At 68.6% G+C, this 57,671-nt stretch carries 54 protein-coding genes (2 of these 54 cut by a window edge); 41 read left to right on the top strand and 13 right to left on the bottom strand.

The features are described 5' to 3' along the window. Positions 1-100: the final stretch of a tRNA (adenosine(37)-N6)-threonylcarbamoyltransferase complex dimerization subunit type 1 TsaB gene (gene tsaB, locus AB0K08_RS11445; protein WP_363354500.1), read on the top strand. The gene continues 605 nt to the left of window position 1, outside the view; only the last 100 of its 705 coding nucleotides appear in the window; the start codon falls outside the window, past its left edge; the stop codon is at positions 98-100. Between the two features lie 114 nt (positions 101-214). On the opposite strand, the gene AB0K08_RS11440 is transcribed toward tsaB, so the two are convergent. Further along, positions 215-1,540 carry an AI-2E family transporter gene (locus AB0K08_RS11440; RefSeq protein ID WP_363354498.1) on the bottom strand — a complete coding sequence of 442 codons (1,326 nt, stop codon included), beginning with the start codon at positions 1,538-1,540 and terminating at the stop codon, positions 215-217. Between the two features lie 165 nt (positions 1,541-1,705). On the opposite strand from AB0K08_RS11440, the gene AB0K08_RS11435 reads away from it, so the two are divergent. Beyond that, entirely contained in the window at positions 1,706-2,542 is an 837-nt protein-coding gene (locus AB0K08_RS11435; RefSeq protein ID WP_363354496.1) for a uracil-DNA glycosylase, read from the top strand. Between the two features lie 146 nt (positions 2,543-2,688). On the opposite strand, the gene AB0K08_RS11430 is transcribed toward AB0K08_RS11435, so the two are convergent. The 3 genes from AB0K08_RS11430 to AB0K08_RS11420 all read right to left on the bottom strand — a co-directional run bounded on the left by AB0K08_RS11430 (position 2,689) and on the right by AB0K08_RS11420 (position 5,305). Next, a complete protein-coding gene (locus tag AB0K08_RS11430; protein ID WP_363354494.1) occupies positions 2,689-3,375 on the bottom strand; it encodes a superoxide dismutase family protein in 687 nt (228 codons plus the stop codon). Positions 3,376-3,474: 99 nt separating this feature from the next. Beyond that, positions 3,475-4,023 (bottom strand): RNA 2',3'-cyclic phosphodiesterase, encoded by a 549-nt coding sequence (gene thpR / locus AB0K08_RS11425; protein ID WP_363354492.1) that lies wholly within the window; start codon positions 4,021-4,023, stop codon positions 3,475-3,477. Positions 4,024-4,159: 136 nt separating this feature from the next. Next, positions 4,160-5,305, bottom strand: coding sequence for an aromatic acid exporter family protein (locus AB0K08_RS11420; RefSeq protein WP_363354490.1), 1,146 nt, complete (start codon positions 5,303-5,305; stop codon positions 4,160-4,162). A 121-nt stretch (positions 5,306-5,426) separates the two neighbouring features. Here AB0K08_RS11420 and AB0K08_RS11415 point away from each other — a divergent pair, with 121 nt between their 5' ends. Then, positions 5,427-6,083 (top strand): GNAT family N-acetyltransferase, encoded by a 657-nt coding sequence (locus AB0K08_RS11415; protein WP_363354488.1) that lies wholly within the window; start codon positions 5,427-5,429, stop codon positions 6,081-6,083. Positions 6,084-6,105: 22 nt separating this feature from the next. Here the strand turns inward: AB0K08_RS11415 and AB0K08_RS11410 are convergent, their stop codons facing one another. From AB0K08_RS11410 to AB0K08_RS11395, 4 genes are all read right to left on the bottom strand, one after another. Next, the gene (locus AB0K08_RS11410; RefSeq protein ID WP_363354486.1) at positions 6,106-6,636 is read right to left on the bottom strand and encodes a hypothetical protein; all 531 of its coding nucleotides are present in this window, start codon (positions 6,634-6,636) and stop codon (positions 6,106-6,108) included. Beyond that, entirely contained in the window at positions 6,633-7,262 is a 630-nt protein-coding gene (locus AB0K08_RS11405) for a signal peptidase I (RefSeq protein ID WP_363354484.1), read from the bottom strand. The genes AB0K08_RS11410 and AB0K08_RS11405 overlap by 4 nt, the downstream gene beginning before the upstream one ends. Before the next feature lie 12 nt (positions 7,263-7,274). Next, complete coding sequence (locus tag AB0K08_RS11400; RefSeq protein WP_363354482.1) at positions 7,275-7,838, bottom strand: hypothetical protein; 564 nt, start codon at positions 7,836-7,838, stop codon at positions 7,275-7,277. Positions 7,839-7,933: 95 nt separating this feature from the next. Continuing rightward, positions 7,934-8,458 (bottom strand): alternate-type signal peptide domain-containing protein, encoded by a 525-nt coding sequence (locus AB0K08_RS11395; protein ID WP_363354632.1) that lies wholly within the window; start codon positions 8,456-8,458, stop codon positions 7,934-7,936. 331 nt (positions 8,459-8,789) lie between these two features. Here AB0K08_RS11395 and AB0K08_RS11390 point away from each other — a divergent pair, with 331 nt between their 5' ends. Further along, positions 8,790-9,182, top strand: a complete 393-nt coding sequence (locus AB0K08_RS11390; RefSeq protein WP_363354480.1) for an Hpt domain-containing protein — start codon at positions 8,790-8,792, stop codon at positions 9,180-9,182. 20 nt (positions 9,183-9,202) lie between these two features. On the opposite strand, the gene AB0K08_RS11385 is transcribed toward AB0K08_RS11390, so the two are convergent. After that, complete coding sequence (locus AB0K08_RS11385; RefSeq protein ID WP_363354478.1) at positions 9,203-10,039, bottom strand: response regulator; 837 nt, start codon at positions 10,037-10,039, stop codon at positions 9,203-9,205. 85 nt (positions 10,040-10,124) lie between these two features. Here AB0K08_RS11385 and AB0K08_RS11380 point away from each other — a divergent pair, with 85 nt between their 5' ends. The 13 genes from AB0K08_RS11380 (at position 10,125) to AB0K08_RS11320 (ending at position 26,006) form a co-directional block, all read left to right on the top strand. Beyond that, complete coding sequence (locus AB0K08_RS11380) at positions 10,125-11,825, top strand: PAS domain-containing sensor histidine kinase (protein ID WP_363354476.1); 1,701 nt, start codon at positions 10,125-10,127, stop codon at positions 11,823-11,825. Positions 11,826-11,977: 152 nt separating this feature from the next. After that, the gene (locus AB0K08_RS11375; RefSeq protein WP_363354474.1) at positions 11,978-13,087 is read left to right on the top strand and encodes an IS30 family transposase; all 1,110 of its coding nucleotides are present in this window, start codon (positions 11,978-11,980) and stop codon (positions 13,085-13,087) included. A 146-nt stretch (positions 13,088-13,233) separates the two neighbouring features. Then, positions 13,234-13,713, top strand: coding sequence for a hypothetical protein (locus tag AB0K08_RS11370; protein ID WP_363354472.1), 480 nt, complete (start codon positions 13,234-13,236; stop codon positions 13,711-13,713). A gap of 91 nt (positions 13,714-13,804) precedes the next feature. Next, complete coding sequence (locus AB0K08_RS11365; RefSeq protein WP_363354470.1) at positions 13,805-14,230, top strand: hypothetical protein; 426 nt, start codon at positions 13,805-13,807, stop codon at positions 14,228-14,230. Positions 14,231-14,318: 88 nt separating this feature from the next. Next, complete coding sequence (locus tag AB0K08_RS11360) at positions 14,319-14,825, top strand: hypothetical protein (RefSeq protein ID WP_363354468.1); 507 nt, start codon at positions 14,319-14,321, stop codon at positions 14,823-14,825. Continuing rightward, on the top strand, positions 14,818-16,281 hold the full coding sequence (locus tag AB0K08_RS11355; protein WP_363354466.1) for a hypothetical protein: 1,464 nt from the start codon (positions 14,818-14,820) through the stop codon (positions 16,279-16,281). Before AB0K08_RS11360 ends, AB0K08_RS11355 begins: the two co-directional genes overlap by 8 nt. Then, positions 16,278-17,579: a hypothetical protein gene (locus tag AB0K08_RS11350; RefSeq protein WP_363354464.1), complete on the top strand. Its 1,302-nt coding sequence runs from the start codon at positions 16,278-16,280 to the stop codon at positions 17,577-17,579. The genes AB0K08_RS11355 and AB0K08_RS11350 overlap by 4 nt, the downstream gene beginning before the upstream one ends. Positions 17,580-17,589: 10 nt before the next feature. After that, positions 17,590-18,759, top strand: a complete 1,170-nt coding sequence (gene tsaD, locus AB0K08_RS11345) for a tRNA (adenosine(37)-N6)-threonylcarbamoyltransferase complex transferase subunit TsaD (protein ID WP_363354462.1) — start codon at positions 17,590-17,592, stop codon at positions 18,757-18,759. A gap of 297 nt (positions 18,760-19,056) precedes the next feature. Then, on the top strand, positions 19,057-19,521 hold the full coding sequence (locus AB0K08_RS11340; RefSeq protein WP_363354460.1) for a hypothetical protein: 465 nt from the start codon (positions 19,057-19,059) through the stop codon (positions 19,519-19,521). Positions 19,522-19,523: 2 nt separating this feature from the next. Then, complete coding sequence (locus AB0K08_RS11335) at positions 19,524-21,086, top strand: hypothetical protein (protein WP_363354458.1); 1,563 nt, start codon at positions 19,524-19,526, stop codon at positions 21,084-21,086. Positions 21,087-22,765: 1,679 nt separating this feature from the next. Beyond that, a complete protein-coding gene (locus tag AB0K08_RS11330) occupies positions 22,766-23,296 on the top strand; it encodes a DUF6507 family protein (protein WP_363354456.1) in 531 nt (176 codons plus the stop codon). Between the two features lie 9 nt (positions 23,297-23,305). Beyond that, on the top strand, positions 23,306-24,676 hold the full coding sequence (locus AB0K08_RS11325; protein ID WP_363354454.1) for a hypothetical protein: 1,371 nt from the start codon (positions 23,306-23,308) through the stop codon (positions 24,674-24,676). Next, on the top strand, positions 24,657-26,006 hold the full coding sequence (locus AB0K08_RS11320; RefSeq protein ID WP_363354452.1) for a hypothetical protein: 1,350 nt from the start codon (positions 24,657-24,659) through the stop codon (positions 26,004-26,006). Before AB0K08_RS11325 ends, AB0K08_RS11320 begins: the two co-directional genes overlap by 20 nt. 123 nt (positions 26,007-26,129) lie before the next feature. Here the strand turns inward: AB0K08_RS11320 and AB0K08_RS11315 are convergent, their stop codons facing one another. Next, entirely contained in the window at positions 26,130-27,320 is a 1,191-nt protein-coding gene (locus AB0K08_RS11315) for a glutamate--cysteine ligase (protein ID WP_363354450.1), read from the bottom strand. 85 nt (positions 27,321-27,405) lie between these two features. Between AB0K08_RS11315 and AB0K08_RS11310 the strand changes: the two genes are divergently transcribed. From AB0K08_RS11310 to AB0K08_RS11275, 8 genes are all read left to right on the top strand, one after another. Further along, positions 27,406-27,633 (top strand): hypothetical protein, encoded by a 228-nt coding sequence (locus AB0K08_RS11310; protein ID WP_363354448.1) that lies wholly within the window; start codon positions 27,406-27,408, stop codon positions 27,631-27,633. Then, positions 27,623-27,970, top strand: a complete 348-nt coding sequence (locus AB0K08_RS11305; RefSeq protein WP_363354446.1) for a type II toxin-antitoxin system PemK/MazF family toxin — start codon at positions 27,623-27,625, stop codon at positions 27,968-27,970. The genes AB0K08_RS11310 and AB0K08_RS11305 overlap by 11 nt, the downstream gene beginning before the upstream one ends. Before the next feature lie 33 nt (positions 27,971-28,003). Further along, entirely contained in the window at positions 28,004-29,818 is a 1,815-nt protein-coding gene (locus tag AB0K08_RS11300; RefSeq protein WP_363354444.1) for a glycoside hydrolase family 3 N-terminal domain-containing protein, read from the top strand. Between the two features lie 159 nt (positions 29,819-29,977). Beyond that, positions 29,978-31,012 carry an ABC transporter substrate-binding protein gene (locus AB0K08_RS11295; RefSeq protein WP_363354442.1) on the top strand — a complete coding sequence of 345 codons (1,035 nt, stop codon included), beginning with the start codon at positions 29,978-29,980 and terminating at the stop codon, positions 31,010-31,012. 161 nt (positions 31,013-31,173) lie between these two features. Continuing rightward, on the top strand, positions 31,174-32,160 hold the full coding sequence (locus AB0K08_RS11290) for an iron chelate uptake ABC transporter family permease subunit (RefSeq protein ID WP_363354630.1): 987 nt from the start codon (positions 31,174-31,176) through the stop codon (positions 32,158-32,160). Then, the gene (locus AB0K08_RS11285; protein ID WP_363354440.1) at positions 32,153-33,271 is read left to right on the top strand and encodes an iron chelate uptake ABC transporter family permease subunit; all 1,119 of its coding nucleotides are present in this window, start codon (positions 32,153-32,155) and stop codon (positions 33,269-33,271) included. The genes AB0K08_RS11290 and AB0K08_RS11285 overlap by 8 nt, the downstream gene beginning before the upstream one ends. Continuing rightward, positions 33,268-34,023, top strand: a complete 756-nt coding sequence (locus tag AB0K08_RS11280) for an ATP-binding cassette domain-containing protein (protein ID WP_363354438.1) — start codon at positions 33,268-33,270, stop codon at positions 34,021-34,023. Before AB0K08_RS11285 ends, AB0K08_RS11280 begins: the two co-directional genes overlap by 4 nt. Before the next feature lie 417 nt (positions 34,024-34,440). Then, positions 34,441-35,388, top strand: coding sequence for a hypothetical protein (locus AB0K08_RS11275; RefSeq protein ID WP_363354436.1), 948 nt, complete (start codon positions 34,441-34,443; stop codon positions 35,386-35,388). Positions 35,389-35,532: 144 nt separating this feature from the next. Here the strand turns inward: AB0K08_RS11275 and AB0K08_RS11270 are convergent, their stop codons facing one another. Further along, positions 35,533-36,909, bottom strand: coding sequence for an SAM-dependent methyltransferase (locus tag AB0K08_RS11270; RefSeq protein WP_363354434.1), 1,377 nt, complete (start codon positions 36,907-36,909; stop codon positions 35,533-35,535). Positions 36,910-36,931: 22 nt separating this feature from the next. Between AB0K08_RS11270 and AB0K08_RS11265 the strand changes: the two genes are divergently transcribed. The 4 genes from AB0K08_RS11265 (at position 36,932) to groL (ending at position 40,374) form a co-directional block, all read left to right on the top strand. Beyond that, a complete protein-coding gene (locus AB0K08_RS11265) occupies positions 36,932-37,462 on the top strand; it encodes a hypothetical protein (RefSeq protein ID WP_363354432.1) in 531 nt (176 codons plus the stop codon). An 8-nt stretch (positions 37,463-37,470) separates the two neighbouring features. Beyond that, entirely contained in the window at positions 37,471-38,130 is a 660-nt protein-coding gene (locus tag AB0K08_RS11260) for a hypothetical protein (RefSeq protein ID WP_363354430.1), read from the top strand. A 207-nt stretch (positions 38,131-38,337) separates the two neighbouring features. Further along, the gene (gene groES / locus AB0K08_RS11255) at positions 38,338-38,634 is read left to right on the top strand and encodes a co-chaperone GroES (RefSeq protein WP_309811306.1); all 297 of its coding nucleotides are present in this window, start codon (positions 38,338-38,340) and stop codon (positions 38,632-38,634) included. Positions 38,635-38,778: 144 nt separating this feature from the next. After that, positions 38,779-40,374: a chaperonin GroEL gene (gene groL / locus AB0K08_RS11250; protein WP_363354428.1), complete on the top strand. Its 1,596-nt coding sequence runs from the start codon at positions 38,779-38,781 to the stop codon at positions 40,372-40,374. Positions 40,375-40,452: 78 nt separating this feature from the next. Here groL and AB0K08_RS11245 read toward each other — a convergent pair whose 3' ends face one another. Further along, complete coding sequence (locus tag AB0K08_RS11245; RefSeq protein ID WP_363354426.1) at positions 40,453-41,376, bottom strand: M23 family metallopeptidase; 924 nt, start codon at positions 41,374-41,376, stop codon at positions 40,453-40,455. Positions 41,377-41,677: 301 nt separating this feature from the next. Here AB0K08_RS11245 and AB0K08_RS11240 point away from each other — a divergent pair, with 301 nt between their 5' ends. From AB0K08_RS11240 to AB0K08_RS11210, 7 genes are all read left to right on the top strand, one after another. Beyond that, positions 41,678-41,887 carry a hypothetical protein gene (locus tag AB0K08_RS11240; protein WP_363354424.1) on the top strand — a complete coding sequence of 70 codons (210 nt, stop codon included), beginning with the start codon at positions 41,678-41,680 and terminating at the stop codon, positions 41,885-41,887. 41 nt (positions 41,888-41,928) lie between these two features. Then, positions 41,929-42,138, top strand: a complete 210-nt coding sequence (locus AB0K08_RS11235; RefSeq protein WP_363354422.1) for a hypothetical protein — start codon at positions 41,929-41,931, stop codon at positions 42,136-42,138. A gap of 127 nt (positions 42,139-42,265) precedes the next feature. Further along, entirely contained in the window at positions 42,266-44,137 is a 1,872-nt protein-coding gene (locus tag AB0K08_RS11230) for an alpha/beta fold hydrolase (protein WP_363354420.1), read from the top strand. Then, positions 44,134-44,727 (top strand): hypothetical protein, encoded by a 594-nt coding sequence (locus tag AB0K08_RS11225; RefSeq protein WP_363354418.1) that lies wholly within the window; start codon positions 44,134-44,136, stop codon positions 44,725-44,727. Before AB0K08_RS11230 ends, AB0K08_RS11225 begins: the two co-directional genes overlap by 4 nt. A gap of 70 nt (positions 44,728-44,797) precedes the next feature. Beyond that, on the top strand, positions 44,798-45,646 hold the full coding sequence (locus AB0K08_RS11220) for a class I SAM-dependent methyltransferase (RefSeq protein ID WP_363354416.1): 849 nt from the start codon (positions 44,798-44,800) through the stop codon (positions 45,644-45,646). Continuing rightward, positions 45,643-45,804 carry a hypothetical protein gene (locus AB0K08_RS11215; RefSeq protein WP_363354414.1) on the top strand — a complete coding sequence of 54 codons (162 nt, stop codon included), beginning with the start codon at positions 45,643-45,645 and terminating at the stop codon, positions 45,802-45,804. Before AB0K08_RS11220 ends, AB0K08_RS11215 begins: the two co-directional genes overlap by 4 nt. Beyond that, complete coding sequence (locus tag AB0K08_RS11210; RefSeq protein WP_363354412.1) at positions 45,801-47,528, top strand: ABC transporter ATP-binding protein; 1,728 nt, start codon at positions 45,801-45,803, stop codon at positions 47,526-47,528. Before AB0K08_RS11215 ends, AB0K08_RS11210 begins: the two co-directional genes overlap by 4 nt. Positions 47,529-47,555: 27 nt before the next feature. Here the strand turns inward: AB0K08_RS11210 and AB0K08_RS11205 are convergent, their stop codons facing one another. After that, entirely contained in the window at positions 47,556-48,941 is a 1,386-nt protein-coding gene (locus tag AB0K08_RS11205) for a dicarboxylate/amino acid:cation symporter (RefSeq protein WP_363354628.1), read from the bottom strand. Between the two features lie 391 nt (positions 48,942-49,332). On the opposite strand from AB0K08_RS11205, the gene AB0K08_RS11200 reads away from it, so the two are divergent. From AB0K08_RS11200 to AB0K08_RS11180, 5 genes are all read left to right on the top strand, one after another. Next, positions 49,333-52,116 carry a CshA/CshB family fibrillar adhesin-related protein gene (locus tag AB0K08_RS11200; RefSeq protein WP_363354410.1) on the top strand — a complete coding sequence of 928 codons (2,784 nt, stop codon included), beginning with the start codon at positions 49,333-49,335 and terminating at the stop codon, positions 52,114-52,116. An 86-nt stretch (positions 52,117-52,202) separates the two neighbouring features. Then, positions 52,203-53,762 carry a SpaH/EbpB family LPXTG-anchored major pilin gene (locus AB0K08_RS11195; RefSeq protein WP_363354408.1) on the top strand — a complete coding sequence of 520 codons (1,560 nt, stop codon included), beginning with the start codon at positions 52,203-52,205 and terminating at the stop codon, positions 53,760-53,762. A 92-nt stretch (positions 53,763-53,854) separates the two neighbouring features. Then, positions 53,855-54,703, top strand: a complete 849-nt coding sequence (locus tag AB0K08_RS11190; protein WP_363354406.1) for a class C sortase — start codon at positions 53,855-53,857, stop codon at positions 54,701-54,703. Further along, positions 54,700-55,527 carry a class E sortase gene (locus AB0K08_RS11185; protein WP_363354404.1) on the top strand — a complete coding sequence of 276 codons (828 nt, stop codon included), beginning with the start codon at positions 54,700-54,702 and terminating at the stop codon, positions 55,525-55,527. Before AB0K08_RS11190 ends, AB0K08_RS11185 begins: the two co-directional genes overlap by 4 nt. Positions 55,528-55,759: 232 nt before the next feature. After that, a protein-coding gene (locus AB0K08_RS11180) for a LuxR C-terminal-related transcriptional regulator (protein WP_363354402.1) crosses the window boundary here: on the top strand, positions 55,760-57,671 show its 5' portion. It continues 260 nt past the right edge of the window; only the first 1,912 of its 2,172 coding nucleotides appear in the window; its start codon is at positions 55,760-55,762; its stop codon lies off the right edge, out of view.

Raw genomic sequence — 57,671 nt, 5'->3', positions numbered from 1 at the left:
TCGTGGCCGGGGGCTGATGCCCGTGCAGCCGCTGTACCTGCGCGAATCCGACGCCAAGGTGCCGGGTCCGCGCAAGCGCGCCGGGACCGGACAGCGGTAGCCACCGGGCCGGCGTCGTTCTTCCCGCACAACCCACATCACGGCCGCGGGAACTGTCGATTCCTTCGGCGATTCTCGACGTGTAGCGCGGCCGTGATTGTCAGTGGCGTGATCGTCAGGGGGTGGAGGAGTCCGGCAGCCCGGACTCGATCGCCTGCTGCTCGGCCGGATCGGACGGGGCGGCCTCGTCCTCCACGGCGCCCAGGTCCTGGCCCTTGCCGGTGCCCCGGCGGATCCGGCGGTACTTCTCCCGCTGGGCGGCGTTGGCCTTCCTCGAGGCGCGGTCCTTGGGGTTCAGCGGGTCCGGGCCGAGCACGGGGTCGTCGCCGGCCTGGTAGCGGTGGGTCCAGACCTGGATCAGCGTCCAGGCCACGGCCGTGTAGGGCACGGCGAGGATGGCGCCGAAGATGCCACCGACGATGGTGCCGATGGTCAGGGCCAGCAGCACGATCAGCGCGTGCAAGCTCAGGGTCCGGCCCATCACCACGGGCTGGAGCAGGTTGCCCTCGATCTGGTTGACGCCGACCACGATGGCCACCACGATCAGCGCCTCCACGGGCCCGGTGGTCACCAGGGCGACCAGGGCGGCGAGGATGCCGGCCGCGGTGGCGCCGACGATCGGGATGAACGCGCCAATAAAGGTGACCACGGCCAGCGGCAGGGCCAGGGGGACGCCCACGATGAGCAGGCCGATGCCGATCAGCACCGCGTCCACGGCGGCCACGGTGGCGGTGCCGCGGACGTAGCCGCCGAGGACCTCGGAGGAGCGGTCCACGGACTCGGCCAGCTTGGCCCGGGTCTCGCCGCGGAACCAGCGCAGCATGAAGCTGTTGATCTTCGGCCCGTCCTTGAGCAGGAAGAACAGCACCACGATCATCAGCACCAGACCGGTCAGGAAGTTCGTGGCCGCGGAGATGCCCGTCAGGGTGCCGCTGGCCAGGCCGCTGGCGTAGTCGCCGCTGGCCAGGAAGTCGGTGACCTGCTGGGTGGCGTCGTCGATCACGGAGGCGTCGATGGGCAGCGGCCCGTTGGTCACCCAGTCCTGCAGCTGCTGCCAGCCCTGCAGGGCCGAGTCCACCAGGCCCTGCCACTCGTTGCGGATCGCCAGCACCACGCCCGTGATCACGCCGCCGGCCACCACCAGGATGACCAGGAAGGACATCAGGGTAGCCCACAGGTGGGACCAGCCCTTGCCCACGAGCCAGCGCACCAGCGGGGCCACCGCCGAGGCCAGGATGAGCGCCACCAGGACCGCCAGCACCACCACGCTCACGCGCAGCATGATCACGATCACCCCGACGGCCACGGCGGCGATCAGCAGCGTCTGGCCCGCCCGGGCGCCGGCCCGGCCGAGGGCGTCCGACCACGGTCCGGCCTGACGGTTCTGGCCGGTCTGCCGCCGGTCATGCCGGGCTTCCGGTGGGTGTTCCACGGTGCTCATGCGGGTGCTCCTGGTGTGGTGGTGCTTTCATGGCGTCTCTGCTCAGCCCACTGTATGGCCGTGACGGTGCTGGACCCGGCAACTGGGTCGCACGTATTGGCCCTTGGACTGCCGATCCAGGGGCAATTCGTGAGACTCAGTTGGATGGGCTGGGAGGATGGAGGGGTGGACATCACCGACCTCGGACCCCTGCTGCCGCACCCCTTGACCGGACAGCTCTTCGTCTCGCCCGTGCCTCCCGGCACCGGGTGGCCGGAGGACCCGGCGGAGCCCACGACGACGGCCGCGGCCTCCCCGGCGCAGGTCCGGAAGGCGGCGCGCACCGCCCAGTCCCTGGCCGACGTCGACGCCCGGGTCTCCGTGTGCCGTGCCTGCCCGCGGCTGGTGGACTGGCGCGAGAGCGTGGCACGGGACAAGCGCCGGGCCTGGGCGTCGGAGCCGTACTGGGGACGGGCCGTGCCCTCACTGGGGGACGCCGACCCGCGGGTCCTCGTGGTGGGGCTCGCCCCGGCCGCCCACGGGGCCAACCGCACCGGCCGGATGTTCACGGGGGATAAGTCCGGGGACTGGATCCACGCGGCGCTGTACCGGGCCGGATATGCCGAGCGGCCGACGTCGTACGCCGCCGGTGACGGCCAGCGGCTGGTGGGCGTGCGCATGGTGGCGCCGGTGCACTGCGCCCCGCCGGACAACAAGCCGACGCCGGCCGAGCGCGCCGCGTGCGGGCCCTGGCTGGACCGCGAACTTCAACTGGCCACGTCCGTGGAGTCGATCCTGGTGCTCGGCGGCATCGGCTGGCAGTCGGTGCACGCCGCCGCGTCGCGGGTGGGCTGGACGGTGCCGCGCCCGCGCGCGAAGTTCGGGCACGGGGCGCAGACGGTGTTCGGCGCGCCCAGCGGCCGGAGCGTGAGGGTGGTCGGCTGCTACCACGTCTCCCAGCAGAACACCTTCACGGGCCGGCTAACGGAGCCGATGCTGGATGAGGTCATCGCCCTGCTCTGACGCCGGCCACCGAGGATCACAGACGATCACCGAGGATCACGGCATCGATAGTTGTCGACTTCTTCGGCGTTTCCCTACCTCAACTGCGGCCGTGATCCTGGGTGGGTGGGTGGGTGGGTGGGGAGGGCAGGGGCGGGGGAGAGGGATCAGGCGGCCGGCTCGATGACCCCGCAGGCCAGCCGGTCGCCCGAGTCCCCGGCGCCGGTGGTGTCCTCGTCCGGTCCGTCCGCGGCGTAGCGCTCGGGGATGTTGGCGAAGTTGTCCGGATCGGAGTGCAGCATCAGGGCGGCACCGTCCTCGTCCTCGAAGTCGTCGAGGCTGATCCGGTTGGTCTGGAAGGTCAGGAGGGCGTCACCGGACTCCTGGACCAGCAACACCGGTAGGTCCCCGGCGTGGTCCGGGTGCTCGGCATGCTCCGCTCCGAGGTGGCCGCCGGCGGACTTGAACGCCCCGGTGTCCGCGGGGTCGTCCGGCGCGGCGCTGTCCGGCTCGCACTCGCCGATCCCGTGCACGTGCAGGCCGTAGAAGCCCGGTTCCAGGCCGGAGGCCTCCACGCGGATCTCAAAGGAGCCATCGGCCTCGCTGAACTCGGCCGTGCCGAGCTCGTCGCCGTCGGCGTCCTGCAGGGTGGCGGTGAAGGCAGCGGCCATCGCCTCCGTGGTCTCCGCGCCCGCGGTGGCGCCGGGGCTCAGGGACTGGACGCCGCCCTCGGGGCCGCTCGGCTCCTCGGTGCCGGCATCCGAACACGCACTCACGGCGAGCAGCCCACCCAGGCCGAGCAGGGCCGCCGTCGTGCGCATCAAGGTGGTCTTCCGGGCAGTGTGCTGAAGCATGGTGATCCCTCTCCTTGCGCCGCTGCAGCTGACCGGTGGTGTGGACGCGGGCCGCGAACGGCTTCGTCTGTCCCACGGTACCGATCGGGGCCTGCCCCGTCAGGGGGCCAAAGGTACCGTTGTCAGGGTCCGGTGCCGGGGCCGGTGGCCATGGCCCTGCAGGGTCGACTCGACCAGGTGCACCTCGTCCACCGCCCACATCCGGGCACTGAACGTCTCCAGTACGCGGATCCACCGGGTCGCGTTGACGCGGCCCGGGCGGGCCAGGGTCAGGTGCGGGTGGAAGGCCTTCCCGTCGGGTGCGACGCCGGCCCGGTTGCCCGCCGCCCGCGCCTTGCGTGCCAGCTGGGAGAGGTCCTCGGCCCCGTCCTCGACGCCCAGCCACAACACCGCGGCGCTGTCCGGGTGGGGGAAGGCCCCGGCCCCGTGCAGGCCGCAGACGAAAGCGGGAACCGAGCGGCCGGCGTCGGCCAGGTGTTCCACGAGCCGGTCCAGCGAACGGTCCGGGACGGAGGAGAAGAAGGCCAGGGTCAGGTGCATCTGCTCCGGATCCGTCCAGGACAGGCCCGGGCGGACGGCGAGGAACTCTGCCAGCTCCGCGCGGACATCCTGGGGCGGATATACGGCCACGAACATGCGGGTGCCCATGTGCACAGGATAGGTCACGGCGTCCGGTCTGCCCCGCCCCTCCGGATCACGGCATCGATAACTGTCGACCGGCTCGGCGTTTCCCTACCTCAACTGCGCACGTGATCGGGAATGCTGCGCACGTGATCGGGAAGGGTCAGTCGGATTCCCGGGCCTCGCGGGAGGACGCGACATCATCCACGATGAGGGCGATGTGCCGCACGCTGGTGATGAGGGAGCCGTAGATGGGCCAGGCGGACTGCGGCAGGTCCTGGTCATCGGAGAGATCGTTGGCCAGCGCCATCAACCGGTCGTCGATCGGCTCCACCTCGGCATCGGGGTCGGCGATGGCGCGGCCGCAGTCCCGGACGATGTCCACCCACTGGCTGCGGAACCGGTCGTTCCAGGGGCCCTCCACATAGGAGGCCTGGCGCAGGGTGCGCGCGAGGTTGAGCAGGTGCGAGATCCCCTCGTCCACGCGGGCGAGGATGTCCGCGTAGCCGCCACCATCCTCCGTGGCGGCCGTTGGATGGTTGTTCCTGGACAGGCCCGATCGATGCAGGTAGGCCCGCGGATTGGCCCGGTGGCTCTCGCGGGCGGAGTGCACCAGATCCCACGCCGTGGCCGTATCCCGAGCCATGGACTGGGCCTCGCTGATCCATTCATCGGCGTTGTCCGTGTCCCAGTCCTGCGCCAACTGGTCTGCCATGTCCACCAGGACCTTTCCCATGCGGCGGTTGATGGAATCGACGTGGCTGGCCGCCTGCTGGTCCCGCAGCGGCGGGATGATGATCAAGTTGACGGCGACGCCCACGGCGACGCCCACGCCGACCTCCACCATGCGATCGATCAGCAGGGGTTCCTGGTCCTCGAATCCGCTGCTGAGCAGGAAGATGGCCGTGGTGGCGATGGCCACCCCCTCATCTCGGATCCAGCGGATGTAGGCCGCAACGAGCCCGACCAGCAACGCCAGCGCGTAGGTCCACACCGAGACGCCGAGGTAGTTGCCGATGACGAAGGACAGTCCGACGCCGATGACCGAGGAGACCGCGGACTGAGTGCCGCGCGAGAGTGACTGGTAGACGGTGGCGTGCACGGTCAGCAACGCCGTCCACGGTGCGAGGAACGGCAACTCGGTTTCCAGCACGAACATCGAGAACCACCACGCGAAGGTCGCGGCGATCACGCCCTTGATGGTCTGTGAGGTGGCCGTGAAGAAACCCGGCGTCTGCACCCGCTCCCACACCCCGCCGAAGCGGCCGCCGGTACCCGGTGCCGGGCCGGCGCCTGCAGCTGTCCCCATGGTCACCCCGCCTTTCTCGTGATCACCTCGTCACACTAATGCCGATCAGGGCCCAGCGGTGATCACCGGCGGCCTCTGCCGGCGCGACGGCCCGTGGCGGTGGATTCGTAGACTGGCGTTCATGCTCCTTCCCCCGGACCCCGTCCTGCCCGCCGGCTACGCCATGCGCCCGATGGAGTGGGAGGACCTGCCCGCCGTGCATGCCCTCGAGGAGCGGCTGTTCCCGCTGGACGCCTGGCCCTTGGCCTTCTTCGAGGAGGAGCTCGCCCAGGCGGGTCCCGAGCACGACGGCGGCACCCGCGCCTACCGCGTCATCACCGGCCCGGTGCCGGGCCGGGTCCCAGGCCCCGCGTTTTCAGGGCATAACGCACCGGTGCGTTCTGCCCTCAACGTGAAGGGGGACGGCGATCCGGGCGACACGGAAGGCGAGACGGACGCGGGGGAGGGGGCCGGCGTCGTGCTGGGGTATTGCGGACTGATGTGCGTGCCGCCGCTGGCCGATGTGCAGACGATCGCAGTGGTGCCCGAGGCCGAGGGGCTGGGTCTGGGCACCGCGATGCTGCAGTGGATGGTGGCCGAGTCCGGCCGGCGCCGGGCCAAGGACCTGCTGCTCGAGGTGCGTGCGGACAACCCGCGGGCGCAGGCGCTGTACGCCCGGCACGGATTCGAGCACATCCACACGCGGGCGGGATACTACCCGGGGGATGCCGGGGCCGGCGGAGGGCCCGGAGCGGGCCGGGTCGATGCGCTGATCATGCGGCGGCACCTGGTGGGTTGACGATGCCCTCAGCTGGAGACCGTCAGCCGCAGAGCGCAGCGCCTTCGGTGAACGTGAAGGTGCCGTGTCTGCCACCGCCGGGGTGGAACGTCACGGTGCCGGACAGGCGCTGCGAGGTGCCCGCGGCGGAGATCGTCAGGGGGTAGCAACCCGGGCCACGGCCCAGGACCACCTCGGCCCGGTTTTTCGAGAGCATGTTCACTCGTGCCGCGCCGTCGACCGTGACGGTGACGCGTCCCTCCGCCGGAGGCGTCCACGCCAGGATGACGACCCCCTCGCCCTTCACCTTGTCACCCTCGAGGAGCGTGAGGCCCCAGTCCCACGGAGCTGGGGGAGTGACCGGCTCCGTGGGTTGAGGTGTGGGCGTCGGCGTTGGGCTCGGATCCGGCCCCCAGGTGCCGGTGGTGACCGTGGCCTGGACCGACCCCTGCTGTGACCACAGGGCGTTGGCGCTGACCACGCCGAGTCCGCCGAGGAACACCACCAGGAACAGCACGACGGCGGCGCGCCAGCTCCGGCGGGAGACGCGCCCGGTGCTGTGGCCGGCGCTCACGTCAGGGCCTTCTCATGCGTGGCCGATGCGTCGAGTTGCTCGGAGGCCTCCTCGATGAGCTTTCGGTCCCGGGCCTCCCGCCGGTCCTTGATGATGCCTCGCACCATGGTGAACAGGCCCCACCCGATCAACGCGACGGCAAGTACCGTGATGATCCCGCTGCGGTCGGTCTGACCCAGCGCATTGGCGAGGAAGCCGACATAGGGCACGGCGTAGAACAGTTTGCCGCGGACCTGGATCTCCATGACGGGGCTCTCGTCGGCAACGTCATTGTTGTCGCCCTGGGTGATGAGCTGCCGCTCTCCGTCTTGCCCGGCGGAGAAGGAGACGATGCGGTGGGTCACCACCTCCGGACGGCCGGACTCCAGCTGGAACGTGACCACGTCACCGGTCCGGAGGGAATCGAAGTCGGTCGGCTTGACCACCAGGAAGGTGCCCGGGGGATACGACGGGGCCATGGAACTGGTCAGGACGGAATAGGTCTGTGAGCCGGTCACCAGCGGGACGATGATCAGGATGATCGCCGCCAACGCGAAGATGCAGAGCACCAGGAAGGACAGCCCCTGGCCGATCCACTGCATCCAGGCAGGAACCCGGCGGCGGGTCTTCTCAACGGGTGATGTCATACCGGGGGCTCCTCACTGCTGGCTGGTGGGCGGGATCTGAGTTGCGGTCACGGGAATGTCCGCGGTGGCCGATGCATCCGAGAGCTCCGGTGGCGCGTCAGCCGGAAGAGTGAACCGGACGCAGAACCTCGCGGAGCGGTTCTTGTCCACTGCGGCGGTGGCAGGTTTATTTCCGTAGTCGGCAGTCCCGCAACTTTCGGACGCCGGCGCGGCGGTGGTCTCGACGACAAGGTGATCGGCAAGCGCCGCGTTCCCACCGACGGGCCGGACCACTGGAGTCCCGAGCGTCACCTGCACACGGAAGTCACCACTGGCGTTGGTGGAGTTCGTGACACTGAAGGAGGAGTAGATCGGTTGGTCCGGCATCAACTGTCCGCCGGGTGGAGTGAGTGCGATGGTTCCCGACGAGGCAGCCTTTCCGTCGAGCTCCAGCTGGAAATCCGCGGCCTGGACGGTGCCGGCCCCGGCGGAGGCCGATGTGCTCCAGAGGGCCCAGGTGCCGGTGACACCCAACAGACCCGCCACCACCGCAAGCCCCAGGACCGCAGTGGTCTGCAGCATGGTCTTGAAACGCATGATCAACTCCTGATGCGCGTGACGGTGGTGACGGGTCTGAACGGGGCGGAAGGCCCCTCAGAGATTACCGACGGACGTCCGATTCCCGGGGGAGATCAGTTGGTGGTGGGGGCAATCTGCTCGAGAAAGTAGTGGATCTCGGACAGGTCGTAGGACTTGGTGACACCCGCCCGGCCATGGGAATCGGTGGCACTGAAGGCGAATGTCGTGGAAGCTGTGAAGGCACCGTCGACCGCGGGCGTCAGTTCGTCGGAGACGGAGACCCCATCCTTGTTCGTGAGGTTGACATCGGAGACCGTGACACCGTCGGTAGCGACGAATTCGTTGGCTGCGGAGCCGGTGACGGACAGCTTGGCCTTCATGCCATCGCCCACCAGGGCGACGGTGACCGGCTGCTCGTAGGTTAGGGTCTCGCCGGGAACCACACGGTAGTCGTTGACGTCACCGATCTGGCCGGTGACGTTGGAGGTCCAGACGCCTTTGTGGGCGGTGAGGTTGAGATCGCCGGCAGTGATGGCTCCCGCGTTCGACGCCTGGTCGGCGTTCCAGACGGCCAGCGTTCCGCCGCCGCCGAGGAGTAGGGCCACGCCCAGGCCGCTCACGATTGCACCCTTGGTCATCTTCTTCAAAGTCAATACCCCTTGCTGAGAACGATCTTCGCCGGAGCTGGCGGGGATGCCAGCACCGACGTTGATGGAGAGACGGTTGGCGGATACCCGAGCTACCTGCCAGACGGGGATGTCATGACCGTTGCTCGCTTCCGATGGCTCTATTCCAAGCGGGGGTCCTCAAGCGCAACTTCGGATTTTTCAGAGAATCCGCACAAGGTTTCCACAAGATTCGCCGACCGGCCTTGAGGGTCTCTTGAGGTACGCCGGCCCGGGCCAGTCTTTGGGAAACCTTTGGGGAATGCCGGGCGTGCCCCTGCGGGAGGCAGACGATCATGGGCCTATGACCACTGCACCGGTACTCGATACTGATGCGCTGGGCCGGTTGGGGGAACAACTCGGCGATACAGATGTGCTGTGCGGATTCATCCGCCGCTATGAGGCCATGCTGGACCAGCGCGTCATGCGCCTTCAGCGTGCCCTGACGGCCCGGGACCACGAGGACTGGATGGACGCCGTCCTCTCCCTGAAGACCTCTTCGGCCATGGCCGGGGCCGAGGCCTTGTCGCGTTTGGCCGCAGACCTCCAGGAGGACTTCGCCAGCCGTCCGCCCACGCCCGTGCGATGGCCCGCCATGGAGCGGCTGTCCGAGATCATGGAGTGCCTGCGGCGATTGGCCGCGGAGACTGCGCGACAGTTGAGGGTCTTCCTCCAGCAGGTGGTTTCCGCCACCTGACGGCAGCCACCTGACGGCTGCTAGCCGACCAGCTGCGGGCTGCCGGCCATCCGGTAGCCCACGCCGCGCACGGTCTGCACCCAGCGCGGCGACTTCGGGTTGTCCCCGAGCTTGCGGCGCAGATTGCCCAGATGCACCTCGATGGTGCGTTCGTCCGAGGCGGAGACGAAACTCCCGTTGTCCGGCTCGTCGCCGCGGATGACCCTGGACAGCTCGGCCTTGGACCGCACCACCCGGCCGCTGCGCATCAGCGTCTCCAGCAGCAGGAACTCGGTCGGCGTCATGGCGATCTCCCGGCCCTCGGCCTCCACCTGGTGCAGGTGGGGGAAGAGTTCCAGCCCGTCCAGTTCCAGACGGACGTCAGTCTCGGCGCCGGGTGCGGAGACCGTGCCCGACGCCGGCCCCTCGGCCGCCGCTGGAACCGCGGCTATGCCGGGGGCGGGAGTGGCCGGCGTCGTGCTGATGGCCGTGGCCGGGACCTGACCGGCTCGGGGCCGGCGCATCATGGCCTCGATCCGGGCGCGCAGCACGCGCGGCCGGAAGGGCTTGGTGAGGTAGTCGTCGGCGCCGGCATCGAGGCCGATCAGCGTGTCGATCTCCTCGGTGCGGGCGGTCAGCATCACCACGTAGGCGTCGGTGAACCGGCGTACCCGGCGGGTGACCTCGTAGCCGTCGATGTCCGGCAGGCCCAGGTCCACGGTGATCAGCACCGGATCGAACTCGCGGACCGCGGTGACACCGTCCGTGCCGCTGGAGGTGGCGATCACCTCGAACCCGGACTGACCCAGCAGGGCCACCATGAGCCCTCGGATGTCATCGTCATCCTCGACGACGACGGCGACACGACGATCCTCCACACGAAACACCCCCAAAGCTTTGTTTGGTCCAAGGTTATCGTGTAGTAGGGGCGTCTCATGCCCCGCAACGAATCGGAGCCACGCCGTGACACTCGCCACCCCGACGACGCTGCCCGATCCCGAGAGGGACCAGGGGCGCCGTCATTTCGGACAGTTCTCGCTCAAGCGCCGGGTGCTGCTGTCCCAGCTGCCGCTGACGATCTCCACCCTCTTCGTGACGATCGCCGTGCTGCTGATCGATCCCGGCGTGGCCACCGGCTCGCCACACTTCTTCCTGGGCGTTGGCGGGGTCCTGCTGCTGACGGTGCTGGCCGGCGTGATCCCGTGGCAGCGCTTCCATCCGGTGGTCTACTGGGTGATCCCGCTGCTGGACTTCGTGGCTATCGCACCGCTGTGGTCCGCGGCACGATATGTGTTGGACGGGATGTCCCTGCTCACGGCGTTCCCCGTCTTCTGGCTGGCCTGGTCCGGGATCTACCCCGTGCTCGCCCTGTCCGTCGGGTTCATCGGCACAGCCGCCGTCACGTGGTGGCCGTACCTGCCCGGAGTGGCTCCGTTTCAGGATGAGCTCATCGAGTCGAATCTGGCCCGGCCGGTCATGGTGCCGTTCCTGATGCTGGCCCTCGGTCTGGCCGCGAGCATCCTGACCCGCAGCATGGACCGGCAACGCCTGGAACTGGGGGCCTCCCTGGACCGGGCCGCCAGCCAGAACCGGCTGTTGCAGGCGGTGGTGGAGACCTCGGACGTGGGGATCCTGGTGGTGGACGGCGAGGGCCATGACATCCTGATGAACCAGGCCCAGCGGCGCACCCATTTCCTCGGCCTGCCGCCCGGCCGGGACGACGGTCCGGAACACGAGTTGCTGCTGTTCGAGGCCGACGGGGTGACGCCCATCCCGGCGGACGAGCGTCCCGTGACCCAGGCGCTGCAGGGCAGGGATTACAGAGGCCGGATCGTCGCGATCGGCACGGACGGCGCCCAGCAGCACCTCTCCGTCTCGGCCTCGCCGATGTACGACGACGACGACAACTTCGACGGCACCGTGGTGGTCTTTCAGAACGTGACAGATCTGATGGAGGCCGTCCAGAGCCGTGAGCGGTTCGTGGCCGAGGTCTCCCACGAGTTCCGCACCCCGTTGACTTCGATCATCGGCTACCTGGACCTGGCACAGGAGGAGGCCGTCAATCCGGATGTCCGGCGGTTCCTGACCACCTCCCAGCGCAACGCGGAGCGGCTGCTGGGGCTGGTCACGAGTCTGCTGGACTCCGCCGCCGGCAGTTCCAGCGTCACCGTGCAGCACTCCAACCTGGCCCGCCTGGTCCGGCACAGTGTGGAATCCGTGCAGGTGCAGGCCAGGAAAGCCGGCCTAAGCCTGACGGCGGACCTGCCGGACCGGATGGACGCGGAGGTGGACCCGGTCAAGATGGGTCAGGTGGTGGACAACCTGTTGTCCAACGCCATCAAGTACACGCCCGAGGGTGGCTCCGTCTCCGTGGCGCTCCGCCAGCTGCCCGGCGTGGACGGCTGCGGGGACTGGGCCGAGCTGACGATCCGGGACACCGGGTTCGGGATGAGCGAGGATGAGCTCGGCCAGTTGTTCTCGAACTTCTACCGAACCGAGCACGTGCGCAATGCCGCCATACCGGGCACCGGCCTGGGCCTGGCCATCACCCAGGGCTTCGTGCGGGCGCACGGCGGGGAGATCCTCGTGGACTCGGAGAAGGGCGTGGGCTCCACCTTCACCGTCCGCCTCCCCATCGACGGCCCCCCTCCTTCTGGATCATGAGAGCGGTAACTGTCGACTTCACCGGCTTGGGTTCGGATGGTCAGTGCAACATCCTCTGATTTGGGAGTGTTGCGATGTTGGAACGAGGTCAGCGTTTTGCGAAGTTCATGGGGTCTCCAGCGGTTCTGGACCGACTCTGGGATGCTCGCAGGATGGGAGCATCTGCTGAAGTAATCGCCCGGGACCTGGACTGGGGCGTGGTCACGATCCGTAAGTACCTGAATCTGACCGGCGGGCTGGCCCCGGCGTCCTGGAAGAGACCGGACTACCGGCTGTCCCTGGAGGACCGCATCGAGATCAGCATCGGGATCCGAACTGGACAGTCCAATGCCCAGATCGCGGCCCGGCTGGGTCGGGACCGGTCCACCATCGGACGGGAGATCACGAAGGGCCAGTCCAAGCCCGGTGGTGCCCGCTCCAGCTACCGTGTCTCCCAGGGCCAACGGGTGGCCTGGAACAACCGCCGCCGGCCCAAGGCCTTCAAGATCACCGACAACCAGGCCCTGTTCGACTACGTCCAGCAGGGACTCAAGGACCGGCTCTCCCCGGAACAGATCGGAGGCCGCTTGGTACAGGACTTCCCCGAGGACCCCGCCATGCGCGTGCACCACGAGACGATCTACCGGACCCTGTACCTCAAGGCCCGCGGCGGGCTCGAACGCGAGCTGAACGCCTCCCTGCGCACCGGCCGGACGATCCGCCACCCCAAGCGGGCCTCTGATGAGCGCCGGGGCCGGATCAAGGACATGGTCTCCATCCACGACCGCCCCGAGGAGGCCCTTGACCGGCAGGTCCCCGGTCACTGGGAGGGGGACCTGATCGTGGGTAAGAACGGGGCCAGCGCGATCGCGACCATCGTCGAACGCCACTCGAACTACCTGATCCTGGTCCGTCTCGAGCCCGGCATGAACCGGGTCCAGGCCACCACCCAGGCCCTGGTAGCCCGACTGGGCACCCTGCCACAGGACTTGAAGCGTTCCCTGGCCTGGGACCAGGGCAGTGAGATGCACCAGCACACCCACATCACCGAGATGACCGGCATCCAGATCTACTTCGCCGACCCACACTCGCCCTGGCAACGACCCTCGAATGAGAACACCAACGGACTGCTACGCGAGTACTTCCCCAAAGGCACCGACCTGAGCATCCATACCCAAGCCACCCTGGACGCCGTCGCGGCACAACTGAACCGCCGCCCCCGCAAACGACTCGACTACAACACCCCGGATGAGACACTGGCCGAATACCTACCGTTGCGCTGACCATCCGAATCCGCCATCCGGGACCTCGGATACCGGCTGCACACCCGGGGCGAGGTGGCCGAGATCCTGCGCCGGTGACCGGTGCGGGTGCAGAACCGACCGCCCGGCCCGGGGATCTGCGCATGTCACTGGGTATGAACCGCAGTATGAACCGCACGCGGACCGAGAGTCCCCAGGAGGCCACGGTGCACGACCTCCCTGCCCCCGACGACGTCACGGGCGGCACCACGGAGACGTGGCAGGACATCGCCTGCCAATACCGCGCGGACCACCGCGGGCCGCACTCGGTGCTGGACGCCGTGGACGAGGTGCTGCTGGAACTGGCCGAGGCCCTCTCGGACCGCGCCGTCCGCGAGGCACGGTCCGGCGAGCTGGCCCTGGCCCGCCGGACGCAGCGCCACCGCCGCCGGGTGCATGAGCTGTACTCGCTGGCCGAGACCGTCTCCCAGGCGCAGATGGCCGCCTCCGCACTGGAGCTGGGCGCGCCCGCCTGGCTGTACGAGGGCGAGGACGGCCGCGCCTGGCACCGCGAGATCGTGGCCCTGAGCCACTATGCATCCTGGGCCGCCAGTGTCTATGGTGGGAGTGACGCTGGCGAGTGGGACACCGTCGGCCCCGATCTCTGACCCCTACCACGGACCTTCTGGTCTGTCGATGGGTAGAGGTCCCCATCCCCGCCGGTGGCGGGTGCGCGGTGCGCTCCCTAGCGTGGACGGCATGTGGAGAAACGCCGAGAACGCCCTGGGCGGAGTGACCGTCCTGGACGGCGCCCCGGCGGAATCCACCACCCACTTCGGCTCCGTGTGCGGCCTGCTCGAGGTGCCCGCCGGCGTGACGGTGGACATCCACGGGGTGCTCGAGGACGCCGTGGTCACCGGCCCCGGCACCGTGCGCGTCAGCGGGCTGGTCGCGGACCTGGTCCAGCTGGGGGCGGGCGAGGTCCTCGCCAGCGTCGGCTCCGTCCTGGCCCCCCGCGAGGCCGGGTCGCCGTGGCAGGTGCTGCAGCCCTGCGGCACCTGGTCCGAGGCACCCGAACTGGTCTTCCCGACGCCGGCCGTGGACTCCGCGGCCGCCCTCGCCTCCGGCCTCGGTGCCGGTGAGCTGGCCGCCGACCTGCAGTGGTACCCGGTTCCCCGCGACTGACGCTGCCAGGCCCCGCATGGGGAGTTGTCCCCATGGACCCCTGACGGGGGCGTCGATAGCCTGAGGGAAAACGTTAGGAAGGACTGGGATGGTCTCCTACAATATCGTCACCGATGAGTGCCAGCGGGTACTCAACCTCGTCCAGGAGGAGCTATTCGCCATCCGCACGGACTATCAGCACGTGGAGGATGACATCGAGGTGCTGCGCAGTAACGTCTGCGGCGGCACGGAACGGATCGATCAGACCTCCAACCAGAACGACCTCGACGAGGCGCTCACGGCCTACTACGAGGAGGTCGACACCTTCTTCGAAGACCTGCGGCAGGACCTCGGCACCGTTTACCTGGCCATGCAGGACGTGCTGAACTACTTCGTGTCCGGGGACGCCGAGATGAAGCACCGGTCGAACAGTCCCGGGGTGGAGTTCCCCTACGAGCTGGCCACCTCCGGCGAGGGCGACCCGGCACCGGCGTACGACACCCGCGAGATGTGGGAGGGCAACCCCGGGACCATGAGTTTCGGCGACGGGAACTCAACCAACTTCGACGTGGCGCAGTACAACCACACGGCGGCGAAGGCGGCTCACCATGGCTAGTGTCGATACGGTCAACAACCTCGGATACCGGGGTGACGGGACCACAGACGAGATGTACTCCGGCAGCGCACCGATGGTCCCGAACCTGCCGAACTCATCCTTCGCATTGGCGGCGGCTGCCCGCATCAACGACAACCTGGGCAAGACCTTCGACCGCTTCATGGCGGCCGTCGACGCCTGGAACCAGCTGCGCGACTACTATGAGGGCCCCGATCAGGAGGCCGTGTATGCCGCCTTCAACCAGCGCATCGAGAAGATCTCGGCCATCCGGCTGGCAGGGGAGTCCCTCTACAACGCCTACGCCATCAACGACGCGACTCTGGACTCTGACATCAAGGGCCGCCGCGACGACTACATCGGCTGGGCGCCGGGCCATGTGAGTGCCAGCGCGCAGTACGAGCCATACCTCGGTAAATGGTGCAGGAACCAGTACGGCACCGCCGATCATCTGTGGGGTGAGATGGGCACACCCGACGAGGACAAGATGAGGGTCCTGGAAGCGATCAACGCGCTGCGTGAGGACCGAATCATCAAGAAGGACGAGATCAACACCCTGGTCTTCGACATCTGCACGCACCGGCGCACCCTGGCGCAGAGCCTCAAAGACGTGGACATGCAGGAGCTGTCCCGGATCCGGTTCGAGACCCGCAACGAGGCCACCACCACCGTCGCGTCCCAGGAAGACGTCGAGGAGATGCTGCGCGAGGCGGGCGCCTTCGACAGCCTCGACCTCCGCGATGAGGAGATCGAACGGATCGCCGCAGAGATCTGGGCGAACCGTGAGGACTACACCTTCGGCCAGTTCACCGACGAACAGGGACGGGACTGGGTGATGACGCCGGAGGGGACCATGGTCCGGGCCGGATCCGCCATGGACCCACGTTTCAATGCGGCCGCGATGAAGGCGATCGCCGAGGACCCGGTGGTCGGTCAGCGCGAGATCGACTACCCGGGGATGGACAACGGTGACAGGATCACCGTGGCAGCCCTCGTCTACGGGCTGAACAAGGGCAACTCCAAATTCAAGGAATGGGGGCTCAAACAGTTCAAGGGGGACGACGCGAACATCCTCGGGATGAAGGTGAACACTGGTCTGATCGGCGCAGGGATCACGATCCTTTCGATCGGTGCCTCGGCAGACGAGTACAAGACCGGGCAGTCCATGCTCTATCCGATGATGTCGGACGGAGACCTCGAAGATCGCCACCAGCATGCACTGTTGGTCGAGGGGGCCAAAGCCGGTGGCAGCGTGGTCCTGGGCGGCGGCCTCTTGTTCGTGGCTGCCGCAGCGGGCGCCCCCACGGGTGGCGTCGGTGGGTTCATCGTCGCCGCGGTGGTGGACAAGATCACCGGTGCCGTCGTCGGATGGATCGTGGACACGGTGAGCGATGGACAGACCAGCGCCACTCAGGACGAGATCAACGACATGTCCGATAAGGAACTGGCCAACCAGTGACGGAATCCGGCGCATCGCACCCGGACGGGCTCCCCCTCGAGACGACCGTGAACGAGAACCCCGTGGCCATCGTCCCCATGCCCGTCAAACGGACGGGGCACATGGACTGGACGGCCTTGGCGGCGTCGCTGCCCTCGCCGCCCCTCGACGGCCCGCATCTGCCGATGCCGGAGGGCTGGGTCCGCATCCCTGTGACCGGGTTCGACCAGGTGCTCTACTGGGCCGAGGGGGCCCACTATGCCGGCGTCATGCCCCAGATCACGCTCCGTCGCGTCCGGTCCGCTGACCCCGTCGAGGCGCTGCTCCAGCAGGACGGCGGTGCGAGCCTCGCGCTCGGGGTCGAGCCGTGGGTGGCCGGCACCTGGCGGGGGATCCACGGTGCGTGGAGTCTGTCCCGGTACGCCTCCACCGTGATCCGGCGGCGGTGGATCCTCGACGGCGGCGACGAGGGCCAGGTGGAGGTCGTCACCCAGCACAACGCCTACCTGTCCCGGTATCTGACCCCGGTACTCAACGGTCTCGTGGCCGGAATCACGCCCGCCCCCGCCGGTCTCGGCGGTGAGCTCGCGGCGGACCTCGACTCGGCCGTGGACGCAGCCGAACGAGCCCGGGCGCGCCTGGCCGGGGACGTACCCACCGGACTGTTGAAGCCCACCTCCCTCGACCTCGCGGCGAGGGACCGGATCGTCGCCGGCTTCGGAGGCAGGCCGGGCTGGCAGATCACCGCAGGGGGCACGAGGACCGGTGCGGCCGCCGTCGGACCCCTCGGCCGTCTGTGGACCGCCGGGACCGAGTGCCTGATCGAACAGAGCGCAACCGGCGGTCTCGGGCTCGCGCAACTGGGCCGCTACCGCCGGGACGACGCCCCGGACATGGTCCTGCGGATGGTCGGTCACCGTGCCGAGGGGCCGTCGGATGTACCGGTGGACGTGCTTCCGGCGGACGCCTTCGCGGCCCGGCTGGCAGATCCCGCCGAGCCACTGCCCGCCGAACTGCCGGAAGGCGCCGTGGTCAGCAGTCACATGGACCCCCAGGACATCTACCGCTGGTGGACGGCCGACTGGTCCTGGTGGACCCTGTACCGTGAGGCCGGAGCCGGGCAGCCGACCGAGGGGATCCGCGTCCTGACCGTGCGGGGCTTCGGCCACTACCTGTGGGACGCCTCCGGTGCTGATGGTGCCGATGGCGCGGTTGGTGCCCCAACGGGCGGGACCGGCAGCGTGGTCCGCCTACAGTCCGTCGACGGCCTGGCTCTGTTCGGTGTGCTGGCCGAGCTGATCGGGACGGACCGCTCGTAGACTGAAGGGCATGCCTGCCTCCACCGCCTCGCCGTCCGCTCCCCTCGTCCTCGGCATCGAGTCCTCCTGCGACGAGACCGGCTTCGGGATCGTCCGCGGCACCGAGCTGCTGGCCAACGCGGTGGCCTCCTCCATGGAGGAGCACGTTCGCTTCGGTGGGGTCATCCCCGAGATTGCGGCCCGCGCCCACCTCGAGGAGTTCACCCCCACCCTGCAGCAGGCCCTGGACACCGCCGGGGTCACCCTGGACGAGCTCGACGCCATCGCCGTCACCTCCGGGCCCGGACTCGCCGGCGCGCTGATGGTCGGGGTGGCCGGCGCCAAGGCCTTGGCCCTGGCCACCGGCAAGCCGCTCTACGGGATCAACCACCTGGTGGCCCACGTCGGCGTCGGGGTGCTGGACGGGGTGCGCGACGCGGAACCGCAGGCCGGCAGCGGAACTCGGCCGGCCGGCGTCGTGCACCCTGGCGGAGCCGGCACGGTCCTGCCGGAGCACCTCGGTGCCCTGCTCGTCTCCGGCGGGCACACCGAGATCCTGCGGGTCGACCGCCTGACCTCGGACGTGCGACTGCTGGGCTCCACGATCGACGACGCCGCGGGCGAGGCCTATGACAAGGTCGCCCGGCTGCTCGGCGCGGGCTACCCCGGGGGCCCGGTGATCGACCGGTTGGCGCAGCAGGGGGACCCGAAGGCCTTCCGCTTCCCGCGCGGGCTGAGCGCGCCCAAGTTCGTCGGGACGGCCGAGGAGCCCGGGAAGCACCGCCACGACTGGTCCTTCTCCGGGCTGAAGACCGCGGCGGCCCGCTGCGTCGAGCAGTTCGAGGCCGCCGGGGTGCCGGACAGCGAGATCCCGACGGCGGACATCGCCGCCTCCTTTCAGGAGGCGGTCGCGGACGTGATCACCCTCAAGGCCGTGCGGGCCTGCGTCGAGCACGGGATCGAGCACCTGATGCTGGGCGGGGGCGTGGCCGCCAACTCGCGGCTACGCTCGCTGCTGGCCGAGCGCTGCGAGGCCGCCGGGATCGGGCTGACCGTGCCGCCCGTGAGGCTGTGCACGGACAACGGAGCCATGGTCGCGGCCCTGGGAGCCCAGCTCGTGGCGGACGGCGTGGAACCGAGCGGGCTGGACTTCGCCGCAGACCCGGGGCAGCCGGTGGAGCGGATCTCGCTGCCGGCCTGACCGGGTCGTCGACCCCGGGCACTCCGCCGGTCGGCCTCACCACCTGCACATCACGGCATCGATAGAGGTCGAGGCTCGCCGACGCGGACGACCGTAGGCGCTCTCGTGATGGGGAGAACTCCCCATCGCCGGACGATCACTGCGGCAGTACCGTGCAAGGGATAGGTCAATATTCATTGAGTCCTTCTCGGATGTTCGTGCTGGTCCAATGGGGCGGGGTAAGAGTGGGGGAGAATGCCTGACTACGCAGTCGACGTCAGTGGGTGCCAATCGGTGATCCAGTCGTGCCGAGACACCATGGACGGCAGCAACGAGCACTTCATGGAGGTGATGGGTGCCGTCTGGGCGGGTGTCCAATCGTGCGTTGGTTCCATCACCGCGGATGGCGGCCATGCCACCTCACACGTGGACCAGCTCGGAAAGGCCGAGGACACCCTGTGGGAAGACCAACTCTCCCCGGCCTTTCGGGGGATCACGACGACGATCAATGAGAACGTGGACCGCTTCGAGATCGCCGTCAACTACTTCCTGGAGGGCGACCACCTCATGGAGATGTCGGCCAGCACGGGTGGCAGGAGCGTTGAAGTCCTCACTGCGCCGGAAGTGACCCAGAACGGTGAAGTCGTCCACGACGGTGGCTACATCTACTACGGCAATGAGGAGCCGACCGTGGGATCACCGGAAGGGCCTGACCCGGACAACACGGGCGACGGTCCCAACAATCCCTCGACCAGCCCGTTCTCGATCTCTCCGGAGGACTGATCATGGAACTGAAGACCACCACGGTCCCCGGGCAAAGCACCCAGTTCTTCATGAACCTGTGCCCATACCCCTCCTCGTCGCCTGACACTGCAGAGATCCGCGGTCATGCCAGCAACATCCAGCGACTGCTGCAGGGCACCTATGACGACATCCACCCCGTCTTCGCCCAGTGGACCGCATTGGAGCATTCCTACGACACGGCGGATACCGAGGTGGCCCTGACCGCACTCAAAGACGTCCCCTTCAAACTGGGCGCTTTGCGAACGGCCGGCGACCTGATCGCCATGGCCCTGAACTCGTGGGCCGATTACGTGGACGGCTATTCACCTCGGCGAATCGACTATCTGACCGACGCCCAATCGGTGGTCGAGGCGTATACCCAGTACCAGAGCCTGCCGTTCGAGACCCGAAACGCCTACGAGCTGGACAACGCCGGAGTGGACGTACCGGACCTGCCATCCGGCCCGAACCTCTTCGCTGACTATGTCCGGTTGCGTGATGGGGTGAAGCGGCGGGGCGAGGACCTGCAGGAGGAGTTCTCCATGCATCAGGAGACGCTCAAGGACTCCCTCAAAGCCATTGACATCGAGAAACTGGCAGAATCCGCGTTCACCACACGGGACGCTGGGCTCAATGTCGTGGACTCCTCGGAGGAACTCCAGTATGTCCTGGCCAACAGTGCCGCTTTCGGCGGCCAGCTCGACTACAACGACGTCCTGCGGCTGTCCGAGGATATCGACTACAACAACCTTCCCTACGACTTCCAGGACGACGAAGGCCGGCGGTGGGTCATGACCGAGGACGGGACCATGGTGCGCAGCGGCAGCCCCATGGACCCGTATTTGGAATCGGCGATCCTGCAGGCCATGGCGGATGACCCAGAACTGTCCGCCATCGAGCCGGTCCTCGGTGAGGATGCCGATGGCAATCCGGTGACAGCCAGCCTCGAGGAACTGGGATTCGGAGCGGCGGGTGCCTACGGCGACCAGATCCCCGGCGTGGCCGGGACCGTGTCAGGGGTAGGCCTGACCGTGCTGCAGACCGTGGCCCTGGTGCCCAAGGTCAACGACGCCACCCTCAACGCCACCAACGCCGAACGGTCAAAATACCTGCTGATGTCTGATGACGACGTCGTGTACCTGGAGGACCTCTACCACGACCGGGAATGGACCAAGGCGGGAGCCCAGACGGTGGCCTCGGTGGGCATCGGTGCGGCGGCGACTGCCGCTGCGGCACCGACCTACGGAACCTCCTACATCATCGCCTACGTCGTGGACAAGGGAACCGGGGAGGTCATCGGCACGGTGGTGGACCATCTCTATGACGACACCCAGAGTGAGCGGAGGATGTACAGGACCATTGAGTACGACGAAATCAAGAAGGAGATGACGCCGGAGGAATACGCCGAGGCGGCCCGGGCGAAGTACAACGTGGTGGAGCCGGCCTCCGGCCCGGCCCAGGGGATCGAGGTCGTCGAAGTGGACCCCGGCGCCCCAGCCGCCGGGGTAGCGGACACTGGCCCGATGACGGTCACGGTCCCGTCCGACGACGGCAACGACAGGTGACATGGCGGGCTGAGAAGGCCGCCGGCCGGGCATCCGTTGTGCCGGAGCAGAGACGGGATCCGGGGACGCTGCACTGGAGGCTCGATGCAATCCCCGGGGCCGACCTCTGGCGGGCACCGACTTTGGGCGCCGGCACCGTGATCCCGTCCATCGTGGTCCGGCGGTGGGTGGATGGTCCGGAGCCGGAGGCCGGGTCCCCCACAGTGGACTACGCGGCGGACCCCGGAGCGCACCTCGCCTCACCGGAACGAATCCTCCTGCGGGGGATCCCGTTGGCCAAGGACCGATGGGTCGGCCGGCATTGGTTCGGACTGCGCCTCAGCAAGATCATCCGGGGGCCGGGGGACCTGGCCCTGATGCACCTGAGGTGGCTGTTGTGGAATCTCGAGGACGACCGTCGCGTCACCACGGATACGGATGTACCAGAAGTGGATGTACAGGGCAGCTGTGCCGTTGCCTGGTCTCCCCTGATGGTCCCCCTGATGGACGCCAAGGTCCATGACCTACCGCGGGGGTGGCGGTCGCAGATCGCTCGTTCTCCAGCCGACGGCCAGCGCGTGACCGGTGGCCCGATCAGCCGGCCGGATCCGGCAGGCACTGCCAGCCGGGGTACTCCGGCCACTGCCCCCGCGCCGTGGACCGGATTCAGATGGCGGCCCCTTGAGGCCGGGGTCCTCGAAGCCTTGGCGGCTGCGGGATCCGGCACACATATACCCGCCCGCCTGGGGGAGGCTCTGGTACAGGCTGATCTGGCGGCATCCGCCACCGGATCGCCGGTTCTCAGTTGCAGCGGTGGGCTCGTGGCTCGAACCCTTCAGACCAGTCATGCCGAGCTGCAACTGGTGATTAGTGGATCTGACGGTGACCGGGTGGGACTGAAGGCGTGGCTGGCTCCTCAGCTGGCGGTGGCGGAGGTTCCGGACTGGTCTGTGGCTGAACCGCCCGGTCCAGCCGCGGGCAACGGTTCGGCAGGTCGGGTCGGAATGTCGGTGGTCCGTGCTGAGGACCTGGCTGAGCTGGTCGTCCGGGCCGTGGGGATCGGGGCTTCGGACACGAAACGGCTGACCGTCAACGGGCTCTCTCGCCAGGTGTTCCTGGAGCGACTGCGGGACCCGTTGACGCCCCTGCCTGCCGACCTCGCCGCTGACGAGACGTGGAGATCGTTGTGGGCCTCGTCCTGGACCGTGTGGCGATTGCAACAGATGTCGCGCACGGCGGCCGATCCGGTGGGGCAGCCTGACGACCACGGGGTTGCACCTGTCACGATGCGGGTTCTGACTGCCGGGCCGTGCGGAAACTACGTGCTGATGGGAGACCGAGGGGACCCGGGCCGGATTCGACTGGTTGAACGACCCACGTCCGATCTCTTCCACGACCTCATCTCGAAGGTCCTGGACCAGCCGACTCTGGATTCACTGGAACGTTCTGTCTCAGCGGATGGAGAAGGGTCCCGGACCGGACCAGGCGACACACCTCAATCCCCGATCGGCACCCGATCACGGCACCGATAACTGTCAGTTCCCGGCGATTCCCGACGTCTACTGGTGCCGTGATGGTACTGGCATGGGGAGTTGTCCCCATCGAGATTCCGGGACACCCGACATAGGGTGAAGGGCACGCGCCGGACGAGACAGACGAGACTGGCTCGACAGACGAGACAAAGGGAGGGCCTCTGCTCCATGACCGACTACTGGATCGACGTCGACGCCTGCCAGACGATCGTCAACGACCTCTACGGCCAGCTGGCGGACCTGCGATCGGACGTCGACCGTGTCCCGGAACACCTGGAGGACCTCCGGTCCAGCCTGAACGGTCCGGCGGAGAACAATGAGGTGGAGCGGGTCAGTGGTCAGCTGGACGGAGCCCTGACGGACCGGATCGGCACCAAGCTGCTGGACCACGTGGATGACATGATCGCCAAGGTGGAGCACCGGATCAACTCCATGCAGGAGGTCATCAACTACTATCTCTCCGGCGACGCGGAGATGGCACATCGGTCCCAGAACAAGCAAGACGAGATGCCGCAGATCTTCACCGAGACGGAGTACACCCCGGGACATCCGGCGACCGGATACGTGGACTCCCCGGCGGACCCGGCATTCGAGGGCGGTTACGACGAGACCGAGCCCCTGACCGAGGGCACGGCAGTCCCCAATCCCTATGAATTCGCCTCAGATCACCATTGGGGCTCGGCCCCTGACGGAAAGTAGGCCCGGCGCATGGGAAAGCACGAATCCACCACCTTCCATGTGGTTCTGCCCTCCTATCACCAGCGTGAGGGCGCCTGGAACATGCTCGCGCCCTGGACCCCGATCAATCCCGGTGCTCAGCGCGGAGTGGGGCCGGCACAGGACATCGCCTCCGACCTCGGCGCGACTCGAGAACGCTTCGAGACGCTCTTCGACACCTGGCGCCGCTTCGAAGACTGTTATCAGGCCGTAGACGCCGAGATCGTCCACAGCGCCATGAACGACCTGGTGGGGCCGGCGATCGCCCTGACCGACGTGGGCGCCGTGGTCCAGACGGCCCACGAGACCTACGCCGAACAGGTGGACAACGGCGCGTTGGAGAGTGACAAGGTCGTCAACGACACCTGGGCCAGCGGGTTCGAGGACCGATACCAGGCGTTCCTGAATGACAAGAGTGCGCTGTCCACGAAGGAATTCGAAGAGAAGTACGGCAAGGACGAGAACACAGTCGCCAACGACCTCCACCTGGAACGCATCCCCTATGCAGACCGGGCCTTCGGGGTCACGAACACCGTCGGGGAGGCCAGGGAGGTCTACCTGGCCGCGATCCAGGGCATCGACCTGGCGGAGATGAGCGCCCTCGAGTTCTCCCACCGGCCGGAGGCGCTGACCCAGTACGGCAGTGAGGAAGAGCTGCTGCAGGCACTGAAGGACAGCCACATGTTCGGGCACCTGGACGCCCAGGACCTGGAACGCATCGCCGAGCAGGCCTGGGAGCTGTACGGAGGCCTGCCATCCGATTTCACCGACCCGAACGGCGTGGACTGGGTGGTGGGCCCGGACGGGGAGATGGTCCGTTCCGGTTCCCCGATGGACCCGAATGTCAACGCCCTCATCCTGGCGCTCCTGGCCGATGACGAGGAGCTCCAGAACACGGAACTGCCCTTCCCGGAGGGGGTCCAGACCATCGCGGAGTTCGCCGTCGGCCAGGGGCTGGGCAAGATCGGCGACTTGACGGACCTGACCATCGGCAAGTCCGTCATCGCCGGCTGGGCCGCGGCCATCGTCTCCCTCGTGGGGACCGGGTTCGACATCCGCCGGTACGAGAGTGAGCTCAGTTCGAGCGCCCCCATGCTCTCCGAGGAGGACTACCAGTCCCTGGTGAGCAAGTACTCGGGCCAGAACCTCATCGTCGACGGGGTGAACATCGGACTCAGCGCCGGCACCGTGGTGCTGACCACCGTGTTCGGGCCGGGCGGCACGGTGGTGGGCTTCCTGATCACCGAGGTCGGTACCGGCGTCACGGAATTCGTCGTCACCGAGGTCGGCAAGGAGACGTGGACCATCGATGAGATGGAGGACGCCTACAACGAGGAGACTGGTGAGTTCGTCGTCGATTAAGGTGCCGTCCGGCTGGATGCCGGCGTCTCTGGCGGGTGCCGACCTGGTGGCCCTTCCGCTGAACGTGGAGGGGCGTGGGAACCCGACATTCATGGTCTCGCAGCGGGTCCCCGGGACCTCACCGGTGGCCGCGCCCGATCCCCGGGCCGGTTCCGTCCTGGAGGGGCTGGCTGTGGGGAGGGACCGTTGGCGCGGCGGCGCCTGGACCGGACTGCGGTTCCTGCGACTCAGCCGCAGCCGCAGTGGTCGCGCCGTGGCCGAGATCCGCTGGCTCCTCTGGCCTGCTGGAGACCCCGCGCCTGACCCGGAGCACAGTGATCCGGTCCTGGAGGCCACGGCCACCTGCGATCTCACCGATCTCCTGCTGCTCGAGCCGGTCCTTGACGGACTGGCCACGGACCTTCCCCGGGACTTCACACCCCGGCTTCCGGCAGGGACACCCACGCGCCAGGAGAGCTTCGGACTGCAGTACGAACCGCTGGGTGGGGAGGGGGCGTCCGCCGGGACAGGCGGGCCGTCCGACGCGGCCTCTGTCCCGGCGGGTGGCCTTCCGGACCGGTGGCAGGGCACCGGGCTGGTACCCGTGGCGTCATCGGTCGTTGACACCCTGCGCGGAACAGACCCGAACCGTGCCTGGGGCCGCCTTGACCGGGAGACAGCACGTCCGGTGGTCGACGCCGGCCTGGCAGATCCGGAGGGGGGCAGGCTCTCTGAGCGGGCCGCCCAGGCCGCCACCATCCTCCAGGACCCCGAGCAGACATCTTCCCTGACGATCACGGATGCGTTCGGATCGCGCACCGTCCTGACGCTGGCCCGTCAGGGCGGGCTCGTGGTGGTGCTCGTCCCCGCAGGGGGCGACACTGCAGAGAGCCGGGCCGCCGGCGACGGGGTCGTCCTGCTGGGCCTGTACCCGGTGGAGCGGTCCGCTGAGATGGTGGTCCGTGCGGCCGGGCTGGAGCCCTCGGGCTCTCGGCAGCTGACCCCGGACTCCGTCTCCTGGGAGAGCCTGGTGCGGCGTGCGCTGGATCCGAGTCTGCCCCTGCCCGCAGGGCTGCGTGCCCACGGGGGATCTCCGGCGGACGGCGCCGACGCCTGGCAGGACCTCTGGGCCGGCCACTGGACGCTGTGGACTCTGAGGACGGACGGCCACCCACCTCTCGTGGCCCTCAGCGGTGGCCCCACCGGAAACCACGTGGTGCTGCGTCCGGAGGGAGAGGGAGGGGATGGTGTGCGGCTGGTCCCCACGCCGACCTCCTCCCTGTTCACCGCGCTCATGGCCCGATGCTCCGGACCGATGCGCCCGGCGGCTGCCGCCCGTGGCCCAGCCTGAACCCGGGACCTGACCTCCACCCCGATCACGAGAGCGACAACTGTCGACTTCATCGGCGAGTCTCGACGTGTAGCGCGGCCGTGATCGGGAGTGGCGGGGCGGGGAGTGGCGGGGCGGGCGACCCTAACCCCCGATCGAGACCCGTGTCCGGGCCACCGCATCGGCGACGACCGCGCGCAGGGGAGCACCGGCGTCGTGCCCCGGGCCCGAGCCCGCCAGAGCGGCTGCCGCCACCGCCTCAGCCACCCGCCGCTGGTGCGCGGCCGCGCCGCCGCCGGCCAGGATGTCCTCCACCCCGGCCAACTCGGCCGAGCAGCCCAGGCGCTCGGCCACCGGTGCCAGCCGGTCCAGCTCGGCGCGCAGATGCTCGGACACCAGGGTCTCCTCGCCGGCAGCGTCCAGGATGATGATGGCGTCCTGGCCGTAGCGGGCGGCCCGCCACTTGTTCTCCTGCACGTGCCACGGCGGCATGGTGGGAATGGTGCCGCCGGCCTCCAGTACGTCCGAGAAATCCTGCACCAGACACTGGGTCAGGGCCGCGATCGAGCCCATCTCCTCGAGGGTGGCCACGCCGTCGCACACCCGCATCTCCACGGTGCCGAGCCGGGGCACGGCGCGCACGTCCCAACGGCACTCCGTGACGTCGTCGATCACGCCGGTCTTGGTCAGGTCCGCCACACACTGCTCGAAGCCGGACCACTCAGGAAACTGGAACGGCAGCCCGGCGGTGGGCAGCTGCTGGAACATCAGGGTGCGCTGGGACTGGTAACCGGTGTCCACGCCGGCCCAGAACGGGCTGGAGGCGGACAGTGCCAGGAAGTGTGGCACGTAGTTGACCAGGCCGTCCACCACGGGCATCGCCTTGCGCACGTCATCCAGTCCCACATGCACGTGCACCCCGTAGATCAGCATCTGCCGGCCCCACCACTGGGTGCGGTCGATCATCTTGCCGTATCGATCCGCTGGGGTGACGGCCTCATCGGTGGGCTCCGCGAAAGGGTGCGAGCCCTGGCAGTACAGTTCCACGCCCATGGGGTCCGTGACCTGCCGGACCGTCCGGGCGGAGTCCCGCAGCTGGCCGATCCCCTCGGAGACCGTGTGGCACACGTCCGTGACCAGCTCCACGGTGTTCAGCAGCAGCTCCGGCTTGATGTGCGGGTGCTCCTGGCCCAGGTGCAGCTCCGCGGCGTCCGCCACCTCCGTGAGCACCCGGTCTGCGACCGGCTGCAGCGTGGCGTCCGAGGCGTCCACCAGGGCCAGTTCCCATTCCAGGCCCAGGGTGGACTGCTCGGACCGCGCGAAGGGAAGAGTCATGGGGTCCATCCTAGAAGTACCGGGCGTGACGCCCGTGCAGGACGGAGCGTAGACGCGAGTATATACCGATTGGTATACTATCGGCATGGCTACGACGATCAAGGTATCGGCAGAGCTCCGCGACCGCATCAATCGTGATGCGCAGGATCGAGGGGTGACCGCGGCCGGGCTGATCGAGGGATTGCTGGACGGGTATGAGCGGCGTCGGCGGATGGAGTCCTTCGGCCGCGCGTTCCGCGGCGCTGACCAGGAGTACTGGGATGAATTCCGGGACTGGGACGTGGCCTTGGGGGACGGGCCAGATGATCGGTGACCTGCGGCGGGGGATGGTCGCGTGGGCCGAACTCGACCCCGTCCGCGGACGTGAGCAAGCCGTCCGCCGACCCGTGCTCGTGATCGCCAGCGACCTCTACCTCGAGCAGGCTGACACACTCGCCATCATCGTCCCGGCCACCACCACCGACCGAGGTTGGCCGAATCACGTGGCGTTGAGGGGGGAGGATCTCTCTCTGGCCCTCCCGACGTTCGCGATGACGGAACAGCCCCGAACGGTCACCCGCGAGCGTCTCGTCGAGATGGCCGGCAGCGTCGACGCGGCGACGATGCGCGATGTCGACGGCTGGCTCCGGGACTTCCTCGCACTGCCCTGACCCGACGCCGCCGGATCTCCCTACGATGGACGGGTGAAGATCTCCTCCCGCCTGCACCTGCCCGCCGCCGTGTCCATGGCCGCCCTTCTGGCAGCGGCGCTGGCGCTGACCTCCTGTACCGCGGGGCCCGAGAACGGCGGAGGCACGACGCCGGCCCCCGGCTCCGGCACGGACGGCACCGGGGGTGCCGGGCCGGGGTCCGAAGGGTCTGTCGGCGTGGAGCCCGAGCCGAGCGAGCTGGAGCTGGCCCTGGGAGGCCCCTCGGTGGACACCGAGGAGGCCGCCGCCGAGGCCGTGGCCGGGATGGACACCGCCGAGCAGGCCGGGCAGGTCCTGGTGGGCCAGCTCGGCGCGGCCGGGACCGACCCGGCCTCGATCCGGCAGCTGAACCTCGGCGGGGTGATCGCCATGGGGGACGCCGTGCCCCTGGCCGCGGACGGCACGGCGGACGTGGAGGCGCTCGCCGCCCGGCTGGACGAGACGCAGCAGGCCCTGTCCGCCGGGCGGGACTGGACCGGGATCGTCTCCGTGGACCAGGAGGGCGGGCTGGTGGCGCGCGTCCAGGAGCCACTCGTGGAGTGGTCGACCCCGATGAGCTACGGGGCCATCGCCGCAGGAGGCGCCGGTGAGGATCAAGTCGCCGAGCTGGCCCGCGCCGGACACGCGGCCATGGGGGGCCAGCTGGCGGAGCTCGGCTTCACCCTGGACTTCGCCCCCAGCGTGGACGTCACGATCGGGACGGACGACCCGGCCATCGGGGCGCGCTCCTTCTCCTCGGACCCCACCGCGGTCTCCACGCTCGGGAGTGCGGGCACGCGCGGCCTGCTGGACGCCGGGATGCTGCCGGCCCCCAAGCACTTCCCGGGCCACGGCTCCGTCACCGCCGACTCCCACGTCACCGCCCCCGTGCAGGAGGCCTCGGTGGACGAGCTGGAGGCACGGGACTGGCAGCCGTTCAGGGAGCTGCTGGGCGGCGGACAGTACACGCCGATGGTCATGATGGGGCACATCGTGGTGCCGGCGTTGGAACCGGAGGTGCCGTCCTCGGTGTCCCCGGCCGCCTACGAGGCGCTGCGCGGGCTCGCGTTGCCGGCCGATCCCGCCGACGCGGCGGCCGCCGCCGGGGGAGCGTACAACGGGGTGGTGGTCACCGACGCCCTGAACATGGGCGCCCTGGTGGAGCGCTACGGCGCCCACGAGGCCCCCGTGAAGGCGCTCGCGGCCGGGGCCGACCTGTTGCTGATGCCCTCGGACCTGGCCGGCGCGCGGGACGCGATCGTGGAAGCGGTGGACTCCGGCGAGGTGCCGGACGAGCGACTCACCGAGGCCGCCGAACGGGTGGTCACCCTTCTGATGTGGCGCGATCATGTGGCCGAGGCCCTCGAGCAGGCGAGCCAGGAGGAGAAGGCCGCGGCCGGCGTCGTGCCCGCCGGTGAAGACCCCGCGGAGACCTCCCGCGCGGTGTCCGCCGCGGCCATCACCGTGGTGGAGGGGATCTGCGGTGCGCCGCTCGTCCAGGACTCGCTGCAGATCACCGGCGGGGCGGCGAAGGACCGGGCGCGACTGGCCTCCGCGGCCGAGGCGGCCGGGCTGAGCCTCGGCTCCGGTCCCGAGGTCGCCCTGCTGGGCGGGGCCCGCGAGCCGGGCCGGGGGGACGTGGTGGTCGCCCTGGACGCCCCCTTCGGCCTGGCGGGATCCACCGCGCCCGACGACGGCGCCCTGGTGGCGCTGTACGGCCGGACCCCGGGGGCATTCGAGGCGTTGGTGGACGTGTTGACCGGCGAGGCCGAGGCGCCCGGGGCGTTGCCGGTGTCCGTGGGGGAGTGGCCGGCCGGCACCGGTTGCTGAGGCGTGCGTCACGTTTCGACGCAATACCGAAATAAGCGACCATCCGACTGGCGTATTCGTCTAAGGTAAGGCTTACCAAACAGCGGAGGGGCTGCGGATGAGTCCTGCACGGCCCTGCGCACTGTCACTTGTTGCACTTCCCCAAGGAGTACCACTCGCATGCAGACCACCAAGCGACGCCTCGGCCTGGCCGCCCTCGTCACCACGGCGGCCCTCGCCCTGACCGCCTGCGGCGCCGAAGCCGGCACCACCGGTGAGACCGCCCCCGCCTCCGCCTCGGCCAGCGCGGCCGGCGGATCGGCCAGCGCCGAGGCGCAGTCCTTCCCGGTGGACGTGACGGACATGGCCGGCACGGACGTGAGCATCGCCTCGGCCGATGCCGTGATCGCCACGGACAACCGCATCTTCCGCACCCTCGAGGACTGGGGCGTGGAGCTGACCGCGGCACCGCTGGGTCTCATGAACGAGGACACCGTGGACTACCCCTCCGATGACTCGATCCTGGACCTGGGCAGCCACCGCGAGCCCAACATGGAGGGCTTCGTGGAGGCACAGCCGGACCTGGTCCTGAACGGCCAGCGCTTCTCCGGCATGGTCGACGAGATCAAGCCGTTGATCGGTGAGGCCGCGTTCGTGGACACCAACGTGGTGGAGGGCGAGCCCCTGGACGGCGAGCTGCGCCGGCTGACCAGCCTGCTCGGCGAGGTCTTCGGCCAGCAGGCCGCCGCCGAGACCCTGGTCTCCGACTTCGACGCCGCCATCGAGGACGCCCAGGGCGCCTACGACCCGGAGCAGAGCGTCGTCGGGCTGATCGCCACCGGCGGGGACCTGTCCTACGCCGCTCCGTCCACCGGCCGCGCCATCGGCCCGGTGTTCGACATGCTCGAGCTGACCCCGGCGCTGGAGCGTGAGGGCTCCTCCAACCACCAGGGCGATGACATCTCGGTGGAGGCCATCGCCGCGGCGAACCCGGACTGGCTGCTGGTGATGGACCGCGACGCCGCCGTGTCCGCCTCGGATGAGGAGGGCTACCAGCCCGCCGCCGAGCTGATCGAGAACTCCGAGGCCCTGAAGGACGTCACCGCCGTCAAGGAGGGCAACATCGTCTACCTGCCCGAGGACTTCTACGTGCACGAGGACATCCAGAACTACACCACCTTCCTCAACGAGCTCGCCGAGGCCTTCGGCGCCTGATCCCCGGCGCTCCACCATTGCACCAACGGGGGCCGCCGTCCAGCACGGCGGCCCCGTCAGGAATCACCGTGACCGCATCATACGAACACCGGAACCCGGAGGCCCAGACGGCTCCGCTGGGATCCGACTACCAGACCGTCCACCCGGGCGGTCATGAGGGCCTGCCCCCGGCCGTCTCCGGACGGGCGGTGCAGTCGTCCCGCTGGCGGACCGTCTGGCCGCTGCTGATCGGTGTCGTGGTGGTGTTCGGGCTGGTGGTCACCTCGCTGTTCGTGGGGGTCTATGACATCACGGGCGGCGAGGGCGGCTGGGAGATGTTCTTCATCACCCGGGTGCCGCGGACCATCGCCCTGGTGCTGGCCGGGGCCACCATGGCCATGGCGGGTCTGGTCATGCAGCTGATGACGCAGAACCGGTTCGTGGAGCCGACCACCACGGGCACCACCGAGTGGGCCGGGCTCGGCCTGCTGGTGACCATGCTCGTGGTGCCGCACGCCTCGGTCTTCGACCGGATGGTCGGCTCCGTGCTCTTCGCGTTCGTGGGCACCATGGTGTTCTTCGCGTTCCTGCAGCGGGTGACCCTGAAGTCCTCGCTGATCGTGCCCGTCATCGGCATCATGCTCGGAGCCGTGGTGGGGGCCTTCTCCACCTACCTGGCTCTGCAGACCGACATGCTCCAGCAGCTGGGCATCTGGTTCGCGGGCTCCTTCACCGGGGTGGTGCGCGGCCGGTACGAGCTGCTGTTCATCGTGCTGGTCATCGGTGTCCTCATCTTCCTGCTGGCCGACCGCTTCACCGTGGCCGGACTGGGCAAGGACATCGCCACCAACATCGGCCTGAACTACACGGTGGTCCTGCTGACCGGGGTCTCCATGATCGCGATCGTCACCGGCGTGGTCACCGTGGTGATCGGGTCCCTGCCGTTCCTCGGGCTGATCGTGCCCAACGTGGTGTCCATGTTCCGCGGGGACAACCTGCGCACCAACCTGCCGTGGGTCTGCCTCGTGGGGATCGCGGTGGTCACGGTGTGCGACATCATCGGGCGCACCGTCATCATGCCCTTCGAGGTCCCCGTGTCCCTGATCCTCGGCGTGGTCGGCGCCGTCGTCTTCATCGCCCTGCTCGTCCGGAGGCGCAAGCATGTCTGACACCACGCTGGAACGTACCGGGCACCCGGGTGCGGGGCAGGCCAAGGCCCCGGCCGACGTCGTGCCCTCCGGTGGTCCCCGGCGAGCAGGGCGAGGCGACCAGCCGGCGCGGCGCCAGTCCGGGCCGTTCGCCGAGCGCAGGCACCGCAACCGCTACCTGTGGCTGGTGGGCGGGCTGCTGGTGCTCGCCGCGCTGACCACCTACGGCAACCTCGCGTGGGACAACCCCATGCCGCCGGGTTCCGAGGGCTTCTGGATCATCGCCAGGATGCGCGTGGAGTCGGTAGTGGTGATGGCCGTGGTCGCGCTCTGCCAGGCCGTGGCCACCGTGAGCTTCCAAACCGCCACGAACAACCGCATCATCACGCCCTCCATCATGGGCTTCGAATCCCTGTACACGCTGGTGCAGACCGCCGCCGTGTTCTTCTTCGGCGTGGCCGGCGTGACCATGGTGGTGGGGCTGGGCCAGTTCGCGCTGCAGGCCGGGCTCATGGTGGTCTTCGCCGTGCTGCTGTACTCGTGGCTGCTGTCCGGGCGCTTCGGCAACATCCACATCATGCTGCTCGTGGGAGTGGTGCTCGGCGGCGGGCTCGGGGCGCTGTCCACCTTCATGCAGCGCGTGCTGGACCCCAACGAGTTCGACGTGCTGACCGCCCGGCTGTTCGGCAACATCTCCAACGCCCAGACCGAGTACTTGCCCTATGTCATCCCGATCGCGCTGGTCTGCGCCGGGGTGCTGTTCATCCGCGCGCGGCGGATGAACGTGCTGGCGCTGGGCGCGGACGCCACCAACAACCTCGGGCTGAACCACAAGCGCGAGATCATGATCGTGCTGACCCTGGTGTCCGTGCTGATGGCGATGACCACCTCCCTGGTGGGCCCCATGACCTTCCTCGGCTTCCTGGTGGCCACGCTGGCCTACCAGTTCACGGACACCTACGACCACCGGCTGATCCTGCCCGTGGCGGTCCTGATCGGCTACACCATCCTGTCCGGGGCGTACTTCGTGCTGCGGAACATCTTCTATGCGGAGGGGGCCGTGACCATCATCATCGAACTGGTGGGCGGGCTCGTCTTCCTCCTCGTCATCCTGCGAAAGGGCCGGCTGTGATCACGCTCGACGGCGTCCAGAAATCCTATGGCGACGAGGTCCAGATCGGGCCCGTCTCCGTGCAGCTGCCACAGGGGGGCATCACCGCCCTAGTGGGGCCGAACGGGGCCGGCAAGTCCACCATCCTGACCATGATCGGGCGGCTGCTCAAGGTGGACGCCGGGCGGATCGAGGTGGCCGGGCAGGACATCGTGAACACCCCGTCCAAGGCCGTCGCCAAGATCCTGTCCATCCTGCGCCAGGAGAACCACTTCGTCACCCGCCTGACGGTGCGCCAGCTCGTGGGCTTCGGGCGCTTCCCGTACTCGCGCGGGCGGCTGACGGCCGAGGACGAGGGCTACATCAACGAGGCGATCGACTTCCTGAACCTCGGGGCGCTGGAGAACCGGTACCTGGACCAGCTCTCCGGCGGTCAGCGGCAGCGTGCCTACGTGGCCATGGTGCTGGCGCAGAACACCGACTACGTGCTGCTGGATGAGCCGCTGAACAACCTGGACATGCAGCACTCCGTGCAGATGATGAAGCAGCTGCGCCGCGCCGCCGACGAGCTGGGCCGGACCGTGGTGATCGTGCTGCATGACATCAACTTCGCCTCCCGCTACGCCGACTGGATCCTCGCCATGAACGACGGCCAGGTCACCGAGTTCGGCCGCCCCGAGGAGATCATCACGGACGAGGTGCTCTCGCGGGTGTTCTCCACGCCCGTGCGCGTGATCGACGGCCCCGACTGCCGGCTGGCCGCGTACTACTGAGCCCCCCCTTCCTACTGAGCCCCCCCTCCGGTGAGTGGTCAGTTCCCGTGGCGGTCACTGGGTGAATCGCCGCACGATCAGACCACTCACGAGGCCCTGCGCAGACCCCGCACCGTGGCTGGTCAGTTGCCGTCCTGATTTCTGCTCGGGAGTTGTGGTGCCAATAGGCGGTGAATCGCCACCACATCTCCCCAGGAGAATTTCATGGAGGGGTCCGCCCCCGGCAACCGCCCCGGCCGGCAACCGCCTCGGCCCAGGGATGAGCACCGCATGTGGGCACTGCACGTGTGCACTGCAGGCTTGCACTGCACGTGTGCACTGCTGGCCTGTACTCCACAGGCGACCACATCGCGCCCTCTGCCCAGAATCCACGGCGGGAGGCCACCATGCTGACCGTCGTCCGGACAGGGTGGGATCATGCCGCCTCGTAAACGCCCGCTGCCCGATGCCCTCCCCACGACTTGCTTCTCCACCCAGCAGGAGCTGGCCGGCGGGCTCACGCCCCACCACCTACGTCATCCCGAACTCCGGGTGGTCAGCCGGGGAGTCCGCCAGCGCCGTGACCACGAGGTCGATTTCCTGGAGCACCTGGTGGCTTTGCAGCACATTCATCCCATGGGGGTGTTCTCCCACGAGACAGCGGCCGCATTGTGGGGGATCTGGTTGCCGGCAGGCACCACGGGAGGTCATCCTGTCCACCTCTCCAAGGCGCCGCAGGCCGGGGGGCCGCCACGGCGTCTGCAGGTCAAGGGCCACGTGCTGCCCGTCCACGCGACCATCAAGCGCTACCAGGGTGTACGGGTCACCGGGCCATCCTGGACGTGGGTCGAGTTGGCTGCGACAGGCATGGAATTCGACGACCTCGTGGCAGCCGGAGACAGTCTGCTGCAGAGCGAGGACGGGCCCGCAGCTCAGAGGAATCCCGGCGTGCACCCCATCTCCTCCATCCAGGCCATGGGGGACGCCATCTCCAACCGTCCGGGATTCAGGGGGCTGGGCCGTGCACGGGAGGCCCTCACCTGGCTACGCAGCGGATCTCATTCGGCCCAGGAGAGCCGGCTACGGGTGAGGGTCGTCCAGGCGGGTTATCCCGAGCCTCCGGTGAACCCCGAGGTGGTGCTGACCAGCGGAGAGAGGATATCGCCCGATCTGGTCTGGGCCGAACTCAAGATCTGCCTCCAGTATGAAGGGGAACACCACCGGAGCGACGCCGATCAGTGGGATCGGGACATCCAACGTGATCTGCGTATGCAGCGCGACGGCTGGATCGTGATCAGGGTGACGAAGAAGGTCTTCACCGATACGGGTTGGGCCGAGTTCAGGGAGAACCTGCGCCTCGCCTTCGCCTCACGCCAGCACGGCTGACGCACGTTGTACTGACCCGCGAGGTTGGGTACGCGCAGAGCTCTCGGCTGTCCTCACATCGAGTGGGGAGTTGCTGTGCCGTTCTCGAAACTACGGCCACAGTAACTCCCGACCAGAACTCGGGCGTGTGTCTGGGGGTGTGGCTCAGGGGAGGGGCTCGACCTCCACCGCCACGCGGTCCTCGCCGATCCGGGTCAGCACCAGGGTGGTGTGGCGTCCGGAGCCCTTGCCCGACTTGCCCTGACCGGACATCAGCAGCCGCCGCAGCTCCTCCGGCGTGACGTCCACGCCCCGCTTCTTGATGTCCAGCCGCGTCACGCCCGTCTCCTTCACCCAGCGCCGCAGTCCCTTGACCTTGTACGGCATCACGTCCAGCACTCGGTAACCCGTGGCGAACCGCGAGTCCCGTGCCGAGTCTGCGCAGAAGTACGCGATGTGCTCGTCCAGCAGCCGCCCGCCGGAACCGGAGAACTCCCGATCAATGAGGTCCGCCACCAGCCCGGCCCGGATCACGGCGGGGTCCGGCTCGTAGAGGTATCCGGTCAGTCCCTGGACCCCGGCCACGTCGACGGTCGGGGAGTCGCCGAAGTCCGCGGCGGAGGACAGCTCGGCCGGCCCCGCCTCCCCGCCGCCGAGCACCAGCGCCGAGCGGCGGACCCTCGGGCGCGCCAGGGCGTTGAACCACAGCACCGCCTCAGTCAGGGAACCCGCCACGGAGACCCACTGGGCCTCACAGCCGGCGGGGACGGAGGCGTGGGGCAGCGCCGGTCCGAGCTTGACGCCCACCGGCGCCCCGGTCTCGGCCAGCCGCTCCACGAAGGACAGGGGCGGGGAGAAGGCCTCCGGGTCGAACACCCGGGCGGAGCCGGAGGAGGACACCATGCGCCGCGCCGGATCCAGCCAGAACCCCTCGGGCCGGGCCTCGCCAGCCGCGCCCGACGCACTGCCAGCCGCATCGCCAGCCGCACCCGGCGCGCCGTCCATCGCGGCCAGCCACTGGACGGCGTCCGCGCCCACCACCGTGGCGTTCGGGAACGGCATGAGGTTGATGGTGGCGGCGGCGGCCACGGTCTCGTCCCGTTCCACGGCCGTGACCTGCAGGTCCAGGGCGGCCAGGGCCATGGCGTCCGCGCCGATCCCGCAGCCCAGATCGGCCACGCTGCGCACCCCCGCGGACGCGAACCGCCCGGCGTGCAGGGCCGCCACGTTCATCCGGGTGGCCTGCTCCAGGCCCGCCCGGGTGAACAGCATGTTCGCGGCGAAGGGTCCGAGCTTGGCAGCGGCCTGGGTCCGGAACTTCAGCTGGGTCAGCACGGCGGAGACCAGCTCGGGCGCGTGGCCCTCGGCCCGCAGTCGGGTGGACAGGGCCAAGGCCTCGGACTCCCGGTACCCCGCAGCCCCCAGTGAGGCGCCCACCGCGTTCAGCAGCCGCCAGCCCCCGGGCGTGAGCACCGGGGCGAGCGCCGTGTCGTCCTGCGTGGATGCGGCGGCTGAAGAGGGAACGGGAGAGGAAGTGGCCACGGCTCAACGGTACGCTGGAAGCATGCCTAGCCGTCCCGCCCCGCGCCAGCCGTTGCCCGATTCCGCGCGCCGCCACCAGGACCACCTGGACCCGGACCAGGACGGGGACGGCGAGCCGGGATTCGACTTCTTCGGGCGCTTCGAGGAGGCCCGCCCGGACACGGGGGACCGGCAGGACGGGTACGACGACGGCCCCCACCACCCCGGTGACCTCGCCCCGGGTGCGGGCCGGGCCGACGTCGGGCGTGGGTCCCGCGCCTCCCGACAGGCGGCGTCCGCGCCGCTGTGGTGCAAGATCCTGCTGTACGCCTCCATGGCGGTGGGCGTGGTGGCGGCGCTGCTGCTGATCATCACGGTGATCGCCCAGGTGTTCGTGGCCGGCACCTTCACGCTCGGGGGAGGGGACATGCTCTCCAACTCCGAGACGGCGGACGCCATCCGCCGGGACGTGGTCTGGGTCCCCCTCGCCGGGCCGCTGATCGCGCTCGGCGCCGCGTTCGCGGGACTGTGCGTGGCCGCCGTCGGGATCTTCCGGGCCCGGCGAAACGCCTGACGGCCACCGTGCCGTCCTACGTGCGCTTCCTGAAGAGACGGTTCCTCTGGGCGGTCGCCGGATTGGTGGTCTACCTCAGCTACACGTTGATCTGGGGAGGCTGGTTCGTCCGCACCCTGCTCAGCGTCACCGGCTTGGCCGATGCCCATGCAGGGGCCGCAGCGCTGACCAGCGGTCAATGGATCGGACTCACGGCGGGATCGCTCCTGGTGATGTCGCCGGCGATCGCCGGTTTCCTCTTCTACCTGGTGGCATGGGTCGGTTGGCCCGGGCGCCCGATCCCCCCGAGGCGGCGCCTGCTGGCCACCGTGGGCATGGGGCTCGGCATCGCGGTGACGGCCTTCATGCTCGTGGGCCTCATCGGTCACTACTGGCCCGTGGGCGTCTGGCGGAACGGGACTCGCGAGTTCGCCGGCTTCGCAGACCTGAGCATCGAGAACACCGAGTGGGTCGGCGACATGTACTTCGGCCTGCTGGTGGCCTTGATCGGCCTGTACTCCGTGGTGGTGCTGTGTTCTGCCATACTTCCGGGCGAGCTCGACCCTCACGAGGTCGAAAACGCCGGTGTCGCCGGAACCGTCACTGGATTCTGGTGGCCCTACGCGGCCGGTGCGGCCGTCGTCGTACTGTCTCTGCTGGCGGCCGTATGGCCCCACCTGAGTCCGTGACGCCCCTTGGCACTCGTCTTGACCGAGTGCTAAAGCCCGCATAGAGTCATTTCTGGCACTCCGGGGCACCGGGTGCTAAGCCTGAAGGACCTGCCATCCGGCACCCGCGACGACGGTTGGCCAGCCTCCGGCGCACAACACCATCCATAACGCCGGCCGGCCCGTCTCCACGGGCCCGGCCCACCCGAAACGAAGGAGAGTACAGACGTGTCTGTCTCCATCAAGCCCCTTGAGGATCGTATTGTTGTCCGTCCGCTGGAAGCCGAGCAGACCACCGCTTCCGGCCTGGTGATCCCGGACACCGCCAAGGAGAAGCCGCAGGAGGGCCAGGTCGTGGCCGTCGGCGCCGGCCGTGTCGACGACAACGGCAACCGCGTCCCGGTCGACGTGGCCGAGGGCGACGTGGTGCTGTACTCCAAGTACGGCGGCACCGAGGTCAAGGTCGGCGGCGAGGAGTACCTCGTGCTCTCGGCCCGCGACGTGCTGGCCATCGTCACCAAGTGATCTTCCGCCGGACCCCCGCCACGGGGGTCCGGCTGACGCGTTCGGGCCCGGCCGGGCACTCGGCCGGCCGGGCCCGAACGCGTCCACCCACCCTTCTTCTGATCCTTCTGATCCTTCAGATCCTTTACGAAAGGAGCTTCGTTCATGGCGAAGCAGCTTGCCTTCAACGATGAGGCGCGACGCGCCCTCCAGGCCGGTATCGACAAGTTGGCCGACACCGTCAAGGTCACCCTGGGCCCCAAGGGCCGCAACGTGGTCCTGGACAAGTCCTGGGGCGCCCCGACCATCACCAACGACGGCGTGACCATCGCCCGTGACATCGAGCTGGACGACCCGTACGAGAACATGGGCGCCCAGCTGGCCAAGGAAGTGGCCACCAAGACCAACGACGTGGCCGGCGACGGCACCACCACCGCCACCGTGCTGGCCCAGGCCCTCGTGAACGAGGGCATGCGCCAGGTGGCCGCCGGTGCCGCCCCGAACGAGATCAAGCGGGGCATCGAGGCCGCCGTGGCCGCCATCGACGCCCGCCTGGCCGCCAACGCCGTGGACGTCTCCGGCAACCAGGTCTCCAACGTGGCCGCCATCTCCGCCCAGTCGGACGAGATCGGCGAGCTGCTGGCCCGCGCCTTCGACACCGTCGGCACGGACGGCGTCATCACCATCGAGGAGTCCTCGACCACCTCCACCGAGCTGGTCATCACCGAGGGCATGCAGTTCGACAAGGGCTACCTGTCCCCGTACATGGTCACCGACGCGGAGCGTCAGGAGGCCGTCCTCGAGGATCCGTACATCCTGCTGAACTCCGGCAAGATCTCCAACGTGCAGGAGTTCCTGCCGCTGCTGGAGAAGGTCCTGCAGGCCAACAAGCCGCTGTTCATCATCGCCGAGGACATCGAGGGCGAGGCCCTGTCCACCCTCGTGGTCAACAAGATCCGCGGCACCCTGAACGTCGTGGCCGTCAAGGCCCCGGGCTTCGGCGACCGCCGCAAGGCCATGATGCAGGACATCGCCACCCTCACCGGTGCGCAGGTGGTCTCCCCGGACCTCGGCATGAAGCTGGACCAGGTCGGCGTCGAGGTGCTCGGCACCGCGCGTCGCGTGACCGTCACCAAGGACAACACCACCATCGTCGAGGGCGCAGGCTCCTCGGATGAGGTGAACGGCCGCGTGGCGCAGATCAAGGCCGAGATCGAGGCCACCGATTCCGACTGGGACCGCGAGAAGCTGCAGGAGCGCCTGGCCAAGCTGGCCGGCGGCGTGGGCGTCATCAAGGTCGGCGCCGCCACCGAGGTGGAGCTGAAGGAGTCCAAGCACCGGATCGAGGACGCAGTGTCCTCCACCCGTGCCGCTCTGGAAGAGGGCATCGTGGCCGGCGGCGGTACCGCGCTGATCAACGCCCTGACCGCCCTGGACGAGGACGCGGCCGTCAAGGCACTGTCCGGCGACGCCGTGTTCGGTGTGGGCATCGTCCGCAAGGCGCTCGTGGAGCCGCTGCGCTGGATCGCCCAGAACGCCGGCGAGGACGGCTACGTGGTCACGTCCCACGTGGCCGAGCTGGAGCCGAACTTCGGCTTCAACGCCAAGACCGGCGAGTACGGCGACCTGCTGGCCCAGGGCGTCATCGACCCCGTCAAGGTCACCCGCTCCGCCCTGCTCAACGCCGCCTCGATCGCGGCTCTGGTGCTGACCACCGAGACCCTGGTCGCGGACCAGCGCGAGGACGAGGACGAGAAGTAGCCCTCCTTCCTCCAGGCACAAAGTGACCCCACCCCCGTCGTCGTGACGGGGTGGGGTCACTTTGCGTCTGGGCGGGATTCAGGCCGGGTCGTGCGCCGGGTCGGCGGCCTCGAAATACTGCCCGTTCGCGGGGAAGCCGGGGACGGCGCTGGGCCTGGCGTACCCGGTGGCCCAGCGGAGGCTGAGCTGTTCGGGGTCGATGTCCACCCCGTGCCAGCACATGGGCAGCCCCGCCGCCGACTCCGGCCGCGCCCGGTCCATGAGCTGGACGTGGAGGTGTGGTTCGGAGGAGTTGCCGGTGTTGCCGACCTGTCCCACGGTCTGCCCGACGTCCACGCGGTCGCCGGCGCTGACGGTCACCGACGCCCGGCGCAGGTGACCGGACAGCGAGAACGTCGCGTCGTCGTGCCGGATGATCACCCGGTTGCCCAGGATGTAGTCGGCTCCGCCGAGCAGCCGGAAGAAGCCCTCGAGGGTCAACATCCAGATCAGCCCCGGCCAGGAGTCTCGGGCCCGATGGTCCCGGTGGCGGTCGGTGACGTGGACCACCGTTCCGGCGGCCATGGCCACGACAGGGGCCCCGAAGCTCGGGTAGGCCGCCGGGCTGCGCCCGCGCAGGGACCCGCCCACGCTCTGGGGTGCCTCGGTGTCCGCCCTGGAGAGGTCGACGGCGTACATCTGCCCGTGGGCGCGTACCCGGTGGCTGGGGACCCGTGAGCCGGGGCTGTTGAAGGCCACCCACCGGCCACGCACGGGGGCGTGCAGGCCGAGGGGCTCCGGCCTCCTCGCCGGCGGGCGGACCAGGAACAGCAGCAGGGGCGCCAGCATGGCGGCGATGGCCCACGTCCGGGGCACGGGCACGGAGGGCATGACCAGCACGGTCAGGATGAAGAGGCGCACCCACCAGGTCTGCCACCGGGCGATTCCCCGCCGGAGCGACAGGGGTTCACGGGCGGTGCTCTGCGGCGTGTCGTCAGGCCTGGGGCGGTGCTGGGTGACCATGGTGGCCAGCCTATCGACCGTGATCCGGTACGGAGCCGGTACTTTTGGCCAATCTCGGAGCCGGTACTTTTGTCCAGACTTGGCCGGTTTCGGCAGAAGCTGTGGAATCGGCTACTGCGTTCTTGTTACCGTGAGATCGTTCACGCCATGACAGTTGATTCCGTTGGTAATTTGCTTTGAGGCGTAGCGGGTTTGGAGGAGGGGGCTCACCAAATCATTTTCTGCTCCCACTTTGTCGCGCCAACAAATATCGTCTTCGAATCACGTGGCACCCAGAGAAAAGAACAGGATATTGGTGAAAATGACTTCTGTAGCCGAGTTCATGAACGCGCAGGACATCAACTTCGAGGGCGGTTCCATGTCCACCGCAGGTGCTCCGGTCCTCGGTACCCCTGCCGCCGCGGCCCCCGTGGCGGTGGCCACGTGCTGGAAGGTCGCCGGTGGTGTCGCCGGGTTCGGCGCCGTCGTGGGGGCCGCCGCAGCACTGTTCACCGTGGCCAACGGCGACTAGTCCAACGACATCGACACCGAACTGCGAGAGGGTCCCGATTCATGAAGACCGTAACTGATGTGATGAACGAGCAGGCCTCCTATGACCTGGCCCACGGGGTGGTGGCACCGAGTTCCGCTGCACGGATCAACCCGGTTCTCGCCACACCCGGCCTGGTGGCCTTCGGTGCGGCCTTTGCCAAGGGTGCGGCTGCCGGTGGTGCCATCGTCTCCGCCGGAATCGCCGCCTACACCGTGACGGCCGACAGCTAGTCGGTTCACGCTGATTTCCCGGGAGCAGCCGGACACCCGTCCGCTTCCGGTCCGCCTGGTGCGCGTCGGAGGCTTCCGGCGCGCACCAGGCCCCCTGATGGATCCACACTCTGAGAAAGCAGGACAGGTGAAGGTTTCCGACGCGCTGAGATCGGTCTTCCGTCCCATCGGCATAGGCAGGGACCAGGCGATGGTGGTCTCCGAGAGGATCGTCTCGATCGCCACCACCATCTCCTCCCTGGAATACCTGGTGCAGCACCGGCACATGAACCCCGGCGGCCTGAACGATTGGGACAGCATCAAGAAGGCGCGTGAGATCGACAACCGTGTGCTGCGGTCCGTGGTCTCGAGGTTGAGCGGCAAGCGGGTGTCCCTGGGCATCCATGCCGGGCGGCTCGTGGCCAGCGCAGGTCTCCTGGCCCTGCCCTCCTCATGGTCCACCGTCCGCGGCATGCTCAATCTCTACAACTCCGTGTCGTATGCGCTCCTGACCCCCAGGCACCGCTTCGGCACGGATGGCTCAGACCAGGTGGGGACCCTGGTCCACACCTTCAACGGCCTGGCCCGGCTCTCCGCGTCCCCTCGGTCGAAGGACACGTTCCTCTGGGGCCTCGCGCTCCAGACCGGCATGGCCTACGGATTGTCCGGCTGGGTCAAGATGGCCGGTCCGCTGTGGCGTGACGGCAGCGCCCTCGCCGGGATCATGCGGACCAAGACGTACGGCTCTGAACCCTTCTTCCGCTGGACCCAGCGGTCTCCGAGGCTTGCCCGGGCCGTGACCCAGCTCGCCCTGGTCTTCGAGGCGCTGTTCCCCGTGGTCCTCGTGACGGGAGGCCGGTTGACGAGGCCGTTCTTGATCGCCGGGTTGGGGTTCCACGGGGTCAACGCCGTCCTGATGGGATTGGGCCGGTTCCTGCTGGCATTCCCCGCGATGTATCCGGCCCTGGCCTATGTCACGGTGCCCAAGGACCAGCCGGTGGGGCGGGAGCGGGACGACTCGGTGCTGCCGCTCCTGGCGCTGGGAGCGATCGGGGTCGGTGTCTACGCCGCACTGGTGAAGGCCAACCGTCGGAAGATCGTGATGGAGGGCTGGCCGCATACGGTCTCGATGACCACCCGGCGGGGGAACACGTACCGGTATGAATGGGGCGGGCCCCGCGGGGATGCCTCCGAGCCGGTGTACCTCTTCACCCCGGCCATGGCGGCGACGGCGGAGCACTTCGCCTGGATCACGGAAAGCCTGGCCTACAACCACGGCAAACGGGTCGTGATGGCCAGCCGCCCCGGATATGGGGCCAGCCTGCGCCACGCGACGGAGCAATTCACCCTGGACGAGGCTCTCGACGACCTGGAGGATCTGGTGGCCGAGACGGTCGCCGAGGACCAGAAGGTGGTGCTGTTGGGACACTCGCTGGGCGGCGAGCTCATGCGACGTCTGGCGCTGCGGCTGGGCTCCTCGAAGGTCCAGGCCGTCGTCTACCTGGACCCGACCCACCCCGCTGAACTCAGCCGTTCGGCGCAGCAGCGCGAAGGCGCCGAGAAGATGACGGACTCGCTGCAGCAGATGGTCCGCTACCTGCGGTGGGGCACGGGCTTCCTGATGAAACGGCCGCAGTGGGTCAACTCCTTCCCCCACAACTATCAGGAGCGCCACCTGGCGCACTACACGGATTCCCGACTCTGGGAGGCGGCGCTGCGGGAATGGCACGCGGTCTACGAGGAGATGCTGTCCTTCGACGGTACTTTGGAGGTGCCGGATGTCCCCGCGCTCCTCATCGCCGCCGACGACACCCTGAACAGCTTCCCCGAGCAGGGCATCCTGTACGGGGAACTGGTGCCGGGCAGTGAGATCGAGTCCAGGCGGGATCGTGAGTACCGGATCCTCGTCCACGCCAACCATGACTCGATGCTCAGCGACAGCAAGGTCGCGGAGAGGGTGGTGGGCCACGTGGTGGAGTTCACGCGGGAACTGACGACTTCGAAGGTGGTGGCGTCATGAACGCGATGCACGGCCTGATGGAACCGGTTCGCAGGAGCATCCAGGAGGAGGGGCTGCTACCCCGCCTGGTGGTGGCCGGTGCGACGCTCCTGACGTTGGCCTCCCAGCATCCGCATGCCAATTTCAACCGGCCGCGCGGACGGTGGGATGTCTTCTCCTCCATCCCGAACTGGAAGTTCTTCGCCCCCTATCCGGCAACCAAGGACTACCACTACACCTATCGGGTGCGGACTGCTGAGGGGGAGACCCAGCTCTGGCAGGAGGTCGACCTCGTGGTCCCCCGTCAACTCCGCCATGCACTCTGGTTTGCGAGCCGCCGGACGGGAAAGGCGGTCTTCGACATCTGCAGCAGTCTCATGACCAGGGTCTCCGAACCCAGTGGCGGGCACGTCAGCACCTATCCCGAGTATCAGCTGATGACGGAGTTCATCCGCCGGCAGATCCGGGAAGACCATCCCGGCGCGGCGGTGACTGACTTCCAGTTCGCCATCGTGGAGTCCTCGGGCTACGACGAGTCGGAGGACCCCCGCCCGGTCTTCGTCTCGATGACGGAGCCGTTCGACGCCGCGAAGTCGCTGTACAGCTACTGAGCCACGGGGCCCCGAGGGCGGGACGGCCTGTCACCCGGCCTGCGGGGCACCCGCCGAAGAGGAGGAACGTATGACCGATGCATCCATGACCGCCACGCACCCCGGTGCCGGGATGCTGATCCGGGAGGACGTCGAGGACACCGGTTACGGCCGTGAGTTCGCCCCGTTCTACGACCGGATCTTCCAGCACGATGAGTCCGCGGAGGTGACTGCGGAGGGCCTGGCCAGGATCCATCCGGACATCTCCCGGGGAACCCTGGAGCTCGGTGTGGGGACGGGTCGGATCGCTCTGCCGCTGGCGCGGCGCATCGGCCCCGTCGATGCCATCGACTCCTCGGTGGAGATGTTGTCCGCCCTCGAGGGGCACCGCAAGGGTGAACCCGTCCACGCCATGCACGGCAACTTCGTCCACGAGTTGCCGGACCGGCGGTACGGCATGGTCTTCGCGGTCTGCCAGACCATGTCGATGGTCCGCAGCCGGGCGGAGCAACGCCGCGCGATGCACCGGGTCGCTCAGGCGCTCGTCCCCGGGGGCATCTTCGTGGTCGAGACCGGCAATCCCCTGCAGGTGCACACCTTGATGGGGGACCGGAACCCGGCGGTGACAACGGTCCCGCTGGAGGCGCAGGGAGGATGGTTGACCACCTACTCCCACGTCACCGAATCCGAGGCCGGAGATCAGACGTGGCGGTGTCGTCAGGTCTGGATCGAAAGCGACGGCACCCTCCACACGGGGATCGAGCAGTCACTTCTGACACCCGTGGAGGTCATGGACCGGATGGCGGCAGAGGCCGGGCTGGTTCCGGAGTTGTTGTTCGCCACCTGGACGGGCACACCGTACGGGGACGAGGCCCCGTTGTACATCAGAAGCTATCGTCGGCCGACGGAATCGGCCTCGAGGGAAGGAACACCGCGGTGAAGCTGACCGACGTCTTGATCGGCGGAGCCCTGGGGATCGTCTCCGGGCTGGTGCTGGCACAATTCATGGACCTCATCCCCGCGATCATCATCGCGGTCATCGCGGGGGTCTCCGTGGCCATCGCTGCGCGCACGACGACCGGTAGAACAGAAGGGTGAGACTCCGCTCGCTCACCGCGGCCCAGGGCCCCCTGCTCAGCGCGGGGATCGTCCTGTCCCTGGTGGGTACCGTCGCCATGCTGGTCCAGCCGGTGCTCGTAGCCGCGCTGATCTCGTCCTTGGTGTCCGGCGAGCCCGCCGTGGCAGAGGTGACCGCCCTGGTGGTCCTCTTCTCGGCCGACGTGCTCTGCGGAGCCGTGGGCAGCTACCTGGTGGCGCGTGCGGGTGAGAACATCGTCCTGGACCTGAGGACCGCCGTGATGAGGCGCATCCTCCGGGCCAGGATTCCCGCGGTGTCCTCCTGGGACCGTGGAGACCTCTTCACGCGGGTCTCGGCGGACACCTCTCTGGCCAGGGTGGCGTTGTCCTCCTCGGTCTCACAGCTGGCGACCTCCCTCCTGTCCGTGGTCGGCTGCCTCGTGATGATGTTCGTCCTGGACCTCTGGATGGCCCTGTTGACGGTCGCGACCATCGGCGTGACCTCCCTGGCCTGTGTCGCCCTGGTCAGGGCCATCCGGACGTCCGCGGTGGAGAACCGCCAGCACAACTCCGATTTCGGTTCCGTCGTCCTGTCCCAGCTGTCCAACCTGGAGACGGTCAAGGCGTTGCGGGCCGAGCACACAGAGCTGAACCGCTCCGCTGCGGAGGCGTCCCGCGCCCGCGGGTCCGGGCTGAAGGTCGCCCGGATCGCCGCGCTGCTGACGCCGGTCATGAACGTCGGGACACAGCTGTCCCTGGCCCTGGTGATCATCGTGGGCGCCGCCCGCGCGGGGCAGGGCCTGATGGCGGTGGATGCGTTGGTGGCCTTCATCCTCTACCTGCTGTACCTCGTCTCACCCCTGGTGGTCGCCCTCATGTCGGTCTCGCAGTTCCAGCAGGGGCGGGCCGCCCTCGACCGGGTCGGTGAACTGACCGAGCTGCAGGCCGAGGGCTCCCGGCAGGACGGGGTGCCGGCGCCCGGCGCGCGCAGTGCCGGCGATGAGCTGGTGCGTTTCAATGGGGTCCGGCTGACCTATCCCGGGCGCGAGGCGCCGGCCCTGGCGGGGGTTGACCTGGTCCTGCCGTCCCGGGGCCTCTCCGCGATCGTGGGCCCCTCGGGCGCCGGGAAGTCGACTCTCTTCAGGGTGCTGGAGCGGTTCTACGAGCCGGACGCCGGCGCGGTCCTCTGGCACGGTGCGGACATCCTATCTATGCCGTTGGAGGAGCTCCGCGGACGGATGGGGTTCGTCAGCCAGGACGGCAGCCTGATGCGCGGCTCGGTCTGGGACAACCTCACCCTGGGGGCCCCCGGCGCCACCCGGGAGGCCGTGTGGGACGCGTTGGGTGAGGTAGGCCTCGCGGAGGCCGTCCACAGCCTCCCCGAAGGACTGGACCAGGTCCTCGGGGACGACGGCGCGGGGCTCTCGGGCGGCCAGCGCCAACGCCTGGCCTTGGCCCGCGTGCTCCTCCACCAGCCGGATCTGCTGTTGCTCGATGAGGCGACGGCCCACCTGGACGCAGACTCCGAGGCCCGCATCGCCAGCATCATCGAGAGGCTGGCCGAGGACATCCAGGTGGTCCTGATCGCCCACCGCCTGTCCTCCGTGGTGGGCGCGGACCAGATCTTCGTGCTGGAAGACGGGCGGGTGACGGGGGCGGGCCGTCACGGAGAGTTGATGCAGGACCACGAGACTTATCAGCGGTTGATCTCGCAGCAGTTCCAGCAGCCCGTGGCCGGTCGCTGAAGCGGGGCCCGCGGGGCCACGCGCCGGTCAGGTGCGGACCGACTCGCTGCCGCGCTCCGCACCGGTGCCGGCGCCGCCGTCGTTGTTGGTCTCGAGGGGTGCTTCCGCAGCCAAGTCCTCGGCGAGCAGGTTGCCGCCGGCGCGGGAGGCGTTGTACTTGCCTTCGTCCAGGATGCCCTCCTGCTTGGACACGAGTGCGGGGACCAGGGCCTGGCCCACCACGTTGACGCCGGTGCGGCCCATGTCCACGATCGGGTCCATGGCGAGCAGCAGCCCGACGCCGGCCAGCGGGAGCCCCAGCGTGGAGAGGGTCAGCGTGAGCATCACGACGCCGCCGGTGGTGCCCGCGGTGGCGGCGGAGCCGAGGACGGAGACGAGGATGATCAGCAGGTAGTCGCTCCAGGCCAGGTCGATGCCGAAGAACTGGGCCACGAACATCGCGGCGATGGCCGGGTAGATCGCGGCGCAGCCGTCCATCTTGGTGGTGGCACCCAGGGGCACGGCGAAGGCGGCGTAGCCGCGGGGGACGCCGAAGTTCCGCTCGGCCACGCGCTGGGTGACCGGCAGGGTGCCGATGGAGGAGCGGGAGACGAAGCCCATCTGGAAGGCCGGCCACATGCCCGTGAAGTACTGCCGGACGGAGAGGCCGTGGAACTTGACCAGCACCGGGTAGACCACCAGCAGCACGATCGCCAGGCCCACGTAGATGGCCACCACGAACTTCAGCAGGGTGCCCATGGTGTCCCAGCCGTAGGAGGCCACGGCGTTGCCGATCAGCCCGACGGTGCCCAGCGGGGCGACGCGGATGATCCACCACAGCACCTTCTGGATGACCTCGAGCATGGAGGCGGAGAAGTCCAGGAACGGCTTGGCCTTCTCGCCGAGCTTCAGGGCGGCCACGCCCACGGCGATGGAGATGACCAGCACCTGCAGCACGTTGAAGCTGACCGAGGTGGTCAGGGTGCCGTCGTCGCCGGCGCTGGTCGAGGCGGACAGTCCCAGGAAGTTGGAGGGGATCAGCCCCTGCAGGAAGGCCCACCAGCTGCCGGTCTTGCCCTCGTACTCGGGCGGGGCGGACTGGCCGGTGCCCACGCCGGGCTGCATCACGGCGCCGATGATGATGCCGATGACCACCGCGATCAGGGAGGTGATGGCGAACCACAGCAGCGTCTTGGCGGCCAGGCGGGCGGCGTTGGTGACCTGGGCGAGGTTGGCGATCGAGGCGACCACGGCGAAGAACACCAGGGGCACGACGGCGGCGCGCAGCAGGGAGATGTAGCTCGAGCCGAGGACCTCCAGGGTGGTCCCGAGTCCGGTGGGCGTCTCGGCGGTGTGGCCGCCGGAGCGGGCGACGAGGCCGAGGATCAGGCCGAGCACGAGGGCCGCGAGGATCTGCGTGCCGAAGTTGGTCATCCAGCCGGGCAGACGCCGGCGGGGTGCTGCCTGCGGCTCCGGGGTGTGGGCTGCGGTGTGGGTCGAGGAGTTCACCGGAAGAGGTTAGCCCGCCGATACCACAATTCGGGAATGGTGTTGCGGCAGATGACGACTCTGTGACCCAGGCGTCATGACGGGCGGGCGGCTGCACGTGCGCCGGGTGAAAAGGGTTAAGGAAAGGGTGAATTCGGGTGCATCCGCCACGGAATCCAGGTAAATGACCACTGCCTGTGTGTTGACTGGGCGTCGTCTCAATGATCGGCCCTGTGGAACCGCGCTGCCGCGGATTCTCAGGGCCGCAGTAGTGCGGCCACGCATCGGTCGCGACATGGATCCGGTCTTCCCCCGACCGGACCGGTAAGGGGTTGTCTTGTCGAGAGTTCGTCGGTGGCTGTCCGCTGCCGTGGTCGGGATGCTGGTGTTGGTCGGGCTCGTGGCGATGCCGTTCTCCGGCCAGCAGCTGGCGCAGGCCGGCATGGCGACCGGCACCGGAAACCACGTGGGGTCGATCTACTGGCTGGACTGGTCTACGGCGATCAACACCAATGGCTCGGGTACCAACAACGGCCGTCCCTACTTCCGGGCTCAAGAAGGCACCTCCATGGTTGCCACGCCCGTCGGGGGCGTCACCGTGACGGCAACCTTCGAGCAGGTCTCCGCCACCGTCAGGGGATCCACCAGCACGTCCGACCGTCAACTCCACCTCACGCAGCAAGACCCGCAGTGGTCGGAGTTGAAACGCAACGGCTATGACACCGGATCGCAGTACAGCGTGATCACGCCCAACACCAATGCGACGGACGCAAATTTCCGGCTGAAATTCACCGCCACGCTGGACAATGGCGATCCAGCGCCCGTGAACATCATCGCGGCCGATGGTGAGAGTGCGGGGCACTGGAATAGCGAGTCCAATATCTTCACCACCGACGGCGACGCCTGGCAGAACATCGACAACACCACCCGCACCGGTGCCACCATGTGGACGTCCAGCAAGACCAACGGTGGATTCGGGACCCAGACCATGGGGCCGTGGAAGACGGAAATAAGTGGTGGCAATGGGGGAATGGCCCCCATCGGCGTCTCCCGCGGGGCCAGCACCCTCGATGTGGAGATCAGCGCCTCCGGCATGCAGAACGTCATGATCGGCTTCATGCTGCCGACGGACTTCGGCGACGCCCCGGAATCCTACGGGCAGGCATCCCACTTCATCGACTGGTCCGCTACAGGCACCCCCATGGGGTCACCCGGCACGGCGAACGCCCCGGCCATTGCCTACAACTGGGAGGGCATCCCCTACCTGGGCGATGTCCCGGCGGATCCAGATAGCGGCGACCTCACCGGCTGGACCGGGGACGACGACTCGACGCCGGAAGGTGCGCAACCAGACGAAGGGTGGCAGCAGCTCATCGGCGAGGCGACACCGCCCGTGCTCTACCGCGGGCAGACCGATGACTACTCCGTGGACATTGCCGCAGGCAACGCCGAGGGCCAGACCGTCGCGGCGTGGATCGACTGGAACAACAACGGCGCCTTCGATGCTGACGAACGCACCACCGCCACGGTGGCGGACGGACGTGCCCCGCTGAGATGGTCCGGCATCAGCGTCCCCCGGGACGTGGACGGGCTCGGCTCCCGCTTCCGCATCGCCAGTGATCCTTCCCAGATCGTTGAACCCACCGGGTTGGCCACTGACGGTGAGGTGGAGGACTACCTTCTGCCCATCACCCGAGAACCCCTGGCCACCGTGGTCAAGTCCTCCGATCCGGTCAGCGGCACCGAGGTCCACCCGGGCGACACCATCGACTACACCCTGACCTTCACCGGCGATCCGACAGCCCCGGCCATCGTCGACCACACTGACCACCTGGCTGATGTGCTGGACGACGCCCTCTTGGACGTGGCATCGATCACCACTACCGGTGGGCTGACTGCTGCTTTCGCGGAGAGCACCCAGACCCTGGACATCTCCGGCGTGCTGCCGGCGGGGGCCGGCCCGGAAACCGTGAGCTACTCGGTGACGGTCAAGGACCTCTCCGATGCCGGAAACCAGCGCGTGGGCAACGTGGTGGTCCCGGGCGGCAGCACCCCTCCGGAGGGCTGCGATCCCGAATCCCCTCACTGCACCGAGCACCCGGTGGTCAACTACGCACCGAACCTGCTGCTGGACAAGTCCTCCGACCCGGACACCGGCACCGCCGTGATGCCCGGGGACAGCATCACCTACGCGGTGACCACCACGAACCAGCCAGCCACGCCGGGGCCGGAAACCGCGCCGGTGGGGCCCGCGGCCGGCGTCGTGCTCTCCGACGACCTGACCGATGTGCTGGATGACGCGACCTTCGTCCCGGGCTCCGCGCAGCTGGGGATCACCGGCGCCGACGGCGCGTTCCTCTCCAGCGAGGCGGTGGCCGACCCGGTGGACGGCCTGCTGACCACGGCGGCCTTCGAGCTGCCGGCGAACTCCACGGCCGCCCTGACCTACGAGGTCACGGTCAACGACGACGCCTGGTCCGCCACCATCGGCAACGTCGTGACGGGAACCTGGGATGATCCGGGTACTCCTGACGTGCCGCGGGATCCGATCGAGTGCACCGACTCCACCAGCTGCGCCACCCATCACCCCACGAACGCCAAGCTGCTGATCGAGAAGATCGGCGAGGCCTCGGAGGGCTGGATCCGCATGGACGGCTCGGCCTGGGAGATCCGGCACGACGACGGCGGCGCCCCCGGCGCGGTCCTCGAGACCCCCGCAGTGGTCCCGGTGCCCGGCACGGATCCTGCGTCGCCGGAGACCGGCCTGTTTCAGGTCGAGGGCATCCCCGCCGGGGACTACTGGCTGACCGAGACCCGGGCCCCCGAGGGCTTCAACCTGCTGGCCGAACCGGTGGCGTTCACCGTGGCCGACGACGGCTCTGTCACCCTCGGTGCCGGCGCTGGCGACGGTGTAGTCACGGTGGCCGACGAGGACGCCGAGGGGAACACAGACGGTATCCACACCGTCACCGTCCGCGACGTTCCCGCCATGCGCCTTCCGGAGACCGGCGGGGCGGGGACCGCAGGGTTCCTGGCTGCCGGCGGAGGGCTGCTGGCACTCGGCGCCGCACTGGCCCTCCATCATCGCCGACGCGATCTGGCACAGGACACGACGGGCTGACCCCGCAGTTCTGCCGACGACCACCTATCCCACATATCCCCCCGGCGTTGCTTCGCCATTCCACCCATCTCATGAGGAGAAACACGATGAAGACCCTGTCCTGCCGCAAGGGCCTGCTCCGGGCCGCCGCACTCACCGCTGCCGCCACCGTGGCCATGACCGGCCTGGTCGCCCCGGCCCACGCCGCACCGGTCGTCGACGAGGAGACCGGAAACCTGACCATCCACAAGTACGACAAGGTGGCGCCGGCCGGCGATCCCGGCACGGGTATGGTCACCGATGAGAACAATGTGCCGGCTGATGCCCAGCCTCTGGATGGAATCGAGTTCACGGCCCAGCGGGTCCAGGGCATCGACCTGTCCACCAATGACGGATGGGTGCAGGCTGCTTCACTCGCCGGGGCCTTCGAAGGCGCGAACATCCGCTATGCCGATCGGGCCGAGGACTTCTTCGCCACCGCCACCTATGATCTGGATACGTCCTTGGCCCCAGCGGTCACCGCGAACGGCGGAGTCGCCACCTTCACCGACCTGGCTGTGGGCCAGTACCTGATCACCGAGACCAACTACCCGGCTGGTGTCACGCCGTCTGCGCCCTTCCTGGTGACCGTGCCGCTGACGGATCCCACCAACAACGACTCGTGGATCTACAACGTCAATGTCTACCCGAAGAACTCCAACGTCGGTGGCCCCGGCGGCGAGGAGATCGCAAAGACCGTCACCGATGCCGAGGACGTCCAGTTGGGTGACACGATCGACTTCACCATCAACGCCGGCATCCCGAACGAGGAGATCATCGACGGTTACAAGATCGTCGACCACCTCGATGCGAAACTGTCCTACGTGGACAACACCACGGTGACCCTCTCCAACGGAACCGAGATCGTCGAGGGGGTCGACTACACCGTCGAGCACGTGGACCGCATCGTGACGGTGGAGTTCACCGCTGCTGGCCGTGGGGTCCTGGCGGACAACTACGCCGCCGAGGTCGTCGTGAACATCCAGACCACCGTCGACGTGGTCGGTGAGATCGAGAACGAGGCCCTCGTCTACCCGAACGCACCGAGCTTCGAGATCGAGCCGGGCGAGCCCGGCGGCCCGACGACCACCCCGCCGGCCGTCACCAAGTGGGGTGGCCTCACCCTTCTGAAGCACGGTGAGAACGGGGCGAGCCAGGGCCTGAAGGGCGCGAAGTTCCAGGTCTTCACCTCCGCGGCCGATGCGCGGGCGCAGACCAACCAGGTCACCCTCGGAGGGGAGACCACCTTCTCCGTGGACGATGAAGGACAGCTCACGCTGTCCGGCCTGCGCTACTCCGACTGGGCCAATGGAGCCACCGTCGCCGAGGGCGAGGAGGGCTACCGCAGCTACTGGCTCGTGGAGACCAAGGCCCCCGAGGGCTACGAGCTGCTCGCTGCACCGATCAAGTTCGAGGTCACGGCCGACACCACGGACGCCGGTATCGACCTCAACGTGGAGAACGTCCCCTCCAACGCCGGCTTCGAGCTGCCGATGACCGGTGGCAACGGCACCGCGCTGCTGTACGGGGCAGGACTGCTCCTGGTGGGCGGGGCCGTCCTGATGGCGGTCCGCTCCCGCCGCCAGGCCGCCGCCCAGAGCGCTGGCCACGGATCCGACCACGCCTGATGCCCGACCACGCACCTACCCGGACCCGGGACCGGCCCCAGCCAGGGGTGGGTTCCGGGCCCGGGTGGCGCGCGCGGTGGAGCCGGCAGCGCGTGGCGATCGTCGTCGTCGCGATCCTCGGCATCGGTGTGCTGCTGTACCCGGACGCCGCCTCCTGGTTCTCGGACCGCAAGCACGCCACGGACGTCAACGGCTACGTCTCGCAGATCCAGTCGATGGACCCGGAGGAGACCCAGGAACAACTCGCCGAGGCCCGCCGCTACAACAGCAACCTGCCCGGTGGGCCGCTGCGTGACCCCTGGGCCCTGGATCCGAACGGCCAGCAGACGGCCGTCGGCGACGGCACCGAGGCCTACTTCAACACCTTGAACGGCACCGACGGGGAATCCGGCGGCATCATGGGCCGCATCCGCATCCCGACGATCGGCGCGGACCTGCCGATCTATCACGGCACTGATGAGGAGACCCTGACGGAGGGAGTCGGACACCTCTACGGCTCAGGGCTGCCCGTCGGGGGAGTGGGCAACCACTCCGTGTTGACCGCACACTCCGGCCTGGTCAACTCCACCCTGTTCACCGAGCTCCATCAGGTGGAGCAGGGAGACGTCTTCTCCGTCCAGGTCCTGGACGAGGTCCTGTACTACGAGGTGGATCAGCTCCTCACGGTCGAGCCGGACGAGACCGAATCCCTGCGCCAGGAGCCAGGCGGTGACTACCTCACCCTGATCACCTGTACGCCGATCGGCGTCAACTCGCACCGGCTGCTGGTCCGGGGCGAGCGCGTGGATGGCCCGGCGGCCGAGCAGGCCGGCGTCGTCACGCTGCCTTCAGACACCCAGGACCCCGGGTTCCCCTGGTGGGCCCTGGGCCTGGTGGGCGGTGCGGCGGTTGCCGTCTTCGCGACCCGCCCCCGCCAGCGCAAGGATATCCTCGAGGCATGACCCATACCCTTGATCGCGCGGCGGATGGCGGCCCGCCCTCCAGCGATCCCAGGGGTCGGGAAGCACGACGCCGGCCCGGCCGGCAGGGTGCCCCGGCCCGCCGTGGTCCTCGGCGCCGGTCCGCGGTCCTGACCTGGGTGGGCCGGCTGCTCGTCACCGCGGGCCTGGCGGTCGTCCTGTACGGGGTCTACGAACTGTTCATCACGGACGTGATCGCTGAGTCCGACCGCACGGAGATCGCCGAGGAATGGCGGGCCGGCCAAGAGCCGGTCGGCCCGCAGGTCGGTTCCGAGCACCGCGAGAACTTCCCCGTCGTCGAGGGCGAGGGCACATTGGGCATGCTGCACGTCCCGCGGTGGGACGGCAGCGGCGACGCCGAGAAGTACGAGGTCCCCATCGGCACCGGCAGCGGTGACGACGTCCTCGATTCCGGCCAGCTCGGCCACTACACGCAGAGCCAGTCCATCGGCGCGATGGGCAACGCCGGGGTGTCCGGCCACCGCACCACCCACGGCAAACCCCTGCGGGAGGTCCACCAGCTGGTGGACGGCGACGCCATCGTGGTCGAGTCCGCGGACGCCTGGCTCGTCTACCGCGTGGTGGCCCGGGACATCGTCAAGCCGCACCAGTCCGAGGTGCTGGACCCGATCCCGCCCTTCGACGGGGCAGAACAGGGCCGCTACCTCACCCTCACCACGTGCGACCCCATCTTCGGCATCACCGACCGCTACATCATCTGGGCCGAGGCCGACTACTGGACCCCGAAGTCCGAGGGCATCCCGCCCGCCCTGGCCGAGGGCCCGGCCGGCGATGAGCAGGACTGAGTTGAGCGCGGCTGAACAGCTGGAACCACGGGTTCCACAGGATCTCCGGGTCGAAGGACAGACCGAACCGGGTCCCAGTAGCCGGCCGGCCACGCTTCATCCGACCCTGCCTCGGTACCTCCGGTTTCCCGACGGCGGGCAACGCCTGCTGATCATCCGCGCTCCGGCCGGCACGGGGCGTCGGTGGTTCGCCTCCGGGTGGCTGCAGCGCCATGGCGGGCAGGGGACCACGGTGGACTGGGACCCGGACACTGAGAGCTCGGACCAGATCATCCGCCGCCTCGACGGGCTCCTCGCGGAAGACCCTGGGCACCGCATCGCCGTGGTGGCTGAGGGCAGTGCCCCGGTGCTCGACCTGGCCGCCGTGTTCGAATGTCGGACCGCGGGGCCGGAGGAGCTGATGCTGACGGAAGATGAAGTCGGGGACCTGTGCCGGGACCACCCGACAGCGAGTCTGGGTGCAGGACGACTGAGTGCCCGGCAGGTCCACGGGAGCACCGGTGGGTGGCTCATGGCCGTGCAGGCCATGCTGGACGGGCCGGTCCGAGAAGAGGCGGCTCACCGTCCGCTCGTGGGACCGCTGGCACGGTGGTTGCGGGCCCGTGACCCGAGCGGTGCCATGGCGGAGACCTCCTTCCTGCCCGAGTTCTCCGCGCAGATCTTGGACGAGTTCCAACCGGAGGGGGGACCGGATGCGCCGACGCTCGAGGACCTGACGGCCGCCGGGATCCTTCGCCGGGATGGACGAGGACATCCGTTCATGCCGGTGCAGATCCGGAACGCCCTGCAGGAATGGGTCCGGGAGAGCAACCCGGATCGCGTCGACGTCCTGGCGCGGGAAGCGGTCTATGCGCTGATGGCGGCCGACCGGGTCGAGCAGGCTGTCGAGACCGCGGCCACGGGGCGGACCTGGACGGTGTTGCGGGACGTGCTGGTGAACCGTTGGGCAGACCTGTTCACCTCGGACGCACGCGTGTTGAGGGCGTTCGCGTCCCGATTCCCCACGTCGATACGCTCCCGGCAAAGCGACCTCAATGTGGCCCTGCGGATCCTCAGCCTGGCCGGGCCGGACAGCATGGTGCTGCCACTGCCCTCGGTGGAACCGGAGCTGCAACACGACCGGACCGCTCACCGGTTGCGGGAACGCTCGAGCCGGGCGTATCGCTCGCCGGACGCCTTCGCCGTGACCTACGGCCTCCTGGAGATCAGCTACCTGCGGCTCTCCGGGCACTTCATGGCGGCCGCGGACGCCGCCGTCCGGCTCCGCCGTGCGTTGGAGACCGGCCTGTACACCCGGCCCATCTCCCCGGCTCTGGCCAGCATCGCCGAGTTGCACGCCGGAATCTGCCTTCACCTGGCGGACTGCCTCCCCGAGGCACAGGCGGCCTACCGTGCCGCCCTGGACTGGGCACGGAGCGGGGACAACCACGCTCAGGAGGCTGACGCCCTGGCGAAGCTGGCCTTGGTGCAGGTGCAGCTGGGGGAGACGCGGATGGCCACTGGGCTGCTGGAGGAGATGACGGCACCGCTGTCCCGGGTGGGGTGGGGTCGCAAGATGGTAGGTCGGGCCGGACACCTCGCCCAGGCATGGGCCGCCGTCGAGGACCTGGACCTCGCCCGTGCCGAGGAGATCCTGAGTGATCTGCCGCCGGAACCGGACACGGACGAATACTGGTCTGTCCACGCCGCGCTGTTGGCCACGATCGATGCGCTTCAGGGCCGCGGCGAGCGGGCCATCCGACGAGTCGCTGCCTGGCGACTGGAACGGCCCTTTGCGGCTGCAGCACCGATGGCCGATCGGCTGCTGACCGAGGTGACCCACCGGGCGGCAACGCTCATGGGGAGAACCTCAGAGGTTCCCGGATGGGAGCGGAATCCGGCCCTGGCCAATGTGCAGGCCGTCCGGAGACTTCGGAACGGATCGCCAGACGAGGCCATCGCCGCCTTGCAGATCCCACCGCGCAGCAGACTGAGGGACCAGCAGGAGGCGGCGCTCCTGCAGATCTGTGTGGAGGGGTGGCCTCTGACGGAGCCCGACAGTGACGCCCTGCGCAGGATGGCATCCGTCCATGGCACCGAAGGCGCGACGATCGACCTGCTGGCACCGGTCCAGCTCGGGTTGTTACCCCTGCTGCGGTCGGCGG

The organism is Citricoccus sp. NPDC055426 (assembly GCF_040677445.1).
Classification (GTDB): domain Bacteria; phylum Actinomycetota; class Actinomycetes; order Actinomycetales; family Micrococcaceae; genus Citricoccus.
This window is presented reverse-complemented; position numbering and strand designations above follow the sequence as displayed.

Excerpts from the sequence above, each read along its gene's own strand:
- AB0K08_RS11295 (WP_363354442.1), top strand. The coding sequence starts at position 29,978 with ATGCAGACCACCAAGCGACGCCTCGGCCTGGCCGCCCTCGTCACCACG.
- AB0K08_RS11405 (WP_363354484.1), bottom strand. The coding sequence starts at position 7,262 with ATGACATCACCCGTTGAGAAGACCCGCCGCCGGGTTCCTGCCTGGATG.
- AB0K08_RS11245 (WP_363354426.1), bottom strand. The coding sequence starts at position 41,376 with ATGGTCACCCAGCACCGCCCCAGGCCTGACGACACGCCGCAGAGCACC.
- AB0K08_RS11225 (WP_363354418.1), top strand. The coding sequence starts at position 44,134 with ATGAACGCGATGCACGGCCTGATGGAACCGGTTCGCAGGAGCATCCAG.
- AB0K08_RS11285 (WP_363354440.1), top strand. The coding sequence starts at position 32,153 with ATGTCTGACACCACGCTGGAACGTACCGGGCACCCGGGTGCGGGGCAG.
- AB0K08_RS11240 (WP_363354424.1), top strand. The coding sequence starts at position 41,678 with ATGACTTCTGTAGCCGAGTTCATGAACGCGCAGGACATCAACTTCGAG.
- AB0K08_RS11360 (WP_363354468.1), top strand. The coding sequence starts at position 14,319 with ATGGTCTCCTACAATATCGTCACCGATGAGTGCCAGCGGGTACTCAAC.
- AB0K08_RS11315 (WP_363354450.1), bottom strand. The coding sequence starts at position 27,320 with ATGACTCTTCCCTTCGCGCGGTCCGAGCAGTCCACCCTGGGCCTGGAA.
- tsaD (WP_363354462.1), top strand. The coding sequence starts at position 17,590 with ATGCCTGCCTCCACCGCCTCGCCGTCCGCTCCCCTCGTCCTCGGCATC.
- AB0K08_RS11415 (WP_363354488.1), top strand. The coding sequence starts at position 5,427 with ATGCTCCTTCCCCCGGACCCCGTCCTGCCCGCCGGCTACGCCATGCGC.
- AB0K08_RS11275 (WP_363354436.1), top strand. The coding sequence starts at position 34,441 with ATGCCGCCTCGTAAACGCCCGCTGCCCGATGCCCTCCCCACGACTTGC.
- AB0K08_RS11235 (WP_363354422.1), top strand. The coding sequence starts at position 41,929 with ATGAAGACCGTAACTGATGTGATGAACGAGCAGGCCTCCTATGACCTG.
- AB0K08_RS11365 (WP_363354470.1), top strand. The coding sequence starts at position 13,805 with ATGTGGAGAAACGCCGAGAACGCCCTGGGCGGAGTGACCGTCCTGGAC.
- AB0K08_RS11370 (WP_363354472.1), top strand. The coding sequence starts at position 13,234 with ATGAACCGCACGCGGACCGAGAGTCCCCAGGAGGCCACGGTGCACGAC.
- AB0K08_RS11430 (WP_363354494.1), bottom strand. The coding sequence starts at position 3,375 with ATGCTTCAGCACACTGCCCGGAAGACCACCTTGATGCGCACGACGGCG.
- AB0K08_RS11355 (WP_363354466.1), top strand. The coding sequence starts at position 14,818 with ATGGCTAGTGTCGATACGGTCAACAACCTCGGATACCGGGGTGACGGG.
- groL (WP_363354428.1), top strand. The coding sequence starts at position 38,779 with ATGGCGAAGCAGCTTGCCTTCAACGATGAGGCGCGACGCGCCCTCCAG.
- AB0K08_RS11305 (WP_363354446.1), top strand. The coding sequence starts at position 27,623 with ATGATCGGTGACCTGCGGCGGGGGATGGTCGCGTGGGCCGAACTCGAC.
- AB0K08_RS11330 (WP_363354456.1), top strand. The coding sequence starts at position 22,766 with ATGACCGACTACTGGATCGACGTCGACGCCTGCCAGACGATCGTCAAC.
- AB0K08_RS11185 (WP_363354404.1), top strand. The coding sequence starts at position 54,700 with ATGACCCATACCCTTGATCGCGCGGCGGATGGCGGCCCGCCCTCCAGC.
- AB0K08_RS11390 (WP_363354480.1), top strand. The coding sequence starts at position 8,790 with ATGACCACTGCACCGGTACTCGATACTGATGCGCTGGGCCGGTTGGGG.
- AB0K08_RS11310 (WP_363354448.1), top strand. The coding sequence starts at position 27,406 with ATGGCTACGACGATCAAGGTATCGGCAGAGCTCCGCGACCGCATCAAT.
- AB0K08_RS11220 (WP_363354416.1), top strand. The coding sequence starts at position 44,798 with ATGACCGATGCATCCATGACCGCCACGCACCCCGGTGCCGGGATGCTG.
- AB0K08_RS11375 (WP_363354474.1), top strand. The coding sequence starts at position 11,978 with ATGGGAGCATCTGCTGAAGTAATCGCCCGGGACCTGGACTGGGGCGTG.
- AB0K08_RS11400 (WP_363354482.1), bottom strand. The coding sequence starts at position 7,838 with ATGCGTTTCAAGACCATGCTGCAGACCACTGCGGTCCTGGGGCTTGCG.
- AB0K08_RS11340 (WP_363354460.1), top strand. The coding sequence starts at position 19,057 with ATGGACGGCAGCAACGAGCACTTCATGGAGGTGATGGGTGCCGTCTGG.
- AB0K08_RS11195 (WP_363354408.1), top strand. The coding sequence starts at position 52,203 with ATGAAGACCCTGTCCTGCCGCAAGGGCCTGCTCCGGGCCGCCGCACTC.
- AB0K08_RS11440 (WP_363354498.1), bottom strand. The coding sequence starts at position 1,540 with ATGAGCACCGTGGAACACCCACCGGAAGCCCGGCATGACCGGCGGCAG.
- AB0K08_RS11265 (WP_363354432.1), top strand. The coding sequence starts at position 36,932 with ATGCCTAGCCGTCCCGCCCCGCGCCAGCCGTTGCCCGATTCCGCGCGC.
- AB0K08_RS11335 (WP_363354458.1), top strand. The coding sequence starts at position 19,524 with ATGGAACTGAAGACCACCACGGTCCCCGGGCAAAGCACCCAGTTCTTC.
- AB0K08_RS11205 (WP_363354628.1), bottom strand. The coding sequence starts at position 48,941 with ATGACCAACTTCGGCACGCAGATCCTCGCGGCCCTCGTGCTCGGCCTG.
- AB0K08_RS11420 (WP_363354490.1), bottom strand. The coding sequence starts at position 5,305 with ATGGGGACAGCTGCAGGCGCCGGCCCGGCACCGGGTACCGGCGGCCGC.
- AB0K08_RS11395 (WP_363354632.1), bottom strand. The coding sequence starts at position 8,458 with ATGACCAAGGGTGCAATCGTGAGCGGCCTGGGCGTGGCCCTACTCCTC.
- thpR (WP_363354492.1), bottom strand. The coding sequence starts at position 4,023 with ATGGGCACCCGCATGTTCGTGGCCGTATATCCGCCCCAGGATGTCCGC.
- AB0K08_RS11325 (WP_363354454.1), top strand. The coding sequence starts at position 23,306 with ATGGGAAAGCACGAATCCACCACCTTCCATGTGGTTCTGCCCTCCTAT.